We start from the raw sequence: 56,665 nt of genomic DNA, 5'->3' as shown, positions 1-56,665 counted from the left end.
CAGATCGAGCGTCGGGCGCGGCAGGATCGAGCCGTAGGTCATCGGGTACTTCATCCAGTACGTCGTCCAGTAGCCGTCGGCGGGCACGCGCCGCACGTTGATGTCCACGCCCGCCTGCTTCGCGGCCTGCTGGACCATCATCGCGGAGTCGAGCGCCGTTTCGACCGATGGCGGCGCGATGATCTCCGCGCGCGCGCCCGGCGTGCCGGCCTTCTTGAAGTGGAACGCGGCCTTGTCCGGATCGTATGCGCGCTGCGGCAAACCCTTCATGAAGTACGGATGCCACTCGGGCACCGGATGATCGTTCGCGAGCTTGCCGTGGCCCTGCAGCATCACCTTCACGATGCGCTGCCGGTCGTGCAGATACTTGATGCCTTCGTTGAAGTCCGCGCTCTTCGTCGGCAGCATGTCCTGACGCAGCGCCAGATCCGAATACAGTTGCGACGGGCTTTCGAGTATCGTCACCTTGCCCGTCTGCTTCACGCGCTCGACATCGCGCGCGGGCAGCGGCGATATCAACTGCACATCGCCGGCGAGCAGCGCATTGGTGCGCGCCGCATCATCGCCGATGCCGATGATCTCCACTTCGTCGAGATACGGGCGCCCCGGCTTCCAGAAGTTCGGATTGCGCGTGCCGATGCAGCGTTGCGCCGGCGTGAACTCCTTGACCACGAACGGGCCGGTGCCGTTGCCTTTGGAGAAGTCCGTCGTGTTCGCCGCGACGATCACGAGGTGCGGGATCGCGAGCAGCGCGGGAAGATCGACGTTCGGCTCGGTCAGCGTGATCTCGACCTTCAGCGGCCCGGCCGCCTTGACCGAAGCGATGCCATCCGCGATCGACTTCGCTTTCGAGGCCGTGGCGGGGTCTTTATGGCGCATCAGCGAGAACACGACATCGTCCGAGGTGAATGGCTTGCCGTCGTGAAAGCGCACGTCGGGCCGCAGCGTGACGGTCCATTTCACGAAGTCGTCGGATTCGAGCTTTTCGGCAAGCGCGTTCTGCGTCTTGAAGTCGGCGTCGAGTTCGGTGAGGCCGCTATAGAACATATAAGCGCGCGAGTAGTCGCCGGTATGCGTGCCCTTCGAGGGATCGAGCGAATCGGTCAGCGACTGGTTCGCGAGCGCCACGCGAATGCGCCCGCCGCGTTGCGGCGTGGCCTCGGTCGCGGCGAATGCGAATGGCGATGCGCCGGGTAACAGAATCGTCGCGGCGGCAAGCGTCTTGATCGCCTTGCGGCGGCCTGGATCGGCGACAACGAGTTCCTTCGGCAATGTCATGGTCAGTCTCGCTCGGTCATGTAGTGATTGCGGATCGATGGAACGTGCCTTCACAGCGCAAGGCAAAGCCGGTATGCGTCGTAGATGGCCGTATGGATGTCGCGCGACGCGCTCGCGTCGCCGATGCGGTACAGATGGAACTGCCCTTCTTCGGCAGCATGGGCGGGCTGCGGTTTGCCTGTTGCGAAGGCTTCGAGATCGGTATAGCCGTCGTTGGCCGAATACATGCGAGCCGCCTCGAACAGATCTTCGACCGCGAGCATGCCGCGCTCGACGACGACATGATCCGCTTCCAGCTCCACGCGCTCATTCGTCAGATGATGCTGGAACACAGCGCGGCGCTTGCCGTTCGACGACGCATTCACTTCGATCAGCTCGATATTCGTGCGCACGGGCACGTCCCAGCGGGCGATGTTGCGCATCCAGACCTGATCGTCGCCGCGTCCGCCGGTTTCTTGCGCGGGCATGCTGTCGATGAGCGCGAGCGATACGTCGAGGTCCGCATCCACATAACGTTCCGCGCACAGATATGCGTTGTGGCGGCCGGTGCCGTCGTAGACGATCACGCTGCCTTCGCGCGGCGGCGTTTCCGTGAGCGCATCGAACACGCTCTTGCAGTGCTCCGCGCCCGGCAACGCATCGAGATTCGGCAGGCCGCCCGTCGCGATGATGACGACATCCGCGCCATGATCGAGCACGTCGCTCAATTCGGCGTAGTGGTTATAGCGCACATCGACGCTCAATCTTTCGAGCGCGGACACGCGCCAGTCCACGATGCCGATGAGATCGCGCCGCCAGCTTCCCGTCGCGGCGAGCAGCAATTGGCCGCCCGCCGTGGAGTTCGCTTCGAGCACGGTGACGTCATGGCCGCGCGTCGCGCAGATGCGCGCGGCTTCGAGGCCGGCCGGTCCCGCACCGACGATCAGCACGCGCTTCGTTTGCGCGGCCTTCGGTATGTCATGCGTCAGATACGTCTCGCGCGATGTCGCCGGATTATGGATGCACGTCGCGCGGAAATTGCGGCAGAACGATGCGCCGACGCACGGCCTGGCTTCGTCTTCCTTGCCCGCTTCGACGAGCTTCACGAGATGCGGCTCGGCGATATGCGCGCGCGTCATGCCGACCATGTCGAGCAGGCCTTCACGGATCGCATAGCGCGCCGTGGCGAGATCGGCGATCTTCGCGGCATGGAACACGGGCAGATCGACGGCGCGCTTGAACGCGGCGGCTTTCGGCAGCCACGGCGCGGACGGCACGAACATGCCGGGCATCGAATTGACCGCGAGCGCCATCTTCGTGTCCATGCGCCCGAACGTGACGTTGAAGAAGTCGAACAGACCCGTGCCTTGCAGAATGCGCGACATCTCCAGCCCTTCTTCGAAGCTGCATCCGTCTTCGAGCGCGAAGCGAAAGCCCACGACGAAATCGTCGCCCACCTGCTTGCGAATCTCCTCGTGAACCTCGATCGCGAAGCGCACGCGATTGGCCGTCGAACCGCCATATTTGTCGGTGCGCAGGTTCACCGTCGGGTCCATGAACTGGCCGATCAAATGACCGCCCGCATGCGTTTCGATGCCGTCGAGCCCGCCATCGCGGCAGCGCTTCGCGGCGAGGCCGAAATCGCGGATCACGCGTTTGATGTCGGCGTCGTGGATCGCCTGCGGCATGGCGCGGTGCAGCGTTTCGCGCACCGGCGAGGGCGCGATCATCGGTAGCCACGGTTCCGTGTAGGCATCGCCGCGCCGCCCGAGATGCGTGATCTGGCACATCAGCGCCGCGCCGTGCGTGTGGATGCGATCGGAGAAGCGCCGCAGATGCGGCACCACCGCATCCGTCGACAGGTTGATCTGCTGGAACGTGTTCGGACTGTCGAGACTTACGTTCGAGGAGCCGCCGAACATGGTCAGCGCGAGGCCCCCTTTCGCCTTTTCCTCGTGATACCGTTGATAGACCTCCTGCGGGAATTCGTCGCGCGTCAGGCGGCTTGCGTGGCTCGTGCTCATCACGCGGTTCTTGAGCACGAGATGCTTGAGGGTGAACGGCTGAAGCAAGGGGTCCGACGAAGCAGTGGTCATGGCCTGCAAATGAAGTGGACGTCGGAGCCAAGGTAAGGAGGCCAATATGCGCCGTCAAATTACAAATCGATGCATGCCCCATAACATGGTGTTGTATGAGTCTTCGACTTCCTTCGCTTCAGGCGCTGCTCGTCTTCGAAACGTCGGCGCGGCTTTTGAGCTTCACCAAGGCGGCCGGCGAGCTCAACGTGACGCCCGTCGCGGTGAGCCGCATGGTCGCGCGTCTGGAGGATGCGCTCGGCTTCCGGCTCTTCGAGCGCACGAAGCTAGGGCTAACCCTGACTGAGCGCGGCGCGACATTGCAGCGCGCGGTCGCATCGGGCTTCGGGCAGATCGGCGACACCATCGACGAATTGAAGCGCGACCATGCGCAAGGCGAGATCGTGACGCTTTCGCTGGCAAGCGGCTTCGCCGCGTTGTGGCTGCTTCCGCGTTATGCCGAATTTCGCAAGACCTTCCCTTCGATCAATCTGCGCCTGCAGGTCATGGCGGGCCGCCTGTACGGACCGCTCGAAGACGCCGATCTCGGCATTCGCCTGCATGGCCCCGGCTCGGACGACGATCCGTTTCTGCTGTGCCCCGAGATCATCGTTCCGATTTGCAGTCCGAACTATCTCAACGAGTTCGGACCACTCGATGCCCCGAAGCGCGCCGAAGGTCACGCCTACATCCATCTCGACGTGACCACGCATTCGTGGGCGGACTTTCATCGCGCGACGGGTCTGTCCGACAAGGGCATCGGCGAGGCCGTGCATCACACCGATCCGGGGCTCGCCGTGCAATGCGCGATGCTCGGCCAGGGCGTCGTGCTCGGCTGGCTGCTTGCCATCGCCGCACCGCTCAACGAAGGCAAGGTGATTCCCGCATGGAACCGCTATATCGAAACCGGCTGCAACTACGTGCTGGAACATCGTTCGTCGAATCCATCGGAGAGCACGCGTGCCGTCGCGCGCTGGCTCACCGATGAAATGAAGCAGGAAGTCGACGACGCGCGCCGCATTCTCGCGTTGCTCAAGGCGGTGCCGAAAAAACGCGTCGAGCCTGCGCCTGTGTCATGACGGCGACGACGAGCGATCGCGCTGAAAGCAGCGCAAACCGAAGAGCGGGACACTGCCGTAGGCGTGATCGAGCAGGTCGGATTGCACGGTTTCGTAGCGCTCCCAGCGAATCTCGTCGACATAGAGCACGATCTCCAGCGCGACGATGGGCGCAGTCGATTGCACATGACGGATCACGAGCGGCATGTCGCGCCGCACCGCCGGATGCTGCCTGAAATAGCCGCCGAGATAGAGCCTGTACCAGCCGAGGTTCGTGCGGCGTTCGTCGTCGGGCACGGCGAGCGGGCGCTGGATTGCTTCGTGCATGCGCGAGAGCAGTTCGTCGTCGGGATAGCGGATCGTGTCGACATCGAAGTGAATCGCATGACGCAGGCGGCGGCAGCGCGATTCGATCATGCCGCGCCAGTTCTTCACGCTGTTCGAGAGCAGAAGCTGGCTCGGCAGCATCACGATGGTGTTATCGAAGTTGCGTACCTTGATCGTGTTGAGGGAGATATCGATGACGGTGCCGTCGGCGACGAAGCCGGGGACTTCGATCCAGTCGCCCACGCGCAGCATGTCGTAGGCCGTCAGCTGAATACTGGCGACGAAGCCGAGCAGCGAGTCCCGAAAGATGATGATGAGCAGCGCCGTGATCGCGGAAAGGCCGGTGAGCAGATAGAGCGGCGAACGTTCGAGCAGCAAGGACACCACGGCGATCAGCGCGACCAGATACAGCACGATGGTCGTGATCTGCAGAAAGCTCTTGATCGGCCTTTCGCTTGCGGTCGGGAAATGGCTGTACCGCTCTTCGATGCTGTCGCGCAATGCGAGCGCCGCGCGCACCAGCGTGTAGACCATGTAACAGGCCGCGAGTATGGCGAGCGGCCGTCCGAGCGCCGGGACGACGGGGAACGTGAGGCCGGTGAGCATCGGCGCCGACGCGTAGATAATGGCCGCGGGCACGAGCGGCGCGAGCCGGTGGAACACCCGATGCCGCTCGGCGGCGACCAGCCACTTGCGCCCTTCCTTGCGCGCGAGGCGGCTGACGATCATCAGCATGATCCAGCGCGTCAGGTAGTAGCAGATCACGCTCGCGAGCACGATCGCGAGGAGCAGGACGGCGACCAGCAGCGTCGCGACGGCCCAGCTCTCGGTATAGAAAGACAGATGCCAGTCTGGTCCTCTTTCGATACGCAGCATATTGCCGAACATGGACGCTCCTGTTATGGGCGAACTGACGGGATTATTCAGCCGATTGAGACGTGACGCGCGTCATGGAGGCTATTGTAGTGGGGCTGCGCGTGCGTTTATCGCGGGGACTTCGCATTTGATGATTTTCTCGCTACAATTCGGTCCCCTTTGCCCAGGTGGCGGAATTGGTAGACGCACTATCTTGAGGGGGTAGCGCCGAGAGGCGTGCGGGTTCGAGTCCCGCCCTGGGCACCAAATGGCAGTTCGAACGGCGGTTTTGCGCGCCGGGTCAGGCACTCCCGATTCCGGGGCGCCGTCGACGATTTCAGCTTTCGGCCGCGGTATGCTCCACGTAGCTGGATGGGCGAACGTTTGCCCGTGCAAGTGATCGCCAGTTTGTTTCGTTATGCTATATATCTGTCCGTTCACGTAATGGAAAAAAGAAATGCCAACGAAGAGGACATACGCACCGGGCGATAGCGGCAGGAGCGGCATATGCACAGCGTAGAGCTCGTAGAGAGCATCGAGTGCAGAGCTACGCTGTATGACGAGCCAAGCTACGAATCCGAGTTTCTGAACCTCCATTGGGTCAGCGCGCTCTCCGCCGAGGCGCGGCGCAAACAACGCGAGCGGGACAAAGCGGACTTCCTCGAATGGTTCTGGCTCGGCCCGCTGGCCGGCGGTCTCGTCGGGGATGTCGGACTCGACGAGCTAGAGCGATTGGGCGAATTCGCAAGAGCAAACGGCTTGATCGAAGGGCATTCGCGACACGCCCACAAGCGACTCGAGGAAGCGATCGAACACGCGGTGGAGGATGATCTGATCATTCCCGTTATCGATCGCGCGGATGAATCGGGGTCGTGTGTCGCTGCTTCCACTGCTCAGACCTCCGTGCGCTCCGGCTCGCCGTCGAGCGACGCATTCTCGCCGTTGCTCGCTACACTGGGCGGTGACCCGATATTGCCCGGTCCCTACGATCCCGCAACGCAAGAAGAGAAGCTGAAAGCAGCGCGCGAAGCGGTGGACGGACCGAATACAGACAGGGGCGGTTTCGATTGGCTCGGCGCGGCAGAAGCCGCGGCGAGCGCGCTGCCCGGCAGCTCACGGTCCGACGACGACAGCGATTCAACGCTCCAGAACTTCGGCGACAGTGGCGACGACGGCGGTAATTCATTGCTCAGCGACGCACAGCCGTATGAGTACGTACCGGATGCCTTGGGTAGCGATGCGTTAGAACTCGCAGCGCAGACCAACAATCCTGACTACGCCGCGAGGATGCTCGGATATGACCGCGATACGTTCGGCGACATGTTTCACGCAATGAAGAATCAGAACGGGTTGAGAGGCGACAATAACGTTGTGTGGCACGACAACGGCGACGTGTACTACAAGGGAATGTATCTTGATAACATGCATAACTACTGATCGATCAAGTCGATTGCTCGCCCACGCCTCGTTCACGATCAGTGGAGATGCGGTGATTCCTCAGGTGTGGACCCGATATTTTCAGCATGACCCGGATATCGCAGTCGCGAAAGGAGACGCAATCAACGATCCGACGGGAGAAGGGCGAGATTTGCGGCGTCGCACTGGCGTCTGGGGCATTAGCAGCAAAGGAAAAGTTCAGAGCGACTTACTGGAGCCACACCTGCGTTCTTTGATTGAGCGCCTTCGACTTCCGCGTGCCGATCTCCGCGAGGTGATCGAGCAGCAGGGAGGCATCGTTCGCTTCTTCTGCTTCTGGGTCAACGAGTCCGGCGATCGCGTCCCCGATATCCCCGACGACATCCGCACGATGATGGAAGCAACCCCCGCCCCCGCCTGCACCAAAAACTCCCGAAACGCACTCGCCACCTGCGGCAGCCTCCGCTCCGACATATGCACGACATGCCATGACCGTTCGATCGGCGTCGATGGCACACGGAGCGTCGCGAGCAGCCCCGCCTGCATCTCGAGCGCGCACGCGTGCAGCGAAAGGAACGCCACGCCCAGCCCCGCCTCGACGAGTTGCTTGATCGCCTCGTTGCTCGATAGCTCCGACGCCGCGTGCAGTTTCAATCCCGCTTCCTTGAACAAGCCCTCGATCGCGACGCGCGTGCCCGACCCTCGCTCCCTGACGAGCAGGTTCGCCGCTTCGACATCGGTCAGCGAGACGCGCTTCGCGCGCATGAGCGGATGCGACGGCGCAGCCACGAACGCCATCGGATGCTTCGCGAACGCGGCGGCGCTCGTGCGCAACTCGCGCGGCTGGCGTCCCATGATCGCGAGATCGATCTCGTTGGTCGCGAGCATGCGCACGATGTCGTCGCGATTGCCGATGCGAAACTGCAGCTTCACACCCGGCCTCTCCTTCGTGAAGCGCACGAGCAGCGGCGGCACGAGATATTCCGCCGTGGTGATCGCGCCGATGCGCAGCGTGCCGCCCAGTTCGCCGCGCAATGCCGCGACTTCTTCGCCCGCCTCGTTCCACAGGCTCAGGATCTCGTTCGCGTAACGCGCCATGACTTCGCCGGCCGCCGTCAGTTGAATCTCGCGTCCCACACGGCGCAGGAGCGGCGTGCCCGCCGCCTCGCCCAGAAGCGAAATCTGCAGCGACACCGCCGGCTGCGTCAGATGCAATTCCTCGGCCGCGCCCGAGATGCTGCCCACGCGCGCAACCGTCTGCAAGGTGCGCAACTGGCGGAAGGTCGTCGTGTTTAACATTAGTAAAAACTTATGAGTCGGCGATAAATACTAAATAGCGCAAATGTTTTCGCGACCTTATATTTTTTCTCACGAGGTCGTCAAGCAGGGCCGAGGCGACACGCAGCATCCAATCGAAGGGAGAATCACGATGTTGAATCCTTACGCACGACATCAGGTCGATACGCCGCACCGCATCGTCATCGTGGGCGGCGGGGCCGCCGGGCTCGAACTCGCGACGCGGCTCGGCAATGGTCCGGGCAAGCGGCGCCGGGCCGAAGTGATCCTCATCGACCGCTTTCCCACGCACTTCTGGAAGCCGCTCCTGCACGAAGTGGCGTCAGGCCAGATCGACGCGGCCAGCCATCAGATCGACTACGCCGCGCACGCGAAATGGAACCACTTCCGCTTCGAACAGGGCGCGCTGTCGGGTATCGATCGCGGCCGCCGCGAGATCGTCATCGGCGAGACGACCGATATCGACGGCCGTCCGCTCCTGCCGCGCCGGACGCTCGCCTTCGATACGCTCGTGCTCGCGCTCGGCAGCGTCACCAATTTCTTTTCGATTCCGGGCGCGAACGAGCATGCGCTGACGCTCGAAACCGTGGATCAGGCGGAGACCTTCAGGCGGCGTCTGCTGTCGAGCCTGCTGCGTTCGGGCCATGACGCCGTCAAGGCGCCCGTCGCGGTGACGGTGATCGGCGGCGGCGCGACCGGCGTCGAACTGGCCGCCGCGCTGCGTGGGTCCGCCGAAATGCTGCGCGACTATCACCTCGCATCGCTCGACCCGTCCAGCGATATCCAGATCCGCCTGCTCGAAGGCGCGCCGCGCGTGCTGCCCGCGCTGCCCGAGCGCATCTCGACGCGCGCCAGGGACGTGCTGACAGAGCTCGGCGTCGAGGTCCGGCTCGGCTGCCGCGTGCAATCGGTGGCGGCGAACGCCGTCGTCACGTCGGAAGGCGAAGCGCTGGCGAGCGATATCACCATCTGGGCCGCCGGCGTGGAAGGGCCGCCCGTGCTGCGCACGCTCGAAGGGCTGCCGCTCAACCGGCTCGGACAGGTGATCGTCGATGGACAATTGCAGGTCGGCCCCGATTCGGGCATCTACGCGATGGGCGATTGCGCCGCGTGCGCCGCATCGAAAGGCGACGCGCTCGTGCCGCCGCGCGCGCAGGCCGCGTGTCAGCAGGCGGTCTATCTCGCCGATGCCCTCACGCGGCGTCTCGACGGCCGCGCCGTGCAGGACTTCTCGTATCGCGATCAGGGCACGCTCATTTCGTTCGGACGCGCCGGCGCGGCGGGCGCGCTGATGAGCGAATTGCTGCGCCGGCCGCTTTTCATCGACGGATGGTTCGCCGCGTCGTGCTACCGGCACCTGTATCGCCGGCACATCATGGGGCTCACGGGCGTCAAGCGGGCGGCGATGTACGCGGCGAGCCAATGGCTGCGCGACCGCGTGCGCCCCACCGTCAAGCTGAACTGACCGCGCTTCAGACCCGCGCGCGGCCCGATACGAGACATTGCGACCGGGCCGCGTCGCGCTGGCTGCTCGCGGCGGCGTGATCGAAACCCTTCGCGAGCGCGTCGAATTCGACCTGCGCGGCGCGCTCGGTGCACGCCGCCGCGGTCACGTCGCTGGCGCGGGCGTGAAGCATCGCGCGATCGGCGACGAGGTAAGCGACGAGCGCAAAAACGGCGGCCTTGAATAGTGTTCGCATGCGTGTCTCCTTGCGTTCTAGGCTAAGGGCCACGCGGCGCGAGGCAAATCAGGGCAAGCCCGGAGCGAACGAACGGTTTTAAATCACACAAGGCTTTCGCGGACCGAAGACCGGTAAGAAAGTCAACTTCGCCGGACACAATGAATTTGATACGCCGCAACGTCCCAAAAACTTTTCTTTTGAGTTATTCTCGTTAACCCCTAGGCCGCACCCGGCATTAACACCCGCGCAGCCGTCCTGCCTTTCAATCCACTGTCATTCGCGCCATTCCAGCGAGCATGCGCATTCGCGTGCTGGCCGCGCTTTGCTTTCGATTTCGACCGAACTCATGCATCTGCCGTCAGTCCTCAGCTTTCTCATCTGGATTCCCGTGGTTTCAGGCATCTTCGTGCTGACGCTCAGCCCATCGGCCAAGCTCGCGCGCGCGGCCGCCCTCTTCGGCGCGGTCCTCGGCGCGCTGCCGCTCGTGCCGCTCGTCGCCCACTTCGACGCCGCCTCGGGCGCGATGCAGTTCGTCGAGCGCATCGAATGGCTGCCGCAGTTCGGCATCGCGTATCACCTCGGCGTCGATGGGATTTCGCTGTGGTTCACCGTGCTGACCGCGGTGACGACGCTCATCGTCTTCGCCGCGTCGTGGCAGTCGGTCACGAAGCAGGTCGGGCAGTACTACGGCGCGTTTCTGGTGCTCTCGGGCTGCATGCAAGGCGTGTTCGCCTCGCTCGACGGCATGCTGTTCTTCGTGTTCTTCGAGGCGTCGCTGATTCCGCTGTATCTGCTCATCGGCACCTGGGGCGGCGGCGAGCGGCGCGTCTACGCGGCCATCCGCTACTTCTTTTTCTCGCTGCTCGGCTCGCTCGCGATGCTCGCCGCGCTGATCTATCTGTGGTCGCAGGCGCATACCTTCGACATCGGCGCATGGCGTCATCTGCAACTCGGCTTCGCGGCGCAGATCGCGATCTTCGTCTGCTTCCTCGCCGCGTTCTCGGTGAAGGTGCCGATGTGGCCGGTCCACACCTGGCTGCCCGACGTCAACGCGGAAGGCCCGACCGGCGCGGCGGTGCTGCTCGGCATGCTGAAAATCGGCGGCTACGGCCTGCTGCGCTACGTGCTGCCGATCGTGCCCGACGCCGCGCATTTCTTCGCCCCGGCGATGATCGCGCTGTCGCTCGTCGCGGTCGTCTACGGCAGCCTCGTCGCGCTCGCGCAGACGGACATGCGCAAGCTGCTCGCGTATTCGGCGGTCGCGCACATGGGCCTCGTGACGCTCGGCCTCTTCACCTTCGACCGCATGGGCACCGAGGGCGCGGTCGTGCAGATGCTGTCGTACGGCATCGTCTCGGGCGCGATGCTGCTGTGCACGGGCGTGCTGGTCGAGCGCACGAACGACGGTTCGATCGATGCTTACGGCGGCGTCGCGAACACCATGCCGCGCTTCGCCGTCTACGCGATGCTGTTCGCGATGGCCAATGTCGGCCTGCCGGGCACGTCGGGTTTCGTCGGCGAGTTTCTGGTGCTGATGGGCGCGATCCGCGTGAACTTCTGGATCGGCGCGGCGGCTGCGTCGTCGCTCATCCTGAGCGCGGCGTATACGTTGTGGATGGTCAAGCGCGTGATCTTCGGCGCGGTGAAGAACGAGCGTGTGGCGAGGTTGCGCGATCTCGGCAAGCGCGAGTTTGCGCTCTTCGGCGCGATGGCCGTTCTGGTGCTCGCCATCGGCGTGCATCCGAAGACCTTCACGGACGCAATGGGCCCCTCGGTCGAAAGCCTGCTTTCGGCGGCGCAAGGCTCGTCATTGCCTGCGGATGACAACGCGCCGTCCTACGACGCCCATCACGTAACAGTCTCGGAACGCACGCCGGGCTGACGCGCTGACGCGTTCAGCGCGCCGTCGCGTGCCGGTGCACGAGCGGCAGGCGCACCTGAAACGTCGTGCCGCCCTCGCCCGCCACGACGTTGAGCCGTCCGTCGTGGCGCAGCACGACCGTCCGGTACGCGATATGCAGCCCGAGGCCGTTACCCTTGCCCGGCGGCTTCGTGGTGAAGAACGGCTCGAAAAGGCGCGGCAGAATATCGGCGGGAATGCCGTGGCCCGTGTCCGAAATCTCGATCACCGCGCAATTGCCTTCCTGATGCGAGCGGATCGTCAGCTCGCCGCTTTCGTCCATCGCGTCGATGGCGTTGTCGATCAGATTGGTCCACACCTGATTCATCTCGCTGCCATATACCGGCACGGGCGGCAGCGCGCGATCGTAGTCCCGCGTCACGAGCACACCATGCTTCAGGCGATGCTGCATGATCGTCAACGTGTCCTCGATGCCGCTGTGGATATCGACTTCCTGCAGCGGCGCCTGATCCATGTAGGAATACGACTTCATCGCCTTCACGATCTCGGAGATGCGCCCCGCGCCGAGCCAGGTCTGTTCCGAGAGAAAGCGCATCTCCAGGGTCGCCGCGAGCCAGCGCACGCCCGCGCCGAATTGCTCGCGGCTCGCGCGCTCCGCCACCAGCGCGAATTCGTCCGGCGCGAAACCCGCCGCCACGAGCCGCGGCGCGATGAGCCAGGGCTTCTCGAACCCATGCGATGAAAGCCACTGCGCGAAATGGTCTTCCGCTTCGCTCTGGCGCAACGCGCCCTGCGGCGTGGCGTCGATGACGGGCGGCGGGCGGCTCGCCCACGCATCGAGCGTGGTCATGATCTCGGCGGGGATCGCGCAAAGGACGAGCGCGCGCGTCGCCCGATGCAGGCTGTCGAGCGCATCGCGCATGCCGTCCGCCGCGCGCGACACGGCCGCCGCCGGATTGTTCAGCTCGTGCGCGAGGCCCGCCGACAAGCGCCCGAGCGCGGCCAGCTTTTCGCCGCTGAGAATGAACATGTCGTAGGCGCTGATGCGGCCGTACATCGAGCGGAAAACCTGCTTGCCGAAGGACTCGCATTCGCTCAGCAGCGTGCGCACCACGCTCTCGGTCAGCGAGACGAGATAGCAGTCCGTATTCGCGGTGAAGGTCAGCGGCAAGGGCATGCCCGCGAGCAGCGAAGCCTCGGCGACCGAGACCGGCGCGGGGCGCGTGTCGTCGATCACCTGACGGTTCCCGACGCATTTCTCCGTCAGCAGTTCGCCTTCGAGCAGGATGTAGTGATGCGTCACCGTCTGCCCTTCGCGCATCAGGATGTCGCCCTTCTTCAGCCAGTGCTCGCTCAGATTCGCGCGCAGCCAGAGCTTGCGCTCCGCGGACAATCCCGCGAAGAGCGGCATCTCGAAGAGCATCGATGGATCGCTCATGGATTCGCGAGATATTGATGAATGAAATGCACCGCGATCGAACCCTCGCCGACCGCCGCCGCGACGCGCTTGACCGAATCGGCGCGCACGTCGCCCGCAGCGAAGACGCCGGGCACGCTGGTTTCGAGCAGGAACGGATCGCGGCCGGGCTGCCAGCCCGCGGGCACGCGCCCGCCTTTCACGAGCGCGCGGCCCGTCAGCAGAAAGCCATGCTCGTCGCGCTCGACCACGCCGCGCAGCCATTCCGTGCAAGGCGCCGCGCCGATGAACACAAAAAGCCCGCTCGCCTGCACGGTTTCCGAACGCCCGGTCTGCAGGTCGCGCAGCGTGATGTCCGCGAGATGGCCGTCGCCGCTCACGCTTTCGACTTCCGTATGCGGCCGCACGCGGATGTTCTCCGTTTCGTGAATCTGCTCGACGAGGTAATGCGACATGCCCGCGGAGAGCGACGATCCGCGGCACAGGATCGTGACCGAGCGCGCGTACTTCGACAGAAACATCGCGCCCTGCCCGGCCGAGTTCGCGCCGCCCACGATGAAAAGGTCCTGATTCGAGCACGCGACCGCCTCGACCAGCGCCGCGCCGTAATACACGCCCGCGCCGGTGAGTTCGTGCATGCCGCGCGCTTCCAGCTTGCGATACGACACGCCGCTCGCGACCATCAGCGCGAGACAGCTCACCTCCGAGCCATCCGAGAGCTTGACGAACTTGTACGGCGGCTCGATGCGCAGTCCCACCGCGTGCTGCGTCAGGATCATCTCGGCGCCGAAGCGCCGCGCCTGCGCGAGCGCGCGCCTCGACAGGTCCGCGCCGCTCACGCCGGACGGGAAGCCGAGATAGTTGTCGATATGCGAGCTCGTGCCGGCCTGCCCGCCGGGCGCATCGCATTCGATGATCGCGACGTGCAGCCCTTCCGATGCGCCGTACACGGCCGCGGCCAGCCCCGCCGGCCCGCCGCCGACGATGACGAGATCGTAGAACGGCGTCGTCGAGCGCGTGTGCAGCCCGACTTTCTCGGCAATCTGCGCGATCGTCGGACGGCTTTGCACGGTGCCGTCCTCGAACACGACGACGGGCAAATGACGCTGCCCCGGCGCGAGCGCGTTCAGCAGCGGATCGGCCTCGCCGTGACGCTCCACGTCGAGCCAACGGAACGGAATGTGATTGCGCGCCATGAAATCGCGCAGTTGATGCCCCTGCGGCGACCAGCGGTGATCGAGAATGCGGATGCCCTGAAAGTCCGATCGCAAGGACGCGCGCCAGTCGGCGAGCAGATCGTCGAGCGCGGGATAGAAGTTCTGCTCGGGCGGATGCCAGGGCTTGAGCAGATATTGATCGAGATGCACCGTGTTGATCGCGCGGATGGCGGCATCGGTATCGGCGTAAGCGGTCAGCAGCACGCGCTTGGCCTCGGGAAACAGCTCGATGGCCTGTTCGAGGAACTCGATGCCGCTCATCTTCGGCATGCGCTGATCCGCGATGAAAAGCGCCACGGAACGATTCTGCAGGCGCAAATGCTGCGCCGCCTCCAGCGCCGCCGGCCCCGAATCCATGCGCACGATCTGATAGTGCTCGCCGTAGGCCACCTGAAGATCGCGCGCGACCGCGCCGGCCACGATCGGGTCGTCGTCCACAGCGAGGATCACGGGCTTGTCCATGACGGTTCCTGCGCCCTGCCTGCGGCGCGGCATGCGTTGCAGACATTGTAGGCGCTATGAGGCCGAGGTTTCAGGCAGCTTGCACGCTTCACAGAACAGGGCCCGTGAGCCGCTCGCCTGCCTGCTCGCCCTGCCCGCCCGCGAGCGGCAGCGCGACGCGAAAGACCGTCCCGCGCGCATCCGATCGCACGCCGATCGTCCCGCCGTGCCGGTTCACCACGATGCGGTACGCGATATGCAGGCCAAGCCCGAGGCTCGGGCCCTGCGCATGGAGCGCGTACTTCGACGTGTAGAACGGCTCGAACACGTGATCGAGCGCATCGGGCGGAATGCCCGGTCCGTCGTCGGCGATTTCGACGATGGCGTCGCCGCCGTCGCGCCGCGTGCGTATGTCGATGCGGCCCTGCCCGTTCATCGCCTCGATCGCGTTCTCGACGATGCTCGTCCACACCTGATTCAGTTCGCTGCCATGGGCCGGAAGGCGCGGAAGACTGCGATCGTAATCGCGCGTGACGACGATGCCGCGCCTCGTCTCGTGCGTCATCACCATGAGCGTGTTGTCGATGGCGTCGTGAAGATCGATGTCCTGTTGCGGGCCCTGATCCATGAACGAATACGACTTCATCGCCGCGACGATGTCGAAGATGCGTTGCGCGCCGTGCGCCGCGTCATCGACGACTGCGCGCAGATCCCGCACGCGCGCGCTCCATGCAATCGCCGCTTCGAACTGGCCGGGGCTCAGCGTACTGGCGAACGGCGCGAGATCGTCGGGCGTGACGTGATGCGCCGCGAGCACCGGCGCGATGCGCCACGGCGTCGCGACGCGACGGGCGGCGAGCCAGTCGGCAAGACGCGCTTCGCAATCGCTTTGCTGAAACGGGGACTGCACGCCCGTGCGCCCGAGTGCCCCCAGCCCATCGAGCGTTTCCTTCGATACTGCGTGCCGCCCGAGCGCGAGCGCCGCGCCTTCGAGCGCATCCAGCTCGCGGCGCAGATAGTCGAGTCCGCTCGTCAATGCCGATGCCGGATTGTTCAGCTCGTGCGCGAGTCCCGCCGCCAGCTTGCCGAGTCCGGCGAGACGGCTGCGATTGAGCGCCGCCGTTTCGAGCGCGGTGAGCCAGTCGCTCATCACGCGCGCGACGGCCTGACTGAACGAGCCACAGGAAATGAACAGCTCGCGAAACGCGGCGTCCGGCAGCAGCGCGAGCCGGCATTCGCAGCTTGCCGTGAGCGTCACCGGATACGGTATCGAGGCCATCACGCAAGGCGTGCCGAACGCTTCGGGCGCGACGTAACGTTCGACATCGAGCGCGCCGCCGGCCTCGCGCGTGGCGTGCACCTCGCCGTCGAGAAGAATCGTGAGGCAGGCGGCCATCTCGCCTTCGCGCAGGAACACGGCGCCCGCCGCGACGGTGAACTCGGTCATGCGTTCGCTCAGCCATTCCAGCCGGTCGCGCGAAAGATCGGCGAAGATACGGAGACGGGCGAGTCGGTCGAGTTCGATCATGGTTCCACGGACCTGCGCATGCGAATCGCAACCGCGGCATTGAACGAATCGCTTCATTCGGGCGCGCGGCACGAGCCTGTCGATTCAGTTTAGGCAATCCGTGAGGGCCGAATCTCGGCAAAGACTCTGCAAAGATCGAAGAGCGCGGCTAACATTTAACCGCTAACATTAAATAGTTCAAGCACGCACGCCGTCCCGCATCGCCCGTTCCATCCGAAATTTGAAGTGCAATCGTTCGATATGCAGTCAATGGAGGCCTGGACATGAACAAGAAGAATTCCGCTGCCATCTGGATTCTGGTCGCGATGGTCATCGGCATCGGCGTGGGTTACATGATCTTCACGAGTTTTCCCGACAAGAAGAGCGCCACCGAGATCGCGGGCTACATCTCGCTCGTGTCGGACATCTTTCTGCGCCTCATCAAGATGCTGATCGGGCCGCTCGTGTTTTCCACGCTGGTCGTCGGCATTGCGCACATGGGCGACGCGGCCTCGGTCGGACGCGTGTTCGCCAAGGCGCTGGGCTGGTTCGTCACCGCCTCGCTCATTTCGCTGTTGCTCGGGCTGGTGATGTCGAATCTGCTCAAGCCCGGCGACAACCTCGGTCTGCCGCTGCCGGATATCGGCGCGTCGGCGAATCTCGCGACATCGAAGTTCACGCTGAAGGACTTCGTCAGCCACATGGTGCCGCGCTCGTTCGCCGAAGCGATGGCCAACAACGAAATCCTGCAGATCGTCGTGTTCTCGATGTTCTTCGGCGTCGCGCTCGCCGCGCTCGGCGACAAGGGCAAGGTGCTGCTCGCCGCGATCGATCAGCTTTCGCACGTCATGCTCAAGATCACCGGCTACGTGATGAAGCTCGCGCCGCTCGCCGTGTTCGCCGCGATGGCCGCGACCGTCGCGGTCAACGGCCTGACGATCCTGCTCAAGTTCGCCGTGTTCATGGCCGATTTCTATCTCAGCCTGTTCCTGCTGTGGGGGCTGCTCGTGCTCGCGGGCTTCGTCTTCCTCAAGCGGCGCGTGTTCAGGTTGCTTTCGCTCATCAAGGAAGCGTTCATGCTGTCGTTCGCGACCGCGAGTTCCGAAGCCGCGTATCCGAAGATACTCGACGCGCTCGACCGCTTCGGCGTGAAGCGCAAGATTTCCAGCTTCGTGATGCCGATGGGCTATTCCTTCAATCTCGACGGCTCGATGATGTACTGCACCTTCGCGACGCTGTTCATCGCGCAGGCGTACAACATTCATCTGCCGTTCAGCACGCAGCTCACGATGCTGCTGATCCTGATGCTGACGTCGAAGGGCATGGCCGGCGTGCCGCGCGCGTCTCTGGTCGTGATCGCCGCCACGCTGAATCACTTCAACATTCCCGAGGCGGGTCTGCTGCTGATTCTCGGCGTCGACACGTTCCTCGACATGGGCCGTTCCGCAACCAACGCAGTCGGCAATTCGATCGCGAGCGCGGTGGTCGCGAAGTGGGAAGGCGAGTTGCTGTCGGAATCGGACGCGGCGGCCAATGCGGCGCGCATCGAGGCCGAACAGGAAGCCTCGCTCGCTCATCCGGCGCAAGTCTGACGGAGGCGAACCATGAAGACGCAGCGCTTCTGGGCGGCGCTGGCGATGGCGAGTCTCGTCGCCATCGCCGGCGGCGCGCGGGCCGAAGACACGCGCACGCCCGCCCCCGACAACGACGCCTACGCGCCCGCCACGCTGACCGGCACGCTGGCGAAGGCGCGCGACACGGGCACGATCGCGATCGGTTATCGCGATGCGTCCGTGCCCTTCTCTTATCTCGATGCGCGCGGGCAACCGATCGGCTATTCGATCGAGCTATGCAAGGCGCTCGTCGCCGCGATCGGCAACGCGATCCATAAGACCCTGAACATTCAATGGGTGCCGGTCACGCCGGAAACGCGCATCGACGCCGTTGCCGATGGCCGCATCGATCTGGAATGCGGTTCGACCACGAGCAATCTCGAACGGCAGAAGCGCGTGGCGTTCTCGCCGATCATCTTCGTGGCGGGCACCAAGGTCATGGTCAAGAAAGGCTCGCCGATCCGCTCGTTCCGCGATCTCGCGGGCAAGCGCGTCGCGGTGACGGCGGGCACGACCAACGAGAAAGCCTTGCGCGACATCGACAGGAAGTTCGGGCTCGGCATCGTCCTGCAGGTCGTGCCGGATCATGCGGAAGGCTTCGCGCGCGTGGCGAACGGTCAGGCCGATGCGTTCGCCACGGACGACGTGCTGCTGTACGGCCTCATCGCCGAGAACGCGGCCAAAGGCGGGGCGTATCAGGTGATCGGCGATTATCTCTCGTACGACCCGTACGGCATCATGTTCCGCAAGAACGACCCGCAACTCGCGCAGGTGGTCAGGGACACGTTCCAGACGCTCGCCGCCGATGGCGAAATCGAGCGGCAGTACAAGCGCTGGTTCCTGCAACGCCTGCCGTCGGGAAAGAGCCTCGACATGCCGATGAGCGCGCAGCTCGAAAGCATCATCCAGACGATGGCGGGGGGCGAGTCGCAATAAGCGCAGCGAAGCGCCCCGTCAGCGCTGCACGAGCTGACGCACGCGCGCGGCCAGCGTTTCGATCGCGAACGGCTTGGTGAGCACCTGCATGCCGGGTTCGAGCCGCCCGTGGCCGATCACCGAATTCTCGGCGTAACCGGTGATGAAGAGCACCTTCAGATCGGGACGCGTCTGCCGCGCCGCATCGGCCATCTGGCGGCCGTTCATGCCGCCCGGCAAACCGACGTCGCTGATCAGCAGATCGATGCGCACGTTCGATTGCAGCAGCTTCAGCCCGGCGACGCTGTCGGCGGCTTCGATCACCGCGTAGCCGGCTTCTTCGAGCACATCGGTGATCAGCATGCGCACGCTCGGTTCATCGTCGACGATCAGCACGGTCTCGCCAGCCTCGGCGGTCGAGATGGGCGATGCGGCGTGATCGGCGGCTTCGGCATCGGCGTCGCCGTAGAAGCGCGGCAAGTAGATGCACACGGTCGTGCCCTGCCCGACTTCCGAATAGATGCGCACCTGGCCGCCGGACTGCTTCGCGAAGCCGTAGATCATCGAGAGGCCGAGGCCGGTGCCCATGCCGATCGGCTTGGTCGTGAAGAACGGATCGAACGCCTTCGCGATGACATCGCGCGTCATGCCGGTGCCGGTATCGGTCACGCACAGCGACAGGAACTGGCCTTCGGGCATGTCGTGGCTCTGCGCCGCGCGCCGGTCGATCCATTTGTTCGCCGTCTCGATCGTGATGCGCCCGCCGTCGGGCATCGCGTCGCGCGCGTTGATGCACAGATTCAGCAGCGCGTTTTCAAGCTGGCCCGAATCGACGAGCGCGGGCCACAAGCCCGCCGCGCCGACCGCCTCGACCTTGATACCGGGGCCGACCGTGCGCTGGATCAGATCGGTCATGCCGTTGACGAGCCGGTTGACGTCGGTGGGGCGCGGATCGAGCGTCTGACGGCGCGAGAACGCGAGCAGCCGGTGCGTCAATCCCGCCGCGCGACGCACCGCGCCTTGCGCGGCGACGACGTATTTATCGACATCGGCGATGCGGCCCTGACTCAATCGAATGCTCAGCAATTGCAGCGAGCCCGACACGCCCGCCAGCAGATTGTTGAAGTCGTGCGCGAGGCCGCCCGTGAGCTGGCCGACCGCTTCCATCTTCTGCGACTGCCGCAACTGCTCTTCGGCGCGCATCAGTTCCGCGGTGCGCTCGGCGACGCGCTGCTCCAGCGTTTCATTGAGCGCGCGCAGCGAGGCCGCCGCGCGATCGCGTTCCTCTTCCGCCTTTCTGCGCCCCGAGATATCGCGAAAGAGCACGGCCACCTGCCGCAACTCGGGCGGATCGACGCGCGACGCCGACACTTCGATATGCCGTCCCGCCGTCAGAAAGTAGCGCTCGAAACGCGCGGGCACGCCGGTGCGCAGGACGGTGCCATAGAGATCGATCCAGCGGTCGGCGTCGGTCGGATCGACCTCGCGCAAAGTCTTGCCGACGATATCGCGAATGCCCGTATGCCGCTCGTAGCCCGAATTGGCTTCGATGTGCGCGTAATCGCTGAGCGGTCCGTGCGGGCCGTCGAAGAATTCGATGATGCAGAAGCCCTCGTCGATCGCGTTGAAGAGCGCGCGGTAGCGGGCGAGCGCATAGGCGCGAGCGGCGTCGGCGTCGGTGCGGGAATCGGATGCGTCGTTCATCGGGACGTTCTTGTTGAGCGCATGGCATGGCGCGGCGACGAGAGCTTACGTCAAAGCTACCACACGGTCACGCAACAAGAATGTTTTCACTAAACGCCTAACTTTCGTCCACCCGCGCGTCGTCAGGCCGGTCCCGAACGCATCACGCGGTTGCGTCCGGAGGCCTTCGCATCGTAGAGCGCTTCGTCGGCGGCGCGGATGAGCGCGCTCACGTCGTCGTCGTGCTCGGGCCGCCAGCTTGCGAGGCCGATGCTCGCCGTCACGCGGCCGAACTCGCTGCCCGCATGCTCGATCGAAAGATCGCTGATGGCCGCGCGAATTTTCTCCGCGATGCACGCCGCGCCCTCGGCCGGCGTGTCGGGCAACACGACGACGAACTCCTCGCCGCCATAGCGCGCGGCGGTGTCGGCGGGCCGCCGGATGTTGTCGCCGATGCAGCGCGCGACGGCCGCGAGCGCATCGTCGCCCGCCTGATGGCCGTAGGCATCGTTGAAGGCCTTGAAGCGGTCGATATCGACGAAGAGCAGCGAGAAGAGACTGCGCGTGCGGCGCGCGCGACGCCATTCCTGATCGAGAATCTCGCCGAGCGTGCGGCGGTTGTGAAGGCCGGTCAGGCCATCGGTGCGCGCGAGCAGTTGCAGTTCGGACTCCGCGCGCATGCGCCGCCTGAACTGCGCGGCGAGCACGAACGACAGCGCGATGAAGCCGATCGCGAGCACACCCATCGACGAGCCGATGATGATCGCGCGCCGATGCCACGCCGCATAGATATCCTCTTCGCCCTCCGCGACCATGATGATGAGCGGCAGCGTCGGAAAATTGCGGAAGTAGTAGAGACGCCGCCTGCCGTCCAGCGACGATTTCTCGCCGAAGCTCCCTTGCTCGGCCGTGCGAAAGCGCTTGAATGTGTCCGCGTGACTGATGTCGCGGCCGATCACGTTCACATCGAAGGGCTGCCGCATGATCATGAGGCCGTCCTGTCCGATCAGCGACACGGCGCCATGCGGCCCGAGCGAGAGGCCCGCGAACAGATTGCGGAAGTATTCGAGGTTGACGGCGATCATCGCGATGCCGGCGAACGAACCGTCGGGGTTCGACAGCCTGCGGCTGAGCGCGATGCTGGGCGCCCCGCCGCGCAGGCGCGATGTGTACGGGCTGCTGATGAAAAGCCCGGTGTCCGGATGATCGCGCTGCACCGTGAAGTAGCGGCGATCCGAGAAGTCGCCGGCTCTCGGCGTGAGACTGCCGGAGTCGATGACGATCTTGCCGCTCGCATCGAGCACGAGGATCGATCCCAGATCGCGGGCAGTCGCGGCGCGGTCGAACAGCACGTCGTTGCGCAGGCGTGGCGGCAAGGCCATGACATCGGGCCGCTGCACGCCTTCGACGACGGCCTGAAGAGACAGTTCGTACAGTTCGAAATTGCGCTCGATGTCGCGCTCGGCGAGCAGCGCCAGATTGCGCGAGGTATCGCGCGCGCGGTCGAATGCATCGACTCTGCCCTGATACAGCACCAGCGCACAGAGCGACACCATCGCGAGCGCGATGACGGTGCCGCACATCACGATGACATTCGGCGCGGACAGCCGCCGGCGCGGCGGCGGCGCCTGCGCGATGAGACTCGGGTCGGATAGATTTTCGGTGGCCACTATTTGGAGATCCCGGATCATGGCTCGCACAAAGATCTTTGCTCTGCATGGTCCTTAGGCGAGCCCGGCCGCTATTCTCCCCTATTTGTCCGAAACGGGTGCAAAGTGGCGCAACCGCCGGTCACGGCGCGAAGCGCGTGAACACGTAATCGCGATCCTTCACCCGCGTCGCGTGACAGGCGAAACACGTCTGATGTTGCGCGATATCGGCGGGCTGTCCGTTCACGAAGCGCCCGAAACCCCAGCCGCCCGTCGATGCATAACGGCGCGAGTCCTTCACCATCACCTGTACGGTCGTGGGCTGGCCGGGCACGGTCGCGGGCGCGAAGTCGGGCGACTGCTTGCGCTTGTACGCGAGCTTCACGAGGATGGTGCCGTCGGGATACGGCTGCGTGGACTTTTCGATCGCCGCGACCGCGACAGGATTGCCGAGCACGACGCGCAGTTCATCGAGCGGCGCGGCTTCTTCGGCGGGCGCGATGAGTTCCCACTTGCGGTATCCCTCGGGAATGGTGACGCCGTATATCGGCGAGGCCGCCGGTTTCGACGGCTCCGCGAGCGCATGATGCGCAATGGGCGAGATGATCAACGACAGGCAAACGAGGGTCTTTCGCAGCATTGCGTGCGGCTCCTTTTCTTATTGGCTTCAAAAGCGTGCGACATCGATGATCGCATCGGCAAACGCGCGCGGCGCTTCCTGCGGCAAGTCATGCCCGACGCCGCCGCCGATGTTCCGATGCTGATACTTGCCCGTGAACTTCTTCGCATACGCAGAAGGCTCGGGATGCGGCGCGCCGTTGGCATCGCCTTCCATGGTGATGGTCGGCACGGCGATCGCCGGCGCGGTGGCGAGGCGCGCTTCGAGCGCATCGAAGCGCGGCTCGCCCTGTGCGAGGCCCAGGCGCCAGCGATAGTTGTGAACCACGATGGCGACGTGATCCGGATTGTCGAACGAGGCGGCCGAACGGTCGAAGGTCGCATCGTCGAAATGCCATTGCGGCGAGGCGAGACGCCAGATCAGCTTGTTGAACTCGTAGCGATTCGCATCATAGCCCGCGCGGCCGCGTTCTGTCGCAAAGTAGAACTGATACCACCACTGAAGCTCGGCCTTCGGCGGCAGCGGCGCGGCGCCCGCCTTCTGATTGCCGATGAGATAGCCGCTCACCGACACCATCGCCTTGCAGCGCTGCGGCCACAACGCCGCGATGATATTGACCGTGCGCGCGCCCCAGTCGAAGCCGCCGAGAATCGCCGACTCGATCTTCAGCGCATCCATGAATTCGATGATGTCGCTCGCGATCGCCGCCTGCTGACCGTTGCGCGGCGTATCGGCGGAAAGGATGCGCGTCGGCCCATAGCCGCGCAGATAAGGAACGAGCACGCGATAACCCTCTGCGACGAGCATCGGCGTGACTTCGGCGAAGCTGTGAATGTCATACGGCCAGCCGTGCACGAGGATGACCACGGGCCCGTTCTGCGGCCCGGCTTCCGCATAACCGATGCGCAGCGTCGGCGTCTCGACATGGCGGAGATGCGTGAACGCGGCGGGCAGCGCGGATGCGCTCTGCGGCGTAACGCTTTGCTGCGCCTTCGCGAGTCCGCTCAAACCGAGTTCGAGCATGCCGATGCCGGCAACGGTCGTGCCCAGCAATCGGCGGCGGCGGGTATTGATCTGATCCGGCATGGTGTATCCCCTTGTTATGCGATGTTGGCTTGGGGATATTTGAACCGGTGGACGTATCCGGCATATGTCGGATGCGCGCGCGGCTGAATCGCAATGTATCGCCGCGCGGCCTGGATACATTGCGATACAAAACGCCGCTTCAGCCTGGCGAAGCCCTTCCAAGCTCGATATAGCGCGCAAGATGATGATCTTCGTCACCAAGCTGATGATCGATCATCACGAGGCGCTTGGCATAGTGAGAAAGCGCCAGCTCCCACGTCATGCCGATACCGCCGTGCAACTGGATCGACTCTTCCGCAACGCGCGCGCCGATGCGCCCGACCGAATACTTCGCCGCCGACAACGCACGCTCGCGCGCGACACCCGTTTCACCGACCGCCGCCGCCGCATTGATCGCGGCCGAGCGCGCCTGCTCGATGTCGATCAGCACATCGGCCATACGATGTTGCAGCGCCTGAAACGCGCCGATCGGCATGCCGAACTGCTTTCGCGTGCGCAGATAGTCGAGCGTGTGTTCCTTCGCGACATCCATCGCGCCCACCGCTTCCGATGCCAGCGCGACGAGGCCGTAACCCACCGCATGTTCGAGCGTCGCGTGGCCGTCTTCCGCGTTGCCGAGGAGCGCATCGGCATCGAGCGCGACGTCGTCGAGCGAGATCTCCGCCGCGCGCCCGCCATCGATCTTCCGATAGCCGCGCACGCTCACGCCGCGATGCTCACGCGGCACGACGAAAAGCGCGATGCCCGCCTCGTCGAAATCGCCACCGGACGTGCGCGCCGACACGAGCAACACGTCCGCATGCTCGCCCTGCTGCACGACGCCCTTCGCGCCCTTCAGCACCCATCCGTCGCCGTGCCGCGTTGCGCGCGTCGTCACGCGTGAAAGCTCGTAGTGCGAGCCGGGTTCGTCGTGCGCGAACGCGGCTATCGTGCCGCCGCCGATCATCTGCGCGACGATCTCGCGCTGCGCGTCATTGCCCGCATGCGCGAGTGCGCGCCCGACGATCAGCGCATCGAGAAACGGCTCGACGACGAGCCCGCGCCCGAGCGCCTCGAACACGACGGACACATCGAAACCATCGCCGCCGAACCCGCCCGCGGTTTCATCGAAGAACGCGCCAACGATGCCAAGCTCGCAAAAGCGCTGCCACATAGCGCGGCTGAAGCCTTCTTCCGAACGCGCAATGCGGTCGCGCGTTTCGAACCCGTATTGCTCGACGATGAAGCGGTTCAGCGAATCCGCGAGCATCCGCCGGTCTTCGGTATGCTGGAAATTCATCGCGAATCCTTTAGAGTCCGAGCATCATCTTCGCGACGATGTTCTTCTGAATTTCATTCGAGCCGCCGAAGATCGACAGCTTGCGATTGTTGAAGTAGTGCGCGGCCGCCGTATATGTTTCGGCATCCGTATCATCTTCGATATCTTCTTCGTAGAATGGCTGCGCATACGGCCCCATCGCGCGGCGCATCAGCGATGAAATCTCCTGGCGAATTTCCGTGCCGCGAATCTTGAGCATCGAGCTTTCCGCGCCCGGCGCGCCGCCGCCCGCGACCGCCGCGAGCACGCGCAGATTCGTCGTCTTCATGTTCTCCAGATCGATCTCCACACGCGCGAGCCGCGCGGCGAACAAAGGGTCGTCGATGAGCGCGCGGCCATTGCCTTGCAGCCGGTGCGCCGCCGCTTTCAGACGGCGCAGCGCCGCGACCGAAAAGCCCACGCCCGCGATATTCGTGCGCTCGTAGGTCAGCAGATACTTCGCATACGTCCAACCCTTGTTCTCCTCGCCGACGAGATTCTCAGCCGGCACGCGCACATCGGTGAAGAACACTTCGTTGATTTCGTGCTCGCCATCCAGCATGACGATGGGGCGCACTTCCACGCCCGGCGAATTCATGTCGATGAGAAGAAAGCTGATGCCTTCCTGCTTGCGCGCGTCCTGCGACGTGCGCACGAGGCAGAAGATCATGTTGGCGTAGTGCGCGAGCGTGGTCCACGTCTTCTGCCCGTTGACGATGTAGTGCTCGCCACGATCGTCGATACCCCGCACGGCCGACGTGCGCACCGAGGCCAGATCCGAGCCCGCGCCCGGCTCCGAATAACCCTGACACCACCAGTCGGAGCCATCGAGAATGCGCGGCAGCCAGTGGCGTTTCTGCGCTTCGCTGCCGTATTTGATCAGCACCGGCCCGAGCATGTTCACGCCGAAGGGCACGATGCGCGGCGCGCCCGCGATCGCGCATTCGTTATCGAAGATGAACCTTTGCACCGCGGTCCAGCCGGGGCCGCCGTACTCCGTCGGCCAGTGATTCGCGAGCCAGCCTCGGGCGTTGAGAATGGCGTGCCATTGCGCCATGTCGTCGCGCGTGATGCACTTGCCGGTATGCACTTTCTGCGCGGTGCGCTCGGGCAATTCGGTGCGCAAAAATTCGAGCACGTCGGCGCGAAACGCCTCTTCCTCTGCGGTGAATTTCAGGTCCATGACTGCTGATCCTCATGAAGAGCGATTCAGGCTCGCGAAATTCTCGCCGCGCGCGACGAGATCGACGATCAACGGCGACGCGCGCCAGAACAACGGGTCTTCCTTCGCGAATGCGCGGATATCGTCGAGCACGTTCGCGAGGCCGATGCTGTCCGCATAGTGCATCGGACCGCCGCGATGGCGCGGAAAGCCGAAGCCGTGCACCAGTGTCGCATCGACGTCGAGCGGACGTTGCGCGATGCCTTCGTGCACGATGTTCGCGCCTTCGTTGATCATCGCGGCCATGTAGCGGCGCACGATTTCATCGTCGCGGAACGTGCGCGGCGTCACGCCCGCACACGCGCGCTCGGCGTCGATGATCGCCTCGACTTCCGCGTCCGGCTTGCCGCTGCGCGCACCGCTTTCATAGCGATAGTAACCGCGTCCCGACTTCTGGCCGAACCAGCCGCGCTCGCACAGTTCATCGCCGATACGCACATAGCGCGCGTTCGGATCGCGCGTGGCGGCGCGGCGCTTTCTCGCAGCCCAGCCGATATCGCCGCCCGCGAGATCGATGACCTGATACGGGCCCATCGGAAAGCCGAAGTCGCGCACGGCCGCGTCGATCTGGTAGGGCGAAGCGCCGTCTTCCATCAGATGATCCGCCGCCGCGCGATACACCGCGAGCATGCGATTGCCGATGAAGCCATCGCACACGCCCGCGCGCACCGCTACTTTCCTGAGCTTCTTCGCCAGCTCGAAGCCGGTCGCGACGACATCGGCGGCGACGCGCTTCGGCACGACCACTTCGAGCAGCTTCATGATGTTCGCCGGCGAAAAGAAGTGCAGCCCGAGCACGTCTTGCGGCCGTGAGATGCTCGCCGCAATCTCGTCGATGTCGAGATAGGACGTGTTGGTCGCGAGCACCGCGCCCGGTTTGCACACGCGATCCAGTTCGGCGAACACGGCCTGCTTCACGGCCATGTCTTCGAAGACGGCCTCGATCACGAGATCGGCGTCGGCGAGCGCATCGTAATGCGTCGCGCCGTTCAGGCGCTGCAGCGCGCGCGTCTTCGTTTCGGGCGTGATGCGCTCTTTCGCGATCAGCGCGTCGTACACCTTTTCGACGTGCGCGCGGCCGCGTTCGAGCGAGGCATCGTCGCGTTCGATCATCGTCACGGCGAGGCCCGCGTCGAGCAGCGCGACGGCGATGCCCGCGCCCATGGTGCCGCCACCGACGACGCCCACCGCGCGAATCTCGCGCGCTTTCGCATCGCGCGTTTCCGGCGACTTCTGCGTCTCGCGCTCCGCGAAGAACGCATGCACGAGCCCCGCGCGCTGCGGGCTTTCTCGGCATTCGAGGAATCGTTCGCGCTCGAAGCGCAGGCCTTCGTCGAAGGGAAGATTCAGCGCCGCTTCCACGCAATCGACGATTTTCAGCGGCGACAGCAGCCCGCGCGACTTCTTCTGCGTCTCCGCCCGCGCGGCGGCGATCGCGGCGACGCTCGCGGCCTCGTCCGCTAGACCGCGCGCGTTTTTCGTGCGGCGCGGCGCGGCCTGCGTCGCGATCAGTTCGTGCGCGTAGGCGAGCCCTTCGTTGAAGACGTCATCGCTCTGGCCGACACGATCGACGAGACCGAGACGCAGCGCTTCCCGCGCGCCGACGTGGCGGCCGCTCAGCATCAGCGACAACGCGGCCTGCGCGCCGATCAGACGCGCTGAGCGCTGCGTGCCGCCCGCGCCGGGCAAAAGGCCGAGTTGCACTTCCGGCAGACCGAGCTTCGCACCTTCGACGGCGATCCGGTAATGCGACGCCAGCGCGACTTCCAGCCCGCCGCCGAGCGCCGCGCCGTGAATCGCGGCGATGACCGGCTTGCCGCACGCTTCGATGCGGTTGCAGACGTCGGGCAGCGACGGCGGAATCGCCGGCTTGCCAAACTCGCGGATGTCCGCGCCCGCGATGAAACCGCGGCCCGCGCCCACGATCAGCACCGCGCGAGCGGACGGGTTCGCATCGGCGGCGTCGATGGCGTCGATGAGGCCGCGCCGCACGGCCGCGTTGATCGCGTTGACGGGCGCATGATCGATCGTCACGACGAGGACGCCGCCGCGCAATTCATGGTGGACGGCCGCGGTGTCGGGCGCGCTCGGAAGCGTCATGGAACGAGTCTCCTGATTCGATGTTCGAGGTTGGCGTTCGAACATTCTCGCGGGGACAGGCATCCTTGACAATTACAGCGGCCATTGACAGACTGTCAAGTCACTTTTGACAATCGAGCTTGCCGTGGATGTCAACGCACTCACGCTGCTGGTCGAGATTCTCGACGCCGGCAATCTGAGCGAAGCCGCGCGCCGCCTCAAGATGAGCCGCGCCAATGTCAGTTATCACCTGAATCAGCTCGAAAAATCCATCGGCCTGCAACTCGTGCGGCGGACGACGCGCCGAGTCGAGCCGACCGAAATCGGCCTCAAGCTGTATGAGCATGGTCTGTCGGTCCGCAACGCGCTGCTCGCGGCGCAGGAATCGGTTTCGACGCTCGGGCAACGCCTTCAGGGGCGCGTGCGCCTATCGGTGCCGAGCGGTTACGGGCAGCTTGTGATGTCGGAGTGGCTGATCGCGTTCAAGCGGGCGTATCCGGATATCGTGCTCGACGTGATGTTCGAGAATCGCGTCGAAGACCTGATGCGCGATGAAGTCGATATCGCCGTGCGCGTGATGCCCGAGCCGCCGCCGAGCCTCGTCGCGCGCGACATGGGGCCGGTGCGTTATGTCGCGTGCGCGTCGGCGGACTATGCGCGCGCGCACGGCATGCCGACGCGGCTCGAAGCATTGCGGGTCGCACCGGTGATCACCGCGTCGGTCGTCGGCAAGCAGACGCGCGTGGCCGCCTATCTCGGCGACGAACGTCACGAGGTCTTGCTGGAACCGAGCGTGATATCGGAGAACTTTCTTTTTCTGCGCGATGCGATTCTGGCGGGGCTGGGCGTCGGCATCGTGCCGGATTACGTCGTGCAGGAAGACATGCGGCGCGGCGAAGTGGTCACGGCGCTCGACGAATGGCGGCTCAGCATCTTCGGCACGCACATGTACATGCTGTATATGCCGAACCGGCATCACACGCGCGCGACGCTGGCGTTCATCGAATTCATGCTCGATCGGGCGCAGAAGGCGGGACGGGGGCGCGTTGCGCGGGCACCGTCGATGTGACAGATCAATAGGCGCCGCAGAGGCGATCTCTCGCGTCGGCGATCAGCGCGCGAAAGTCGGCAAGCGAGCCGATTCTTTTGCCAAGCACGTTTGCAGGAATGGCGGCCATTGCCGGTGTGTCCAGAAAGCAGTCTTGACTGTGAAGATCGCAACAGGGACATCAAAACGTCCGAAAATTCGCCAACGGGAGGCCTTCCCGCTCCACCATCGCCGTGTATGCTTTGACTAACTCGACGTTCTGTTCCGCCCACTCACTGGCGACTCTCTCCTGAACCTCTTCCCTCGACGTACGTTCGCTTGCACGTGAGGCGTTGACTTTCAGCTCCTTTGTACGTGCCTTCTCGGATTGGCTTGCTGACGTAAGCTTCGCGCGCGCGAGGAATACTTGAACCATGTGCAGCTCCTATGCGTATGAAGTCCGCCCGTAGCATCGCACATCGCCGCTTGCTCGATCACGCGGCCGGCCGCCGCTCCGCAACCCCTATCGCCACCGACATCACCGCGATGCCCGCAAGCTGAAGGCCGCTCAGGCGCTGATCGAAATACAGCCAGTCGATGACGATCGCCACCGCCGGATAGACGAACTGGAACACCGCGATACGCGCCGTATCCAGCCGCGCCATGCCGAGATACATCAGCGTGTACGCGAGCCCCGTGTGAATGACGCCGAGCCCCGCGAGCCAGATCCACGACACGCCCCACGCGGGCCATCCCTGCTCCATCGGCCAGACCCAGAGCGCGAGCGTGCCGACCGCGCATTGCCACCACGCCAGCGTCCCCGCGGGCATGCCGCGCAGCCGTTTGGCGATCAGCGTCACGCACGCCATGCACAGCGACCCGGCAATACACGCGACAACGCCGATCCAGTACCCTCCCGCGTCTTTCGATCCCTCCGCGGCGTGCCCGACGATGCCCGTCGCGAGCACCAGCCCGAACATCGCGACCGCGACGGCCGCGAAGCGCTGCGCGCCGATCGTCTCTTTCAGCAGCACGGATGCGAGCAGCAGCACCCACATCGGCTGCACATGAAACAGGACGATGGCGACGCCCGCCGAGATTCGCTCGACCGCACTGAAGAAGAGCGCCCAGCTCACCACCATCAGCATGCTGGCGGCCAGCACCCACGGGCCGGTGGTTCGCGTCAGGCGCAGGAAACGCGTCTGCCGCCGCACGATCACCCACGCGCTCATGCCGAGCAAGCCGAATGCGCAGCGGAACCACGTCGCGGTCAACGGATCGGCGTGGGCTTCGTGCAGGAAGACACCGATCGTGCCGAGCAGCGCGCAGCCGAGCAGAAACGGCCACGCGCCTGTCGTGCGCGACGGATGGCGCCATACCGCCTGAGAAGATGAGTTCGTATTCATGGACGCAGTGTGTCCCGCGCGCATCGAAACGAAAAGCGCATAATTCGAACGTCATCCATTCGATTTTCGAAAGCATCCGCGACAGCCATGAAACCCTACGATTTGCAGACCGACTGGCTCAAATGCTTCGTCGCGGTCGTCGACGCGGGTTCGCTCTCGAGCGCGGCCGGTGAAGTGCACCGCTCTCAATCGGCGGTGAGCATGCAGTTGAAGAAGCTGGAAAGCGCGCTGGGATTGCGGCTCATCGAACGCGGCGCGCGCACGCTCGAACTGACGCACGACGGCCAGACGCTGCTCGGCTATGCGCGCCGCATTCTCGATCTGCACGCCGAAGCCCACGTTGCGCTGCAAGGCGAGCAACTGACCGGACGCGTGCGGCTCGGCGTGCCCGACGACTACGCGGCGAAGTATCTGACGCCGGTACTCAGACGCTTCGCGCCACGCCACAGCGGCGTGGAAATCGAGCTGATCTGTGAGCAATCGACCACGCTGATTCCGCGCGTCGCGAATGGCGAGCTCGATATCGCGCTGATCTCACGCGATTCCCGCCGGCGCGGCACACTGCTCTTTCATGAGCCGATGGTCTGGGTCGGCGCGGCGCAATTCGAGCTGTGGCGGCGCGACCCGTTGCCGATCGCCGTCTACGAAAGCGCGAGCCTCGCGCGGCGCGGCGCGATCAATTCGCTCGCGCAGCAAGGCCGGCGCTACAAGGTCGTGTATAACAGTTCGAGCCTCGCCGGACAGATCGCGGCCGTCGAAAGCGGGCTCGCCATCGCGGCGCTCACGCAATGCAGCGCGCCCGAACATTTGCGGATTCTCGGCAGCGCCGAAGATCTCGGGCCGCTCGAACCGATGGAAGTGGCGGTGTATCGAAGCCGCGATTCACGCGGCTCGAAAGCGGTGGACAGCCTGCAAAGCCTGCTCGTGAAAACGCTCAGGCAAGCGGCTTCAGTCTGAGCGATGCCGGTATGACGCGATGCCTTCGACCTCGACGAGCAGATCGGCGCGGCAGATATCGACCTTCAGATAGCGGATGTCCGCATCGGGATGAAACGTGGCTTTCGCCAGTTGCATCACGGTGGCCAGATCCGCCGAATTCCGGTAATAGACCTTGATGTGATCGAGTTCGCGCAAGGTATAGCCTCGCGCCTGAAGATTGTCGGCGCCGATCAGATGCGCGACGTTCCCAATGGCGACGTCCCACTGCTTATGCAGATGTCCCGCGTGCATGGTCTCGTGACCGAGAATGCTGGCCGTGCCCGACACGAACAGCGTGTCGCCCAATTGCGTGCCGCGCGCGAAGCTCGGCGCTTTCGGGCCGTACCGCTGCGGATACTCATACGCGGGCGTCTGAAGCGAATTCTCGATGTGCCTGACCGCGCTCTCGCGACACGCCAGAAAATAGAAGGCGACGCCATCGCCCCATGTGCCGATGCCTGTCGCCGCCGGCATGCCCGACGCCGCCGCGTAGTCCTCTTCGAATGCGACGGCGCGTCCGCGGCAGAAATCGCGATACACCTCCAGTCCTTCGCGATTCTCTCCGTTGATGCGCGGAATGAAATTCCACATGCGGAAAATCTTCGGGAAGCGCAGGTCGCGCACGAGCGCGAACGCATCGCCATAGGCTTTGCGCGTGGCGTCGGTGTAGCGATCCGAAGACGGGATGAAGCCCGCGCAAAACAGGAACTCGTCGTTGTGGGCGAAGACGAGATCGTTGAAGGTTCCGCTGCGAACCGGCGCGGCGCCCTGCCAGATTTCGGCGAAGCCGTCGCGGGCGTCGTCGTACATGGCGAGGCGCAGCGTCGGCACGCCGCCCTCGATGACGGGCGGCCCGGCCGTGTCGCCGAACACGATGCGCGCGAGCACGCCACCGTCGCACGTTTCGTCGATACGGGCGAAGCGCGATGCGATCATGAAGCCTGTTCCGATTCGCCGGACGACGAATCGCCGAAGAGATCGGCGGTCGCGATGCGATCCTGCTGCAAGGCGGGCAAGGTGCCGCTGCGCACCTGTTCCAGCAACTCCGGCGGCAGCCAGGTCTCTTCCATTGCGCCGATGCCGTTCTCGATCATCTGCTGAAGAAAGAACGATTGCTTGCGTCCCGTCACTTCTGCCAGTAGTCGCAGCCGTTGCTCGAATTGTGGATCGACCCGTACCGCGACCACCTTCAATTTGTTTTCGGCGGTCCTTCTCACTGCATGCTCCTGTCACGTTCGTTGCGCGCCGCGAGGCTTGGCGCGCGCATGCGGTGCTTATACCACACGCATCGTCGATGACGCGCGGCAACGCGGCGCACGGTCGTGCGAGAGCAGGAGCCAGATCGATAACGACAGCGAAGGTCAGTCCGCCGGCTTCCATCCTCCGAATTGCGCGATATCCGCCAGCGAGAGGCGGGCGCGCGGCGCGCGTTCGCGTTCGGCGAGCGCGGCGGGCAACGCGCCCGCATCGCCATGATGCGCGACGGAAATCACGGAAAGCGCCGTGTAGCGATCGGGAATCGCAAACGCCTCTTCGAAACCCTTCGCATCGAAGCCGCTCATCGCGTGCGCGGCGAGATCCTGCGCATGCGCCTGAAGCAGGAGCGCCAGCGCGGCAGCGCCCGCGTCATAGCTCGCGTTGGGATTCGGCTCGCCTTTGGCGTTGAGCGTATCGGCGAGCACGACGACCAGCACTTGCGCATTCGCGTTCCACGTCTGATTGAACGGCACGAGAAACGAGAACGCGCGCGCGAAGGCGTCGGGATCGTCCGTCTTCTCGAACACGACGAAACGCCACGGCTGCGCGTTATACGCCGAGGGCGCCCAGCGCGCCGCTTCGAGCAGCGCGATCACCTGCGCATGCGCGACGGAACGATCCGCATAGGCGCGCGGACTCCATCGCCCGGCGATCAGCGGATGAATGGCGATATCGGTTGGAGCGGGTCGATGTGTCATGAATGATCGATTCGATAAGGATGAAGGCATGAAACGCGAGATACGCCAGCGCAAGAGCATAAAAGACGCATCGGCTGGCGCGAACCAATTTACGCAGCTATTCAATGCATCGATTCGTGCGAAAGGATCCGCGAAATGATCGGTTCGCGACGAACGCCCGTGCAACGAAGATGATCCCTTTTCATTCTCCGAGGTTTCATCGCCCATGTCCCGCCTCGTGTCTCCCGCGCAATTGCGCACGCTCATCGCTCAACGTAACGAACTCGCCGTGCTCGACGTGCGCGAGGAAGGCGTGTCCGCAAGACGGCGCCTGTTCTACTCGTCGGTCGCGCCGGTCGGGCGTCTCGGGCTGCTCATCGGGCGGCTCGTGCCACGGCGCGGCACACCTGTGATGCTCGTCGATACGAACGGCGAACACACGCCGCGCGCCGCCGCGCTGCTCGCACGCTGGGGCTATACGGATGTATCGATACTGGAAGGCGGGGTCGATGGCTGGGCGCGCGCGGGCTTCGAAATCTTCAGCGGCACGAACGTGCCCGGCAAGGCGTTCGGCGAACTGATCGAGCACGAACTGCACACGCCCAACATCGACGCCGAAACACTGAAAGCGCGCCAGGACGCGGGCGACGATCTCGTCGTGCTCGACTCGCGCCCGTTCGGCGAATTCAACACGATGAACATTCCGGGCGGCATCGACTGCGCCGGGGCGGAGCTGGTCTATCGCGCGCTCGCGGCCGCGCCTTCGCCGGACACGCTCATCGTCGTGAATTGCGCGGGGCGCACGCGCAGCATTCTCGGCGCGCAATCGCTCGTCAACGCGGGCGTGCCGAATCCCGTCGCGGCGCTGACAGGCGGCTCGATGTCGTGGCTGCTCGCGGGCCTCGAACTGGGGCATGGCGAGATCCGCACCGCGCCGCGTCCCGACGCCTCGACGCTCGCCCACGCGCGCGAACTCGCTGCCGCAGCCGCGCGCAAGGCCGATGTGCCCGTGATCAATCGCGAGACGCTCGCCGCGCTGGAACGCGAAAGCGGCGAACGCACGCTGTATCGCTTCGATGTGCGCGATCCGCTCGAATACGAAGCGGGTCATCCGTCGGGATGGCGTTCCGCGCCCGGCGGCCAGCTCGTGCAGGCGACCGACGAATACATCGGCACGCTGCACGCACGCGTGGTACTGCGCGACGACGACGGCGTGCGCGCCCGCATGACGGCGTCATGGCTCAGGCAGCTCGGCTATCTCGACGTGCGCGTGCTCGACGATGCCGCGAGCGCCGCGCTCAGCGCCGATACGTTCGAAGCCGGTCCCGAACCGCTCGCCGTGCGCCCGCATGGCGCGCGCACGCGCTGGATCGAAGCGGATGCGCTGCAGGCCGCGATCGCAGAAGGCCGGGCGCAGGTTATCGATATCGACAGCAGTCTCGCCTTCAGGCGCGCTCACGTGAGCGGCGCGCGTTTCGTCGCGGCAAGCGAACTGCTCACCCGTCTGAACGACTTTGCGCGCGATACGCCACTCGTGCTGACATCGGAAGACGGCGTGCTCGCGGGCGTCGTCGCCGCGGAACTCACGCAGCATCGCGCGGATATCGCCGCGCTGATCGGCGGTACGAAGCGCTGGGGCGCGCTCGGCCTGCCGCTCGCTTCCGGCGACGAACACAACCTCACCGGCGACGACGACGCGTGGTACAGCCCGTATCACGCGCCCGCGGATCGCGTCGCCGAGCAGATGAACGCGTATCTCGCATGGGAACTGCAACTCGTCGCGCAAGTGGAGCGCGACGCGATCGCATCGATCGACGTGCTCGACTTCGGCACCGCCACCGCGCGGCGCAGCCACGAGCATCTGAACGCGCTGAAGGAGAGCACGGCATCATGAGTCACACGCGCCAGTTGCATCTGAATACGAACATCACCGGCGTCGGCCGTCATCCCGCCGGATGGCGCACGCTCGACAATCCGCGCTCGATCGTCGATCTCGATTTCTTCAAGGAGATCGCAACGATCGCCGAACGCGGCAAGCTCGACGCCGTGTTTCTCTCCGATCTGCTCGCGCTGCGCAATCATGCGGAAGGGCCGTCGCAAGCGCTGGAGCCGACCGTGCTACTGACCGCGCTCGCGGGCGCGACGAAGCATGTCGGGCTGATCGGCACGGCATCGACCACGTTCAACGATCCGTTCAATCTCGCGCGGCGCTTCGCATCGGTCGATCATCTGAGCGGCGGGCGCGTCGCCTTCAACGCGGTGACGACCTACGACGCCGCGGCCGCCGCGAACTTCAGCCACGACGTGCCGCTCACGGTCGAAGATCGCTATGCGCGCGCGCAGGAATTTGTCGAAGTCGTGACGAAGCTGTGGGATAGCTGGGAAGACGATGCCTTCGTCGCCGACCCGGCGAGCGGCCGTTACGCCGATCCGTCGCGCGTGCATGCCATCGAGCATCGCGGCGCGCATTTCTCGGTGCGCGGGCCGTCCACCGTGCCGCGCAGTCCGCAAGGGCGGCCCGTGCTCGTGCAGGCCGGTTCGTCCGAAGGCGGCCGTGCGCTCGCCGCGCGCTTCGCCGATGCCGTCTTCACCGCGCAGACCACCTTGCCCACGGCGCAGGCCTTCTATGCCGAGATGAAAGAGCGCGTGCGTCTGCATGGACGCAATCCCGACCACTTCCTGCTGCTGCCCGGTCTGTATCCGGTGATCGGCGGCACGGAGCGCGAAGCGCGCGAGCGCAAGGCCGCACTCGATGCGCTGCTCGACACCGATCGCGAGGTCGCGCGGCTCGCGGGCGCGCTCGGGCTCGCGCCGGACGATCTGCATATCGATGCGCCGCTGCCGTACGAACTCATCGGCAAGGTGACGCGCTCGGATCTCTCGCGCGGATTCATCGATTCGACCGTGGCGCTCGCGAAAAGCGAGAACCTCACGGTGCGCGATCTGCTGGACCGCAATCCGGGCGCGCACCGGATCATCGTCGGCACGCCGGAACAGATTGCGGACGATATCGAGCGCTGGTTCGTCGAGCGCGGCGCGGACGGCTTCAATCTGAATGCGGATGTGTTTCCTTCGGGGCTTGCGGCGTTCGTCGATCACGTCGTGCCGCTCTTGCAGCGCAAGGGCATTTTCCGGCGCGATTACGAAGCCACGACGCTGCGCGGCCATCTGGGCCTGCCGCGTCCCGAAAGCCAGTTTGCACGCGCCGCGCGTGCGGCATGAGAGTTCATATGACCAATAAGATCACCGCCGCCGTCGTTCGGTCCGACGACGAAGCCATTCAAATCGCCCGCCGTCTCGCGCAGGAATTCGCCGTCGATGCATCGCGCCGCGATCGTGAACGCGGCCTGCCGCGGGACGAAGTCCAGCGCTTCAGCGCGTCGGGATTGTGGGGTATCAGCGTGCCGCGCGCGTTCGGCGGTGCGGATGTCTCCGTGCGGACGATCGTCGACGTATTCGAGCTGATCTCGGCGGCGGATTCGTCGCTCGGGCAGATTCCGCAGAATCACTTCGCAACGCTGGAACGGCTTCGGCATGACGGCACGCCGAGTCAGAACGATTTCTTCTTTTCGCGCGCGCTTGCGGGAGAACGCTTCGGCAATGCCACCGCCGAGCCCGGCGACCGGCTGCCGACGGAGCATGAAACGCGGGTGCGCCGAAGCGAGCGCGGTTACGTGCTCACGGGCCGCAAGGTCTATTCGACAGGCGCGCTTTTCGCCGACTGGATACCGGTCGCCGCGCGCGACGACGAAGGCCTGACCGTGACGGCGTTCGTCGCGCGGCATGCGCGCGGCGTCGAGGTCATCGACGACTGGTCGGGCTTCGGGCAGCGTACGACGGCGAGCGGACAGGTCCGGCTCGATGGAGTCGAGCTCGACGAATTGCAGATCGTCAAGCGAAGCCGTCGCCCGAATCTCGATGCGGCGAACGCGGTATCGCAGATCATCCACGCGGCGATCGATCTGGGCATCGGCCGCGCGGCGCTGGACGATACGAAGCGCTTCCTGCGCGAACTATCGCATCCGGCGCGTGGCAGCGCCGTGCAGCATGCGGTCGACGATCCGTTCACGTTGCGCGATATCGGCGCGTTGACGGTCGCGTATCACGCGGCGCAGGCGCTGACCGCGCGCGCGGCTTCGCTCATCGACGATGCTCGCGGCGAGGCGGCTCGCGCGGATGTCGTGGCGGCTATCGTCGCGACGGCCGAAGCCAAGATACTCACCACGCAATTCGCTCTCGACGCATCGAACAAGCTCTTCGAACTGGCGGGCACGCAATCGACGCTGGCGGCGCATAACCTCGACCGGCATTGGCGCAATGCAAGAACGCATACCCTGCATGACAGCGTGCGATGGAAGTATCACGCGGTGGGGCAATACGCGTTGAATGACCTGGCTTGCGATCCGTATACATACGCGCATCCCTATTCGCCGGTGGGCGATTGAATGCATGAACGAATCCGTTCCTAAGGGCATGTCCTCATCAGTTCACAGTAACGCTGCCCTATATTGAACGGATGAAGTGATCGCGTGAGTGTCATCGGAGGAGGCCGTCATGCTGCGATGCGCGCACCCGCATTGGCCATCCCGCCGCCTGTTCCTTTGCTGTAGCGCGTCGGCTGCGCTCGATGCGCTGATCGGCACGCTGCTTGTCCGCTCATCCGTCGCGCGTGCCGAACCCATTTCCGGCGAAGTGCCGACCGTCGATCGCGTCGCGCTGCGCGTCGTCACGGACAGCTATCAACTGGCGATCGCGCCCAGCGGACGATTCGGCAACGTCGAGGTGACACGCTTCGGCATGCCGCCCGCGGGCAAGTCGCTGTTGGGCGAGTTCGGTCTTGCCATGCACGTCGAATCGAACGCGGGCGGCGAAGCGCGCAACATGCTCATCGATTTCGGCTTCACCTCGGACACGCTGGAGAATAATCTCGCGATGCTCGGCATCGCGCCCGAAACGCTCGATGCACTCGTGCTGAGCCACGGGCACTACGATCACTTCGGTGGCCTCGCCGGCTTTCTCGAACATAACCAGCGCAAGCTGCGGCCCGATCTGCCGCTCTATATCGGCGGCGAAGAAGCCTTCTGCACGCGTGAGTGGACCGCCGGAAAAATCGAAGACTTCGGTTATATCGATCGTCGCGCGCTCGCCGACGCCAGACTCAAGGTTCTCGTCGCCGGCACACCGTCGGTCATCGCCGGACAAGGCTTTACCACCGGCAACATTCCAACGTTATCGTTCGAGAAAGTCCAGTCTCCGAGCCGCATGCACGTGGGCATCAAGGACGGCATCGGCTGCTATCCCGACGAACTGCCCGCCGAGAAGCAGAGCGTGCAGGTGATCGCCGACGACTTCCAGCACGAGCTCGCGACCTGCTTCAACGTCAAGGGGCGCGGTCTCGTCGTGATCACCTCGTGCAGCCATCGCGGCGTGGTGAATACCGTCCGCCGCGCGATGCAGGTATCGGGCGTGAAGAAAATCCATGCGGTCGCGGGCGGCTTTCACCTCGCGCCGCAAAAGGAAGACTATGTCAGACAGACCGTCACCGAGCTGATGGAAATGCGCCCCGACTACATCGTGCCGATGCATTGCACGGGCGAACCGTTCGCGCAAATGCTGCAGAAAGACTATCCCGCGACGTTCATCCGGTCGTACACGGGCAGCCGCTATGTCTTCGGTACGTGAATCTCAGCGCGCCGCCACCGCCTGCGCATCGAATACCGGATTAAACTCGACATCGACCTGGATCTTGTTCTTGATGTCGCCCGAGCGGTAAAGCGTATCCGCGATGCGCTGTTCGCGCTCGACCAGTTGCTTGTCGAGCGGATAGAAAACGGATCGCCCGTTCTCCGCCGAAAACTTCGCGCGCGACGGGCTCTGCTTCATCTTCTCCAGATAGATCTTCTCGACGGCCGGCACGTTCTGCGCCCACCACGTCCACGAGTGCTTCAGGCGCCCGAGAAAATCTCCGAGCGCGCGGCTCTTTGCCGGATCACGCAATACTTCCGTGCGCGCCGTGAAGACCGACAGCGCAGGAATATCGAGCTCGTCGCTCTTGATGACGACGCGCGCATCGCCCTTGTCCACCGTTTCCTTCACCGGTCCGTAGCCGCCCGAATACACCGCCACCTGCCCCGCATTGAACGCCGACGCCGACACGTTGCCATCGCCGAACTTCACGCCCTGAAAGTCCTTCGGCTTGAGATCGGCCTTGTTATACGACAGCACGTATTGCAGATAATTGAAGCCGCCGAAGTTATAGCCCCACGTCTTGCCGCGCAGATCGGCGAGGCTCTTCACGTCGGCATCCTTGCGCACGACGGTGACGATCGGCGGATAGCTGCTGTCGGGATTGCGCCATCCCGCGATGATCTGCAACGGCGCGCTCTCCTGCGTCCACGGCGCGCGCGCGTTGCCCTGTTCGATGATGAGCGACGTATCGCCCATCAGGCCCACGTCGAGCACTTTCGAATAGAGCGCGGAAAGCTGCGCGGCGGGGCCCGTCAGCACGGCCCATTTCACTTTATAAGGCGTACCGTCGAGCACGTGCGACGCCTCGACGATGTGCGGCCACGCGGCATCCTGCGTGCCGATGGTCAGCGTGAGCGGTTCGTCGGCGAATGCGGATGCCGACACGGCGAAAAGATTCGCGACGAGCAAAGCGGTAAGGCGTTTCCTGATACGCATGTTTATTTCGTTATCCCTATGAACTTGTTATGCGGCTTTGCGCGGCGCATCCTGCGTCACGCCGAGTTCCGCGAGCAGCCGCGTTCTAAGCGCGATGGCCGCTTCATCGCTGCGCGAGCGCGGCCGTGGAAGATCGACGACGACATCCGCGCCGATCTCTCCTTGCGACAGCACCACGATGCGATCCGACAGCAGAATCGCTTCGTCGATGTCGTGCGTCACCAGTACGACCGCCGGCGTATGCGCACGCCACAAGCGCGCGACGAGCTCGTACATGCGGATGCGCGTGAGCGCATCGAGCGCGGCGAAGGGCTCGTCGAGCAAGAGCAGCTTCGGCTCGCGCACGAGCGCGCGCGCCAGTGCGACGCGCTGCGCCTCGCCGCCCGACAGTGTCTTCGGCCAGCCGTCGGCATGCGGCGTCAGGCCGACTTCATCGAGCGCGGCGAGTGCGGAAGGCTTCGCCGCGCCGAGCCGGCCGTGGCCGATCACGACGTTCTCCCACACGCGTTTGGCAGGCACGAGACGCGGCTCCTGGAACACGACGGAGCGCGCGCCCGCCACGCGCACGCGGCCGCTGTCGGCCTGATCGAGACCGGCGAGGATGCGCAGGAGCGTGGTCTTGCCCGCGCCGGACGCGCCGAGCATCGAGACGAACTGGCCGCGCTTGACGTTCAGCGACAGGTTGTTCAGCACGGCGCGGCCGGCAAACACGCGGCTCACGCCATCGAGTTCGAGCGCGGTCTCGCGTTCGTCGTCGAAGCGCCGGGCGAAGGCGTTATCAGGCGAGCTCAAAGCGCGGCCTCCACGGAAGAGCGAGATGTTCGAGCGCGCGCATGACGAGATCGGTCACGATGCCGAGCGCCGCATACACGAGAATGCCCGCGATGATGATGTCCGCGCGCTGATTCTGGTTCGCGTTGACGAGGATGTAGCCGATGCCGTTCTGCGCATTGATCTGCTCCGCGACGACGAGCGCGAGCAACGCCACCGCCGACGAATAGCGCACGCCGACGAGTATCGAGGGCAACGCTGTCGGCAAGATGATGCGCAGTGCGATCTGCCGGTTCGACAGGCCGAACACGTGCGCGGCTTCGAGCAGCTTCGGATCGACGCCGCGCACGCCTGCATAGGTGTTGAGATACATCGGGAAGATGGTGGCCGCGAGAATCACCGCGACCTTCGCGCCCTCGCCGATGCCGAACCACGTAATGAAAAGCGGAATCAGCGCGATGAACGGAATGGTGCGCAGCATTTGCAGCGGCGCATCGACGATCTCTTCGCCCACGCGCCACAGTCCCGCGAAAAGGCCCGCGAAGAGGCCGATGCCGCCGCCTATCGCAAGCCCCGTCGCGGCGCGCACCAGCGATACGCCGATCGCGCTTTGCAATTCTCCATCGGCGATCAATTCCTTCAATGCTTCGACGATGACCGTGGGCGGCGGCAAGGTTTCGGGCGCGATGAACTGCAGCGACGACGCGAGCTGCCACAGCACGATGAGCGCAAGCGGCACGCCGGCGCGCAAGGCGCGCGAACGCAGGACGGACCATTTCAGCGTGCTTTGGCGGCGCACTTCGCGCGTCGGCAGATCGATGAGCGCGCGTGCATCGCTCGCAGGCCCGGCCGTGCGTTCAGGCGTCGCGCCTGGGCCGAACCCGAGCGCGGCGGAAGGAAAACGTGGGACGTTCATGGGCGTTCGCTGAAAGAAATGGAACGTCCGATGGTACGGGCGCCTTTCATCGCTTCAAACGAACGCTTTGCCAGATGCTATGCGCACGCGGCGTCATTTGTTTTCCCGCGCCGCCGTATAGGCCGTCCGCGTGCATTGCTTAGCAGATTAGCTTGGTTGGCGAATGCCGCGCGCTCCCATAACGTATATGGATGACGTCCTTAAATTAGAACGCGTTTCCCGACATTCCAGGAGTATCGATCTTGTCTCGATTCAATTCATCGCGACGGCCACGCGTGGTCGGCATCGGCGGCACGACGCGGCCTCAGTCGTCGACCGAACGGGCGCTCGCTTTCGCCTTGCGCGGTGCGCAGGAAGCCGGCGCGAGCGTGCAGCTTTTCGGCGGCGCGTTCCTGCACAGCTTGCCGCACTATGCGCCGGAAACGCGCGAACTGACCGACGAGCAGCATGAACTCATCGAAGCGGTGCGCGCGGCGGATGCGCTCGTCATCGCGACGCCGGGTTATCACGGCGGCATCTCGGGCCTCGTAAAAAATGCGCTCGATACACTCGAAGAGCTGCGTCTGGACGATCGTCCCTATCTCGATGGCCGCGCGGTCGGCAGCATCGTCACGGCTTATGGATGGCAGGCGGCGGGCACGGTGCTCACATCGTTGCGCTCGATCGTACACGCGTTGCGCGGATGGCCGACGCCTTTCGGCGCCGCGGTCAACACGCTGGAAACGCGCTTCGAATCCGCCGATACGTGTTCCGATCCGAAGATCGCCGAGCAGCTTCGCACGGTGGGACGGCAGGCGTCGAGCTTTGCGCTCGCGTTCGGCGCTGCGCGCACCGACGACGCACATGAATCGGAACGGCGCATCGCGCTCGCGCAGCATTGAGCGTCGCGAGATAGGGCTGCGCATTGCGCGCAGCCTCGCCTGTCAGTGCAGCGGCGACTCTCCCGGCAACTGGAAGACGTCGACGGTATAGCCCATGTTGAAATAGCCCGCGCGGGCATAGGCGGAAATATGTTCGAGCTGTTCCGCGCGGGTGGTGTCGTTGGGCGCAGGCGCGGCATGCGCCGCGTCGTCTTTCGTGAAGTGCTTACGCACGTATCGAGTCAGGAAGTGCGGCATGGCTCGTCTCCAGGGCATGCGTCGATAGCTCGAATCTAGGCTGGAAATCGCGCTTAGACAAACAAGCTTTTCTGCAATGCATTACAGGCCGCACCGCCGTGGGGCATCGCGCCCGCGCGCTCAGACGCCGGTCCGCTCCAGGACGGCGGCGACGGCCGGTGAAACGAAGCCGCGCATGGCCTGCACGTGCGACGCGTCGATGAGTTTATTGTCGCGATACACGCCCGCCGCTTGCGCCAGCCGGTCGAGCACGATGCCATGCACGATGGGGCTCGCCTGCCCATAGTCGCAAGCCTCGGCCGCGACGAGCCTCTCAACTGCGCGCACGGTGCCGATGAAAGCGTCCGTGTAAGGCGCATAGAGGTTGCTGAACAGGGCGACGACGCGGTCGATGTCCTGTGAATCGAGCCCCGGATACCACAGCGACAGCAGGCGGCGACGCGCGATCTGCAAGTACTCGCGCGCCACGCCCTCGCGGCTATTGGTGAAGCTCGCGCAATGCGACCTGTGCTCGGTGAGCACGTCGTCGACGTTCGCGAGCTCGCCGCCGCCGGCCATGATCGAGGTGAGATAGTCGAGATCCTCGGCGCTCACGGCGGCCTCGTCGAAGCGGATGCGATGCCTGCGGACGAATGAGCCGCGCACCATGATCGTGCCGCCGCTTATCGTGTTGAGTCCGTCCAAGAGGTGCGCCTTGATGTCGCCATCGGCGAGCGAGCAGTAGGCGATACCCTCGGGCACGTCGCCGAATACGCGCGCGTGCGATCCGGCGGCCGCCAGCCGGGCGTTGTCCCTGAACGCGGCCACCTGAACGGCGAGCCTTGCCGGCAGGGCAATGTCGTCGGCGTCGAGTCGCGCGATGAACTCGCCGCGCGCCGCATCGAAGCCCGCGTTGGACGCGACGCTGATGCCCTGGTTGCGATCGAAGTGGATGAGACGGATGCGCGGATCGTCGCGGGCGGCGTGCCGCGCGGCGGACAGCGTCTGATCGGACGAGCCGTCGTTCACGACGATCAGTTGCCAGTCATCGAGCGTCTGGTTCTGGATCGAGGCGATCGCTTCGCCAATGAATGATTCCGCATTGAAAGCCGGAATGACGACAGTGACGAGAGGCGAAGATGACAAGAGGGTCTCGGGCAGCCAGCGGAAGTAGTGCGATCGAGTATAGGCGCTTGCGATTTGCGGTCTGCTAGGAGGCCTCCCAAGTCAGGTTGCGCAAAAGCATATAGATCATTTCGCGAAATGCAGCGACATCACGCCGCGTTCAAGCGGCATCGGCTTTGCCGCTCACCGCGCCGCCGGCCTGCGCCTGTTCCAGATGGCGCAGAAGCAGCGTCACCATCGCGACGACCGTGAACGCAAGAATCACGAAAAACACCGCGAGCGGCGTGAGGTTCTGCACCGAAACGAAGCCGGCCACGCCCATCATCGCCGACGAGACGAGCAGCAGCGCGCAGCCGAGAATCGCCGCCGTCAGCCCCGCGATGTGCGGAAACAGCGAGTTGCCCTTCGCCATGAACGTGGGGTACATCGCGCCCGCGCAGAAGCCCATCACGAGAACGGGCGCGCAGAGCGTCCACACCGTGAGACCGATGCTGAGCGACAGCAGCAGCATGACGACCGACGCGCCCGCCATCACGCGCGCGCCGATGCGCAGCCGTTGCTCGGCGCCCGGCAGACGCGGGCCCTGCAGGCGGTTCGACAGCCCGCCCAGAAAGTACATCATGCCGATGGCGAGCGCGAGATAGCCGAAGTAAGTCGGCGGCTTGTGCAGCGTGTTCTGCACCATGAACGGACCGACCACGTTGAACACCAGCAAGATGCTGTAGCACAGACCCTGCGCGAGAAAGCAGCTCTGGAACACGCGGCTCGACAGGACCTTCCCCGCGTTCGAGATCAGCGTGCGCGGCGCGAGACGCACGGGCGTTTGCAAGGTCTCGCGATAACGCCATACGAACGCCGACATCACGATTGCGTAGATCAGCAGAAACACGAGACAGGCTTTCCAGCCGAACCACGTCTGCAAGTGCGCGCCGATCACGGGCGCGACGATCGGCGCGAATCCCCATGCGATCGACATGTAGGTGAACACGTGCATCAGCGCCTGACCTGAGAACGAATCCGTGATGATGGTCTTCGCGAGCAGATTCGTCGCGGCGATGCCGAAGCCTTGCAGGCAGCGCGCGAACAGGAAGGCTTCGAGACTCGTCGCGGCAAGCGAGAGCAGGCAGCCAAGCGTGAAGACGGCGAGCCCGAACGCCAGCAAGCGCTTGCGGCCGTAGGCATCGGCGATGGGGCCCAGCACGAGCTGGCCGATCGCATACGCCGCCATGTAGCCGGAGACGCTCGACTGGATCGCCTGCGGCGAAGTGGCGAAATAGCGCGCCATCGCGGGTAGCGCGGGCACGTAGATGTCGATGGCGAGCTGCCCCGCCGAAGCGAACAGGCACACCAGAAACAGCAGGAAACGCGGGGAATTCTTCTCGGGATGAGCGTGGTTCATGACAACGATGAATGAGCGGGACGGCGGCCTCTGCGGCCTGTCCGGACGGCGGATTCATCGTATTGTGCCTGTCAAATTCAGCGAACGCTGTAAAGCCCACGTCGCGCGCAGTGATCAACCGGCCCGCCTGCCCTGCTGATCGATCCACAGCCGCGCCCAGCGCCACGCATAGGCGACCGCATGATCAGCTTCGAAGAAGTAATCGAGGGCATCGAACGTGAACGACGCGTCGTGAGGCGACGCGCCGCGCCCGATGGTCAGGTTCGCGGCGAAAAGGCCGCTCGGCAAGGCGTGCGCGGAGGGCTCGACTTCGTATCCCTTGTATCGCATGAATGGTCCCGTGAAGAAGCGTGCGGAGCGGTTCATGCTAGTACGGGCGGTGTCTCGCACCAACGAAGACATCGGCGTTAGCTAATCACGCGGCGCGTCAGTTGTTCTTCAGCGCGCGATCGCCGCGTTACGACTTGCCGTTCAGAATGGGATGCGATTGCCCAGGTATCGGGCGGCCGCGATTATCGGTCGGAACGAGTTGCGTCTGGAATGCCACGAAAAGCGCCTGAAACCGGCCATCGATTTCGACCATCACCGCGCCATCCTGGAACACGCCGTTCTCGTTCGAATGGTCCTTCACGCGGCTGCCCTTGTCCGGCTTCGGATTGCCCTGGTTCATATGCGTTTCGTGAAGGCCGTCCTTTGCCGGTTCGAACAGAAAGCCGAAGGCATACACGGTGACATCCCTGACAGGCTTCCAGCCGAGACGATGGTCCTTGTAGCCCGGCGTCGGATAAACGTAATCGATGCCATCGGCGGACATGTCGAGTTGCAGCATCTCATCGAGCAGCGCGTTGATATCGTTGCGCTCGTGCGCGGTGTCGAGCGGGATCGGGCGCATCGCGGGCAGATCGACGAGCCGCGTATCGTGCACATAATCGAGCTTCGGGAAGCCCGTCATCGAAACGCCCGCCGGCAGTTTCGCGAGATCGGCGGTCATCGGATGATCGAAGTACGCGTTCCAGAGATACAGCACGAGATAACCGGCCGGCCCCGTCAGCGAACTGTCCGACTTCACATTGGTGACGATGCGGAATTCCCGGCCCTGCGCGTCGTCGCTGACGATCACATAGTGCGGGTCGCCCTTGTAGCCGTCGAGAAAGGGCACGCCCAGCCTGAGCTTGCCTTTGAAAAGAACGTATTCGTTGCGCGCCATGATGCCGCTTCCATGAAGTGAGCGATCATTTTGATGCGGCAAGTGTGACATTCTTCTGTCCGGCGCGCGATGCAGCCCGCTGTCATGTGCATATCAGCGAATCGCTTTTCGCGCGGCCTTGAAGCGCTGCTTCTGTTCGGCGTCGAGCGCGCGCAGCGCATGCCTGGTTTCGCTGCCGCCCACGTCGAGGGTGCCTTGAGATAGCAGTTCGTGACTCGCGACCACATCGTTCAATGCGCCGAAACGCTTTTGCAGGCGCTTCAGGCTCTTTACCTTCGAGCGTAGTTTCGGCTTGATATCGGCATCGAAGAACTCGAGCAGATAGCGCACTTTCTTTCCGGCCTTGCGCACTTCGTGATACGCCGCGTAGTCCGACCGCTTCGCACGCAGCGCGCGCTTGATGCGCTTTTTCAACTGACCGCGCGCCGCGTCGATCCGTTTCTTTGCGAATCGTTCGACGGGCACGCGCTTGCGTCCCGTGTTGAGTTGCTGGTTCGCTTCCTTCAGCCCGGTCCACAACACATGCTTGACGTCCGCATTGGCAATGGTCTCGATGCTCGTCGCGAGCACCGATGCACGGCGCGTCTTCACGGGCTCGTCGAGCCCTTTTACATCGAGTGTTTTCATCAGTTCGAGCAGGATGTCCCAGTCGCGCGCGCTGCCCGCCGACGTCGCCAGATACTTGAAGACCGCGCGCTGGCGCGTGTCGAAATCCTCGTCCAGCAAGGGACGGTAAGCCCAGAACAAGGTGCGCAGGCGGCGCAGCGCGACCCGCAGCTTGTGCAGCTCTTCCGGCTCCGAATGCTTGTCGAGCGTGGACGCATGTCGGGTCGCTTCCTCGATCAGCGGCGAAGCGAGATCGCCGAAGCGCGATTGCGCCGTTTCGGGCTTTGCGCGCTTGTCGTCGCGGTTGGCATCGCGCCGGTCGTCGTTCAAGGTCATGGCGTTCCCCTCGTGAATGCTGTCTGTAATGCAACATGCGTACCCGCTCGCACGATGCCGAGGAACACGTCTTGCGCAATGCGCAACACGGGAATTGCCACTATTTGTGCGGGCCCCACAACGACATAAGCGTTGGGTACACTTAGACCCGCTCGCGGGACGCACCCGGCGAGCTAAAGACCAAAAACGAACGAGAAAACGCTATTCGGAGCCAGCTTGAGGAAGCGCGCTACAGTCATCTGTCGACGAGGCAATCACATTTTGCTGGTGACGCGGCGGCGCACCAAATGGGCGCTGCCCGGCGGCATGCTCAAGCGCGGCGAGCACCTGCCCGACGCCGCGCTGCGCGAGCTCAAGGAAGAAACGCGTCTGTCGGGCAAGTCGGCGAAGTTTCTGTTTGAGCACCGCGGACGGCAAAAGCAGCACCACGTATTCTTTTGTGATGTGCCGAAGAACGCCAAGCCGCGGGCCAGCAACGAAATCGATCGTTGCCGGTGGGTTCATCTCTCCGAAATCGCGCGGCTCGCCACCAGCTCGCCAACCAAGCTGATCGTCAAGGCGCTCAACGGCAATCGCGGCAAACGCTAGCCGCGCTGCGTTACTGCCCGCCTTCCTGAATCGTCAGGACATTCTTCACGGAGGTTACGCCTTCGACGCCCTTCGCGACGGAAGCGGCCTTGTCGATCTGCGAGGCGTCGGCGACGTGTCCGGCGAGCGTGATGACGCCGTTCTTCGCGATCACGTTCATGCCGGCCGAATCGACGCCGCCTTTTTGCAGCGCCTGCCGCACTTTCTTGGCAAGCTCCCGGTTGGCCTTTCGAACCGACGCCTTCGACGGCTTGGCACTCGCGGCCGGTGCGGTCGTGCCGGACGCCGCATCGGTTTGCGGCCACGCGCTGACGGAAAAGACAACCGCCGTGGCGGCGGCGGCGAGTTTGAGCGCATTGATCGTTTTCATCGCTTGGCTCCAGAGTGGCTTCATGGTCACAGAGGCACGATGAATTCTAGTCGGCCATGCGCCGTATCCAAGGAATAGTTACATCCATCAGGAGAACCATTCGATTCAGGCGGCTGAAAACGCGCGCAATTCCGCGTCCGACAGGAAGAAATCGCGGTTATCCGCGAGCTTTTCAACGATGAAATCGATGAACGTTCGCACGCGCAAGGGCTGCGCCGTGCGGTGCCGGTAATAGAGGTAGATCGATTCGCGTTGCGTCAGATGTTGCGTGAGCAAGGGCACGAGCCGTCCCTCGCGAATGGGCGTGGCCGCCGAAAAGCTCCCGAGCTGACCGATCGCGAGTCCGGCGAGCACCGCGTCGGCTTCGGCATCGATATCGTTCGCGCAGAGCGCCGCCGCGATCTCGCGGTACACGATTTCATCGCCGATCATGAATTCCCACGGCGCTTCCTTGCCCGTGTTCGCGCGCCGGTAGCCGGTGCAGCGATGCGCGGCGAGATCGTCGACGGTGCGCGGCGCGCCGTATCGATCAATGTAAGCCGGCGACGCGCACACGACGAGCTGGATCGGCGCCAGCCGCCGCGCGATGGCGCCGGCGGCGGGCGGCGATCCGCCACGAAAACCGACATCGGCGCGTTCCTCGACGAGATCGGTGAAATGGTCGTCGAAACGCACGTCGAGCGCGACATCGGGATACCGCGCGGCGAATTCGAGCACGCACGGCCACAGCGCGCGCCGCAGCGCTCTCGGCGCGCTCACGCGCAACGGACCGGCGATATGCTCCTTCGCGCTCTTCGCCTCGGCGATGGCGGAGGACAGCATCTCGAGCGCCGGCCCGACGTTCTGCAACAGCCGCTGCCCTTCTTCCGTGAGGCTCAGCTTGCGCGTCGTGCGATGAAAAACGCGCACGCCGAGCGCGTTTTCGAGCTGCATGACCGCGTGACTCGCGGCCTGCGGCGAAATCCCCTGATCGATGGCCGCGCGCCGCAGGCTGCCGAGGGCGGCGGCGCGCACGAAGATGGAAATCGCGCGGACTTCGTTCATGACGCGCTCCGATTCGCAAATAAAAGTTGATTATCAGTCTAGCGTTGTGTGGCTAGTTCGTGCGAATCGGCCGTCCTATGCTTCGTTTCACCTTCACCACCGACATGAACGGAGCACATCATGAGCAACGCAAGCCAACAGCAATTCAAGCGCGTCTGGTTCATCACGGGCGCGTCGCGCGGCCTCGGCGCACTGATCGCCCAGGCGGCGCTCGACGACGGCAACGCGGTCGTCGCCGCGGGCCGCAACGCGGCGGCGATCGTCGAGCGTTTCGGCGAATCGCCCGCGCTTTTGCCCGTCGCGCTCGACGTCACGAACGAAGCGCAGGCCAAAGCGGCGGTCGATGCCGCCGTCGCGAAGTTCGGCCGCATCGATGTGCTGGTCAACAATGCGGGCTTCGGCCTGCTCGCGGCCGTCGAGGAATCCAGCGACGCCGACGTGCGCCGCATGTACGACACCAACGTCTTCGGCCTGCTCAACGTGACGCGCGCCGTGCTGCCCGTCATGCGCGCGCAACGCAGCGGACACGTCGTGAACATGTCGTCGATCGGCGGCTATCGCTCGGGCGCGGGCTTCGGGGTCTATTGCTCGACGAAATTCGCCGTCGAAGGCATTACCGAAGCGCTGCACGCGGAGTTGCAGCCGCTCGGCATTCACGCGACGGTCGTCGAGCCGGGCTACTTCCGCACGGACTTTCTGGATGCGTCGTCGCTCGTGGTCGGCAAGGAGATCATCGACGATTACGATGCGAGCTCGGGCAACGTGCGGCGCTTCGCCGTCGGCATGAATCACAATCAGCCGGGCGATCCGGACAAGCTCGCGACCGCGCTCATCGCGCTCGCCGACGCGCCCACGCCGCCGCTGCGCCTGCCGCTCGGCACCGACACGCTGAAGGCGATCGCGGAGAAAAACGCGTATGTGGCGGCCGAAACGGCGAACTGGCAGGCCTTGTCGGCCTCGACGGATTTCGCGAGCTGACCGGGCGGGCGCCTCACGTCTCGCGCACTGTGCCGGTACGCGCGAGGCGCGTCGCCAGCGCCGAGAGCGCGTCGTAGGCCTCGCGCGAAACGGCGTCCCACGCGCCGATCGCGTGCGCCTGCGATTCGACCACCGCGCGGTCGCCACGCGCGGCGGGACCGGTCAGCGCGTCCTTCGGGCCGAGCGCGAGCACGTTGTCGACGGCATTGCGCGACAGCGTATGCATCATGTCGTCGATGAGCGGCTGCGGAATGCCCGCCGCCTGCCACATCTCGACCGACATCGCCGCGAGCACCGGCAGAAAGTTCGACGCGACGACCGCCGCCGCGTGATAAAGCTGCTTGCTGCCCGGATCGATCTCGAAGCAGCGCGCGCCGATGGCCGCGAGCACCTCGCTCCATGCGGCGCGCGCGGCGGCGTCGCCTTCGAGCCCGCACGGCGTGCCTTCGAACTGAAACACGGCCGTGCCCGGATGGGCAAAGCTCAGCATCGGATGCGCGCTCGCCACGCTCCAGCCGATCGCGCGCAGGGGCGCGAGCGTGTCGGCGTCGAGCGCGCCGCTGCAATGCACGGCAAGCGCGGGCGCCTCGTCCTTGCGATGGCGCGCGAGCGCCTGCGCCACCTCGGCGATACGCATGTCGGGCACCGACAGCAGCCAGATATCGGCGGGGCGCAGCGCGGTTAGGTCGTCGAGCGCGCGGCCCGCGCCGATGAAATCGACCGCGTCGCGCGCGTGCGCGATATCGCTGTCGCATACGTCGCCGATATCGAGCACGCGGTTCGCGACGATCAGATTGCCGAGCGTCGCGCCCACGCGTCCCGCGCCGATGATGTTGAGAATCCCCATCAGCCGTGTTTGATCGCGATCGTCTTCAGGCTCGTGAAACCGTACAGCGCCTCGAAGCCCTTTTCGCGTCCGTGGCCGCTCGCCTTCACGCCGCCGAACGGCAACTCCACGCCGCCGCCCGCGCCGTAGTTGTTCACGAACACCTGACCCGCCTGCAGCTTGCGCGCGAGACGCAAGCCACGCGAGCCGTCGCGCGTCCACACGCCCGCGACCAGCCCGTAGTTCGTGCCGTTGGCGAGCTTCACCGCTTCGGCTTCGTCATCGAACGGCATCACGGCGAGCACCGGGCCGAACACTTCTTCCTGCGCGAGCCTGCTTTGCGGCGGCACATCCCGAAACAGCACGGCTTCCTGGAAGTAGCCGTTGCGCGACGCTTCCACCGCGATCTTCCCGCGCGCGGCGACGCGAATGCCTTGCGCTTCCGCTTCCTCGACCATGCCGCGCACGCGCGTCTGCTGCTTCTTGTTGACGAGCGGGCCCGTGTCCAGATCCATCGACGAAGGGCCGGTGCGCAGCGCTTCGAAACGTTGCGCGAGACGCTCGATCACCGTTTCGTAGATGCCGCGCTGAACCAGCAGGCGGCTGCCCGCCGAGCACGTCTGTCCGGCGTTCTGCACGATCGCATTGAGGATGACGGGCAGGGCTTCGTCGAGATCGGCGTCGTCGAAAACGAGTTGCGGCGATTTGCCGCCCAGTTCCAGCACGCTCGGGCAATGACGTTCCGCCGCCGTGCGTCCGACGAGCGCGCCCGTCGCCGTCGAGCCGGTGAACGAGATATGGCCGATGCCTCCGTTCGCCGACAATGCCGCGCCCGCTTCGCTGCCGAGGCCGGTGACGACGTTGATCGCGCCCGCCGGAAAGCCGGCCTCGGCGGCGATTTCAGCGAGCCGCAGAATCGACAGGCTCGCGTCCTCCGCCGGTTTCACGACGCAGGCATTGCCCGCCGCGAGCGACGCGCCGACGCTGCGCCCGTAAATCTGCATCGGGTAATTCCACGGAATGATGTGCCCCGTCACGCCGATCGGCTCGCGCACCGTCAGCACGGTGAAGCCGGTCGTGTACGGCAGCGTTTCGCCGTGCAGCTTGTCGACGCAGCCCGCGTAATACTGGAGATAGCGCGCGAGCACGGCGGCGTCGGTGCGGGCGGTCTTGAGCGCCTTGCCGGTGTCGCGCGCTTCGAGTTGCGCGAGTTCGTCGGCATTTTTCAGCACGGCGTCGGCATACGCGAACATCAGATTCGCGCGCTCGACCGGCGCGAGCTTCGCCCACGGGCCGTCGAGCGCGTCGCCCATCGCCGCGCGCGCGGCCGTCACGGCGAGATCGATATCAGCGGCATTGCCGCGCGCGATCGCCGCGAACGGCTCGCCCGTGCTGGGGTCGATGACATCGAGCGATTCGCCGTTCTCGCCCGCCTTCCACGCATTGCCGATGAAATGTCGATATTCCATGCTTACTCCGAGATTGCCGCGTGTTCCGTGACGGCTGCGGCGATGGCCGTGCCGACTTCGATGGTGTTCGCCGTGCCGCCCATGTCCGGCGTGCGCGGGCCGTTTTCGAGCACGCGTTCGATGGCCGAGACGATGGTTTTCGCCGCCGCTTCGTAGCGCGCTTCGCCGCGTCCGAGGTGCTGCAGCATCAGCGCGGCCGACCAAATCTGCCCGATCGGATTCGCGATGCCCTTGCCCGCGATATCCGGCGCCGAGCCGTGCACCGGCTCGAACAGCGACGGGAAACGCCGCTCCGGATTCAGATTCGCCGAAGGCGCGATGCCGATGGTGCCCGTGCATGCCGGACCGAGATCCGAAAGAATGTCGCCGAAAAGATTCGACGCCACGACCACATCGAAACGGTCCGGATGCTGCACGAAATGCGCGCACAGAATGTCGATGTGGAACTTGTTCGTCGCGATGTCGGGGTAACGCTTCGCCGCTTCGGCGAGACGTTCGTCCCAGTAGGGCATCGTGATCGAGATGCCGTTCGATTTCGTCGCGGCGGTGAGCTGCTTTTTCGGTCGGCCTTGCGCGAGCTGGAAGGCGAAATCGAGAATGCGATCGACGCCCGTGCGCGTGAACACCGCTTGCTGCGTGGCGAATTCGCGCTCGGTGCCTTCGAACATGCGCCCGCCGACCGACGAATATTCGCCCTCGGTGTTCTCGCGCACCACCAGAAAATCGATCTCGCCCGGCTTGCGGTTCGCGAGCGGCGAAGGCACGCCGGGCATCAGGCGCACGGGGCGCAGGTTCACGTATTGATCGAACTCCCGGCGAATCCTGATGATCGATTCCCACACGGCGGTGTGATCCGGCACGACGTCGGGCGTGCCGACCGCGCCGAAGAAAATCGCGTCGTGCTTGCCGATCTGCTTGTCCCAGTCGGCGGGCATCATCGTGCCGTGCTGCACGTAGTGCTCGGTGCACCACGACGCGAATTCGTCGAAGTCGAGCGCGATGTCATAACGCGCAGCGGCGGCCTTCAGCACGCGCAGCCCTTCGACCATGACTTCCTTGCCGATGCCGTCGCCCGGAATGACGGCGATATGATGCGTTGTTGTCATTGCGCTTGTCTCCTGATTTTCGACGCGGATTCAATCTAGCGGACGCTCTCGCGTGAAGGAAGTGCGAATCCGGGAACGGGAGGCTTCGAATATCCGCAAGGGCTAGCCGGGCGCAACGAGCGAGGCGGGCGCAAAGCCGCTCAGGAAATCGAAGAGCCTGCGCGCGGGCAGCGGCGCCGCGCCGGCGCGAATCCCGACCGACATCACGCGCTCGGCCCACGGATTCGTCAGGCGGATAAAACGCAGGCGCATGGGCTCGCGAAAGAGCCGCACCGCGCCTTCCGGCAGCAGGCCGATGCCCTGCCCGGCCGCGATCAGGCGGCACATCGCCTCGAAGCTCTGCACCTGCACGCGAAAGCGGATCGTGCGGCCCGCGAGCGCGGCTTCCTTCACCAGCATGCGCGTGACCTCGGCCTTATCGTCGAGACCGACGATATCGTGCGCGAGCAGCGCCTTGAACTCGATCTCGTCGCCTTGCAACACGTGATCTTCCGGCACGACGACGCTGATGCGATCCGTGCAGTACGGCGCGAGCCGGATGCCTTCCATGCCCACTTGCGACGTCACCACGCCGACATCCGCGCGGCCCTCGCGCAAGGCCTGAAGAATGTCCATGCTGCGCAATTCGCTGATATGCAGCTTGATGTCCTGATACCGCTGCGAGAACGCGCGCAGATGATCGGGCAAATCCTGGCTGATCGCGGAGATATTGGCGAACACGCGCACGCGGCCGACCGAGCCTTTGGTGTAATCGGAAAGCTCGCTGTAGATCGCGTCGGTCTTGAGCAGCAGTTCGGTGGCGTGCCGCGCGAGCGCTTCGCCCGCGGGCGTGGGCTCGACGCCCGCCGAGGTGCGGTTCAGCAAGCCGACGCGAAAGTGATGTTCGAGCAGCGCGATGCGACGGCTCGCGGTCGAGAGCGACATATGAGATTGCTGCGCCGCTTTGGACAGGCTGCCCATTTCGACTGCGCGTAGAAAAAGAGCCAGCGACGTGAGATCGAACAAAACGCAACGCTCCGAAGGATCATGCCGCGCAGTATGGCATTCGCCCGGCGCACGCTGCGACGCAACGGGCTATGGGAAAACCCTAGGTCGAGCGGGCGAGGTGTTCGAACTATTCGAAATCCCGCTTCGCCGATTTCGCATATCACCCACGCCCGGCAGCCGCTACATTTCCTCTGTCCCGCTGCGTCCCGCGCGTGCAGCGGCTAAAAAATCCGACGACACACGAAGAGACACAGCATGAAACAGCGTATCGGCATGATCGGCATCGGCCTGATGGGGCACGGCATCGCACGCAACGTCATGAAGCATGGCTATCCGCTGACGGTAGTCGAGCATCCCGGCAATCAGCCGCTCGACGAACTGCGCGCGGGCGGCGTGAAGACCGCCGCGAACGGCGCAGCGCTCGCGCGCGAATCGGACATCGTGATTCTGTGCGTGACGGGTTCGCCCGAAGTGGAAGCGGTTCTGACCGCGCCCGATGGCGTGCTCGCGGGCTTGCAGCCCGGCGCGATCGTGATCGACTGCTCGACCGCCGTGCCGGCATCGACGCAACGCATGGCCGCGCTCGTCACCGAAGCGGGCGGACTGTTCGTCGATGCGCCGATGACGCGCACCGCGAAGGAAGCGCACGAAGGCCGCCTGAATCTGCTGGTCGGCGCGTCGGCCGAGCTGTTCGCGCGCATCGAGCCGCTCTTGCGGACCTATGCGGAGAACGTGACGCTCGTCGGCGGCGTGGGCGCGGGGCACAGCATGAAACTGCTGCACAACTTCGTCTCGCTCGGCACCATCGCGCTCATCTCCGAAGCGGCGGCTTGCGCAAAGCGCGCGGGCGTCGATGCGCACACGTTCGTCGATGTGCTCGCGAAAGGCGGCGGCGGCGGCGCGGCGCTGGAGCGGCTGCGTCCCTCGCTCGTGGCTGGCGATCCGTCCGGCATGCCGTTTCACATGTCCAATGCGCTGAAGGATCTCGGCTACTACGTGACGATGGCGGGCGACAACGACGCCGTCGATGCGATCGCCGCCGCCGTGCGCGCAACGTATGCGGATGCGGTCGAGCAAGGCGGCGCGCATCGCACCTTGCTGGAGTTGCCGAACCTGCTGGGCGACTGAACGCGCAATAAAAAAGCCGCTCGTTCGAGCGGCTTCAGACTGCTGACCAACCCCACGTTTTCTCAACGTGGGGTTTTCTTTTTCACCCGAAGGCGATTTGAGCGCTCACCG

The 56,665-nt window shown here is 64.6% G+C and carries 51 protein-coding genes, 1 tRNA gene and 2 pseudogenes (1 of these 54 cut by a window edge); 18 read left to right on the top strand and 36 right to left on the bottom strand.

Going from position 1 to position 56,665, the window contains the following annotated elements:
- Together AWB70_RS29685 and oye are read right to left on the bottom strand one after the other, a co-directional pair.
- Positions 1-1,278 carry the 5' portion of an ABC transporter substrate-binding protein gene (locus AWB70_RS29685; RefSeq protein ID WP_053570712.1) on the bottom strand. It extends 291 nt beyond the left edge of the window, so only the first 1,278 of its 1,569 coding nucleotides appear in the window; it begins with the start codon at positions 1,276-1,278; its stop codon lies off the left edge, out of view.
- A gap of 50 nt (positions 1,279-1,328) precedes the next feature.
- Complete coding sequence (gene oye, locus AWB70_RS29680) at positions 1,329-3,353, bottom strand: multifunctional alkene reductase/demethylase OYE (RefSeq protein ID WP_053570713.1); 2,025 nt, start codon at positions 3,351-3,353, stop codon at positions 1,329-1,331.
- A gap of 95 nt (positions 3,354-3,448) precedes the next feature.
- Here oye and AWB70_RS29675 point away from each other — a divergent pair, with 95 nt between their 5' ends.
- Positions 3,449-4,411, top strand: coding sequence for a LysR family transcriptional regulator (locus AWB70_RS29675; RefSeq protein ID WP_053570714.1), 963 nt, complete (start codon positions 3,449-3,451; stop codon positions 4,409-4,411).
- Here the strand turns inward: AWB70_RS29675 and AWB70_RS29670 are convergent.
- Positions 4,406-5,605, bottom strand: a complete 1,200-nt coding sequence (locus AWB70_RS29670) for a mechanosensitive ion channel family protein (RefSeq protein ID WP_045456351.1) — start codon at positions 5,603-5,605, stop codon at positions 4,406-4,408. The two genes, AWB70_RS29675 and AWB70_RS29670, sit on opposite strands and share 6 nt — an antisense overlap.
- A 149-nt stretch (positions 5,606-5,754) precedes the next feature.
- Between AWB70_RS29670 and AWB70_RS29665 the strand changes: the two genes are divergently transcribed.
- The 3 genes and pseudogenes from AWB70_RS29665 to AWB70_RS39435 all read left to right on the top strand — a co-directional run.
- Positions 5,755-5,839: transfer RNA gene (locus AWB70_RS29665), tRNA-Leu, on the top strand.
- 240 nt (positions 5,840-6,079) lie between these two features.
- Positions 6,080-7,009, top strand: a complete 930-nt coding sequence (locus AWB70_RS39440; protein WP_053570715.1) for a hypothetical protein — start codon at positions 6,080-6,082, stop codon at positions 7,007-7,009.
- 52 nt (positions 7,010-7,061) lie between these two features.
- Positions 7,062-7,307 (top strand): annotated as a pseudogene (locus tag AWB70_RS39435) (DUF4279 domain-containing protein); the annotation flags it as partial.
- On the opposite strand, the gene AWB70_RS29650 reads toward AWB70_RS39435, so the two are convergent.
- A complete protein-coding gene (locus AWB70_RS29650; protein ID WP_327350252.1) occupies positions 7,208-8,287 on the bottom strand; it encodes a LysR family transcriptional regulator in 1,080 nt (359 codons plus the stop codon). The pseudogene AWB70_RS39435 and the gene AWB70_RS29650 sit on opposite strands and share 100 nt — an antisense overlap.
- Before the next feature lie 130 nt (positions 8,288-8,417).
- Between AWB70_RS29650 and AWB70_RS29645 the strand changes: the two genes are divergently transcribed.
- Entirely contained in the window at positions 8,418-9,749 is a 1,332-nt protein-coding gene (locus tag AWB70_RS29645; RefSeq protein WP_053570779.1) for an NAD(P)/FAD-dependent oxidoreductase, read from the top strand.
- Between the two features lie 7 nt (positions 9,750-9,756).
- On the opposite strand, the gene AWB70_RS29640 is transcribed toward AWB70_RS29645, so the two are convergent.
- Positions 9,757-9,984: a hypothetical protein gene (locus AWB70_RS29640; protein WP_045456344.1), complete on the bottom strand. Its 228-nt coding sequence runs from the start codon at positions 9,982-9,984 to the stop codon at positions 9,757-9,759.
- 328 nt (positions 9,985-10,312) lie between these two features.
- On the opposite strand from AWB70_RS29640, the gene AWB70_RS29635 reads away from it, so the two are divergent.
- Complete coding sequence (locus AWB70_RS29635) at positions 10,313-11,848, top strand: complex I subunit 4 family protein (RefSeq protein WP_053570780.1); 1,536 nt, start codon at positions 10,313-10,315, stop codon at positions 11,846-11,848.
- Positions 11,849-11,861: 13 nt separating this feature from the next.
- Here AWB70_RS29635 and AWB70_RS29630 read toward each other — a convergent pair whose 3' ends face one another.
- The 3 genes from AWB70_RS29630 to AWB70_RS29620 all read right to left on the bottom strand — a co-directional run bounded on the left by AWB70_RS29630 (position 11,862) and on the right by AWB70_RS29620 (position 16,430).
- Positions 11,862-13,265 (bottom strand): ATP-binding protein, encoded by a 1,404-nt coding sequence (locus tag AWB70_RS29630; protein ID WP_053570717.1) that lies wholly within the window; start codon positions 13,263-13,265, stop codon positions 11,862-11,864.
- Positions 13,262-14,923: an FAD-dependent oxidoreductase gene (locus AWB70_RS29625; protein WP_014193725.1), complete on the bottom strand. Its 1,662-nt coding sequence runs from the start codon at positions 14,921-14,923 to the stop codon at positions 13,262-13,264. The genes AWB70_RS29630 and AWB70_RS29625 overlap by 4 nt, the downstream gene beginning before the upstream one ends.
- Before the next feature lie 88 nt (positions 14,924-15,011).
- Positions 15,012-16,430 (bottom strand): ATP-binding protein, encoded by a 1,419-nt coding sequence (locus tag AWB70_RS29620; protein ID WP_053570718.1) that lies wholly within the window; start codon positions 16,428-16,430, stop codon positions 15,012-15,014.
- 263 nt (positions 16,431-16,693) lie between these two features.
- Here AWB70_RS29620 and AWB70_RS29615 point away from each other — a divergent pair, with 263 nt between their 5' ends.
- Positions 16,694-18,001, top strand: coding sequence for a dicarboxylate/amino acid:cation symporter (locus tag AWB70_RS29615; RefSeq protein ID WP_014193727.1), 1,308 nt, complete (start codon positions 16,694-16,696; stop codon positions 17,999-18,001).
- A 12-nt stretch (positions 18,002-18,013) separates the two neighbouring features.
- Positions 18,014-18,958, top strand: coding sequence for an amino acid ABC transporter substrate-binding protein (locus AWB70_RS29610; protein ID WP_053570719.1), 945 nt, complete (start codon positions 18,014-18,016; stop codon positions 18,956-18,958).
- A gap of 18 nt (positions 18,959-18,976) precedes the next feature.
- Here the strand turns inward: AWB70_RS29610 and AWB70_RS29605 are convergent, their stop codons facing one another.
- From AWB70_RS29605 to AWB70_RS29575, 7 genes are all read right to left on the bottom strand, one after another.
- The gene (locus tag AWB70_RS29605; protein WP_053570720.1) at positions 18,977-20,641 is read right to left on the bottom strand and encodes a response regulator; all 1,665 of its coding nucleotides are present in this window, start codon (positions 20,639-20,641) and stop codon (positions 18,977-18,979) included.
- Positions 20,642-20,763: 122 nt separating this feature from the next.
- Positions 20,764-22,203 (bottom strand): sensor domain-containing diguanylate cyclase, encoded by a 1,440-nt coding sequence (locus AWB70_RS29600; protein WP_045458864.1) that lies wholly within the window; start codon positions 22,201-22,203, stop codon positions 20,764-20,766.
- 208 nt (positions 22,204-22,411) lie between these two features.
- Positions 22,412-22,909, bottom strand: coding sequence for a cytochrome P460 family protein (locus AWB70_RS29595; RefSeq protein WP_053570721.1), 498 nt, complete (start codon positions 22,907-22,909; stop codon positions 22,412-22,414).
- A 27-nt stretch (positions 22,910-22,936) separates the two neighbouring features.
- Positions 22,937-23,974 carry an alpha/beta fold hydrolase gene (locus AWB70_RS29590; protein ID WP_053570722.1) on the bottom strand — a complete coding sequence of 346 codons (1,038 nt, stop codon included), beginning with the start codon at positions 23,972-23,974 and terminating at the stop codon, positions 22,937-22,939.
- A gap of 139 nt (positions 23,975-24,113) precedes the next feature.
- Positions 24,114-25,253 (bottom strand): acyl-CoA dehydrogenase family protein, encoded by a 1,140-nt coding sequence (locus AWB70_RS29585; protein ID WP_053570723.1) that lies wholly within the window; start codon positions 25,251-25,253, stop codon positions 24,114-24,116.
- A 10-nt stretch (positions 25,254-25,263) separates the two neighbouring features.
- The gene (locus AWB70_RS29580) at positions 25,264-26,454 is read right to left on the bottom strand and encodes an acyl-CoA dehydrogenase family protein (protein WP_053570724.1); all 1,191 of its coding nucleotides are present in this window, start codon (positions 26,452-26,454) and stop codon (positions 25,264-25,266) included.
- Between the two features lie 12 nt (positions 26,455-26,466).
- The gene (locus AWB70_RS29575) at positions 26,467-28,593 is read right to left on the bottom strand and encodes a 3-hydroxyacyl-CoA dehydrogenase NAD-binding domain-containing protein (RefSeq protein WP_053570725.1); all 2,127 of its coding nucleotides are present in this window, start codon (positions 28,591-28,593) and stop codon (positions 26,467-26,469) included.
- A gap of 124 nt (positions 28,594-28,717) precedes the next feature.
- Between AWB70_RS29575 and AWB70_RS29570 the strand changes: the two genes are divergently transcribed.
- Positions 28,718-29,641 (top strand): LysR family transcriptional regulator, encoded by a 924-nt coding sequence (locus AWB70_RS29570; protein WP_053570726.1) that lies wholly within the window; start codon positions 28,718-28,720, stop codon positions 29,639-29,641.
- A 4-nt stretch (positions 29,642-29,645) separates the two neighbouring features.
- Here AWB70_RS29570 and AWB70_RS39430 read toward each other — a convergent pair.
- The 3 genes and pseudogenes from AWB70_RS39430 to AWB70_RS29560 all read right to left on the bottom strand — a co-directional run.
- Positions 29,646-29,789: pseudogene (locus AWB70_RS39430) on the bottom strand (putative type II toxin-antitoxin system PemK/MazF family toxin); the annotation flags it as partial.
- A gap of 12 nt (positions 29,790-29,801) precedes the next feature.
- On the bottom strand, positions 29,802-30,035 hold the full coding sequence (locus AWB70_RS29565; RefSeq protein ID WP_053570727.1) for a type II toxin-antitoxin system CcdA family antitoxin: 234 nt from the start codon (positions 30,033-30,035) through the stop codon (positions 29,802-29,804).
- Positions 30,036-30,093: 58 nt separating this feature from the next.
- A complete protein-coding gene (locus AWB70_RS29560) occupies positions 30,094-31,005 on the bottom strand; it encodes a DMT family transporter (RefSeq protein ID WP_235024384.1) in 912 nt (303 codons plus the stop codon).
- An 87-nt stretch (positions 31,006-31,092) separates the two neighbouring features.
- Here AWB70_RS29560 and AWB70_RS29555 point away from each other — a divergent pair, with 87 nt between their 5' ends.
- Entirely contained in the window at positions 31,093-31,962 is an 870-nt protein-coding gene (locus AWB70_RS29555) for a LysR family transcriptional regulator (RefSeq protein WP_014193738.1), read from the top strand.
- On the opposite strand, the gene AWB70_RS29550 is transcribed toward AWB70_RS29555, so the two are convergent.
- The 3 genes from AWB70_RS29550 to AWB70_RS29540 all read right to left on the bottom strand — a co-directional run bounded on the left by AWB70_RS29550 (position 31,954) and on the right by AWB70_RS29540 (position 33,938).
- Positions 31,954-32,919, bottom strand: a complete 966-nt coding sequence (locus AWB70_RS29550; protein ID WP_053570728.1) for an FkbO/Hyg5 family chorismatase — start codon at positions 32,917-32,919, stop codon at positions 31,954-31,956. The two genes, AWB70_RS29555 and AWB70_RS29550, sit on opposite strands and share 9 nt — an antisense overlap.
- Positions 32,916-33,200, bottom strand: a complete 285-nt coding sequence (locus tag AWB70_RS29545; RefSeq protein WP_053570729.1) for a YlcI/YnfO family protein — start codon at positions 33,198-33,200, stop codon at positions 32,916-32,918. The genes AWB70_RS29550 and AWB70_RS29545 overlap by 4 nt, the downstream gene beginning before the upstream one ends.
- Before the next feature lie 144 nt (positions 33,201-33,344).
- The gene (locus AWB70_RS29540; RefSeq protein WP_053570782.1) at positions 33,345-33,938 is read right to left on the bottom strand and encodes a nitroreductase family protein; all 594 of its coding nucleotides are present in this window, start codon (positions 33,936-33,938) and stop codon (positions 33,345-33,347) included.
- 205 nt (positions 33,939-34,143) lie between these two features.
- Between AWB70_RS29540 and AWB70_RS29535 the strand changes: the two genes are divergently transcribed.
- From AWB70_RS29535 to AWB70_RS29520, 4 genes are all read left to right on the top strand, one after another.
- Entirely contained in the window at positions 34,144-35,811 is a 1,668-nt protein-coding gene (locus tag AWB70_RS29535) for a rhodanese-like domain-containing protein (RefSeq protein WP_053570730.1), read from the top strand.
- On the top strand, positions 35,808-37,139 hold the full coding sequence (locus AWB70_RS29530; protein ID WP_053570731.1) for an LLM class flavin-dependent oxidoreductase: 1,332 nt from the start codon (positions 35,808-35,810) through the stop codon (positions 37,137-37,139). Before AWB70_RS29535 ends, AWB70_RS29530 begins: the two co-directional genes overlap by 4 nt.
- Positions 37,140-37,147: 8 nt before the next feature.
- Complete coding sequence (locus AWB70_RS29525) at positions 37,148-38,362, top strand: SfnB family sulfur acquisition oxidoreductase (protein ID WP_235024383.1); 1,215 nt, start codon at positions 37,148-37,150, stop codon at positions 38,360-38,362.
- A 109-nt stretch (positions 38,363-38,471) separates the two neighbouring features.
- Positions 38,472-39,599, top strand: coding sequence for an MBL fold metallo-hydrolase (locus AWB70_RS29520; RefSeq protein ID WP_053570733.1), 1,128 nt, complete (start codon positions 38,472-38,474; stop codon positions 39,597-39,599).
- A gap of 3 nt (positions 39,600-39,602) precedes the next feature.
- On the opposite strand, the gene AWB70_RS29515 is transcribed toward AWB70_RS29520, so the two are convergent.
- From AWB70_RS29515 to AWB70_RS29505, 3 genes are read right to left on the bottom strand one after another with little or no spacing between them, the layout of a single operon-like run.
- Complete coding sequence (locus AWB70_RS29515; protein ID WP_053570734.1) at positions 39,603-40,601, bottom strand: ABC transporter substrate-binding protein; 999 nt, start codon at positions 40,599-40,601, stop codon at positions 39,603-39,605.
- 27 nt (positions 40,602-40,628) lie between these two features.
- Positions 40,629-41,393 carry an ABC transporter ATP-binding protein gene (locus AWB70_RS29510; RefSeq protein WP_053570735.1) on the bottom strand — a complete coding sequence of 255 codons (765 nt, stop codon included), beginning with the start codon at positions 41,391-41,393 and terminating at the stop codon, positions 40,629-40,631.
- A complete protein-coding gene (locus AWB70_RS29505; protein ID WP_053570736.1) occupies positions 41,380-42,288 on the bottom strand; it encodes an ABC transporter permease in 909 nt (302 codons plus the stop codon). Before AWB70_RS29505 ends, AWB70_RS29510 begins: the two co-directional genes overlap by 14 nt.
- A gap of 242 nt (positions 42,289-42,530) precedes the next feature.
- Here AWB70_RS29505 and AWB70_RS29500 point away from each other — a divergent pair, with 242 nt between their 5' ends.
- On the top strand, positions 42,531-43,169 hold the full coding sequence (locus AWB70_RS29500) for an NADPH-dependent FMN reductase (RefSeq protein ID WP_053570737.1): 639 nt from the start codon (positions 42,531-42,533) through the stop codon (positions 43,167-43,169).
- A gap of 42 nt (positions 43,170-43,211) precedes the next feature.
- Here the strand turns inward: AWB70_RS29500 and AWB70_RS29495 are convergent, their stop codons facing one another.
- From AWB70_RS29495 to AWB70_RS29470, 6 genes are all read right to left on the bottom strand, one after another.
- Positions 43,212-43,406 (bottom strand): hypothetical protein, encoded by a 195-nt coding sequence (locus AWB70_RS29495; RefSeq protein WP_041732680.1) that lies wholly within the window; start codon positions 43,404-43,406, stop codon positions 43,212-43,214.
- Positions 43,407-43,526: 120 nt separating this feature from the next.
- Entirely contained in the window at positions 43,527-44,531 is a 1,005-nt protein-coding gene (locus AWB70_RS29490; RefSeq protein ID WP_053570738.1) for a glycosyltransferase family 2 protein, read from the bottom strand.
- A 139-nt stretch (positions 44,532-44,670) separates the two neighbouring features.
- Positions 44,671-45,909, bottom strand: coding sequence for a multidrug effflux MFS transporter (locus AWB70_RS29485; RefSeq protein WP_053570739.1), 1,239 nt, complete (start codon positions 45,907-45,909; stop codon positions 44,671-44,673).
- Between the two features lie 114 nt (positions 45,910-46,023).
- Complete coding sequence (locus AWB70_RS29480; RefSeq protein ID WP_087086360.1) at positions 46,024-46,239, bottom strand: hypothetical protein; 216 nt, start codon at positions 46,237-46,239, stop codon at positions 46,024-46,026.
- Positions 46,240-46,366: 127 nt separating this feature from the next.
- On the bottom strand, positions 46,367-47,116 hold the full coding sequence (locus tag AWB70_RS29475; RefSeq protein WP_053570740.1) for a DUF2278 family protein: 750 nt from the start codon (positions 47,114-47,116) through the stop codon (positions 46,367-46,369).
- 93 nt (positions 47,117-47,209) lie between these two features.
- Positions 47,210-48,058, bottom strand: a complete 849-nt coding sequence (locus AWB70_RS29470; RefSeq protein WP_082378160.1) for a CHAD domain-containing protein — start codon at positions 48,056-48,058, stop codon at positions 47,210-47,212.
- A gap of 216 nt (positions 48,059-48,274) precedes the next feature.
- Here AWB70_RS29470 and AWB70_RS29465 point away from each other — a divergent pair, with 216 nt between their 5' ends.
- Positions 48,275-48,646, top strand: coding sequence for an NUDIX hydrolase (locus tag AWB70_RS29465; protein ID WP_014193755.1), 372 nt, complete (start codon positions 48,275-48,277; stop codon positions 48,644-48,646).
- A gap of 10 nt (positions 48,647-48,656) precedes the next feature.
- Here AWB70_RS29465 and AWB70_RS29460 read toward each other — a convergent pair whose 3' ends face one another.
- The gene (locus AWB70_RS29460) at positions 48,657-49,016 is read right to left on the bottom strand and encodes a BON domain-containing protein (RefSeq protein WP_014193756.1); all 360 of its coding nucleotides are present in this window, start codon (positions 49,014-49,016) and stop codon (positions 48,657-48,659) included.
- A 105-nt stretch (positions 49,017-49,121) separates the two neighbouring features.
- A complete protein-coding gene (locus tag AWB70_RS29455) occupies positions 49,122-50,060 on the bottom strand; it encodes a LysR family transcriptional regulator (RefSeq protein ID WP_053570741.1) in 939 nt (312 codons plus the stop codon).
- 120 nt (positions 50,061-50,180) lie between these two features.
- On the opposite strand from AWB70_RS29455, the gene AWB70_RS29450 reads away from it, so the two are divergent.
- On the top strand, positions 50,181-51,038 hold the full coding sequence (locus AWB70_RS29450) for an oxidoreductase (protein ID WP_053570742.1): 858 nt from the start codon (positions 50,181-50,183) through the stop codon (positions 51,036-51,038).
- Positions 51,039-51,051: 13 nt separating this feature from the next.
- Here the strand turns inward: AWB70_RS29450 and AWB70_RS29445 are convergent, their stop codons facing one another.
- The 4 genes from AWB70_RS29445 to AWB70_RS29430 form a co-directional block, all read right to left on the bottom strand.
- Positions 51,052-51,885: a Rossmann-like and DUF2520 domain-containing protein gene (locus AWB70_RS29445; RefSeq protein ID WP_053570743.1), complete on the bottom strand. Its 834-nt coding sequence runs from the start codon at positions 51,883-51,885 to the stop codon at positions 51,052-51,054.
- Positions 51,885-53,333, bottom strand: coding sequence for an aldehyde dehydrogenase family protein (locus tag AWB70_RS29440; RefSeq protein WP_014193760.1), 1,449 nt, complete (start codon positions 53,331-53,333; stop codon positions 51,885-51,887). Before AWB70_RS29440 ends, AWB70_RS29445 begins: the two co-directional genes overlap by 1 nt.
- A 2-nt stretch (positions 53,334-53,335) precedes the next feature.
- Entirely contained in the window at positions 53,336-54,439 is a 1,104-nt protein-coding gene (locus AWB70_RS29435) for a tartrate dehydrogenase (RefSeq protein ID WP_053570744.1), read from the bottom strand.
- A 102-nt stretch (positions 54,440-54,541) separates the two neighbouring features.
- Positions 54,542-55,444: a LysR family transcriptional regulator gene (locus tag AWB70_RS29430; protein ID WP_045456247.1), complete on the bottom strand. Its 903-nt coding sequence runs from the start codon at positions 55,442-55,444 to the stop codon at positions 54,542-54,544.
- Positions 55,445-55,681: 237 nt separating this feature from the next.
- Between AWB70_RS29430 and AWB70_RS29425 the strand changes: the two genes are divergently transcribed.
- Positions 55,682-56,554, top strand: a complete 873-nt coding sequence (locus AWB70_RS29425; RefSeq protein WP_053570745.1) for an NAD(P)-dependent oxidoreductase — start codon at positions 55,682-55,684, stop codon at positions 56,552-56,554.
- The last annotated feature ends 111 nt before the right edge of the window (positions 56,555-56,665 follow it).

The organism is Caballeronia cordobensis, from assembly GCF_001544575.2.
GTDB lineage: Bacteria > Pseudomonadota > Gammaproteobacteria > Burkholderiales > Burkholderiaceae > Caballeronia > Caballeronia cordobensis.
The sequence above is the reverse complement of the archived record's forward strand: the minus strand, read 5'-3'. Positions and strand labels throughout refer to the sequence as shown.

Bases quoted from the DNA above. Each gene is read 5' to 3' on its own strand.
- AWB70_RS29615 (WP_014193727.1), top strand. From the start codon at position 16,694: ATGAACAAGAAGAATTCCGCTGCCATCTGGATTCTGGTCGCGATGGTC.
- AWB70_RS29450 (WP_053570742.1), top strand. From the start codon at position 50,181: ATGAGCAACGCAAGCCAACAGCAATTCAAGCGCGTCTGGTTCATCACG.
- AWB70_RS29590 (WP_053570722.1), bottom strand. From the start codon at position 23,974: ATGCCGGATCAGATCAATACCCGCCGCCGCCGATTGCTGGGCACGACC.
- AWB70_RS29555 (WP_014193738.1), top strand. From the start codon at position 31,093: ATGAAACCCTACGATTTGCAGACCGACTGGCTCAAATGCTTCGTCGCG.
- AWB70_RS29485 (WP_053570739.1), bottom strand. From the start codon at position 45,909: ATGAACCACGCTCATCCCGAGAAGAATTCCCCGCGTTTCCTGCTGTTT.
- AWB70_RS29455 (WP_053570741.1), bottom strand. From the start codon at position 50,060: ATGAACGAAGTCCGCGCGATTTCCATCTTCGTGCGCGCCGCCGCCCTC.
- AWB70_RS29440 (WP_014193760.1), bottom strand. From the start codon at position 53,333: ATGGAATATCGACATTTCATCGGCAATGCGTGGAAGGCGGGCGAGAAC.
- AWB70_RS29580 (WP_053570724.1), bottom strand. From the start codon at position 26,454: ATGGACCTGAAATTCACCGCAGAGGAAGAGGCGTTTCGCGCCGACGTG.
- AWB70_RS29460 (WP_014193756.1), bottom strand. From the start codon at position 49,016: ATGAAAACGATCAATGCGCTCAAACTCGCCGCCGCCGCCACGGCGGTT.
- AWB70_RS29630 (WP_053570717.1), bottom strand. From the start codon at position 13,265: ATGAGCGATCCATCGATGCTCTTCGAGATGCCGCTCTTCGCGGGATTG.
- AWB70_RS29435 (WP_053570744.1), bottom strand. From the start codon at position 54,439: ATGACAACAACGCATCATATCGCCGTCATTCCGGGCGACGGCATCGGC.
- AWB70_RS29475 (WP_053570740.1), bottom strand. From the start codon at position 47,116: ATGGCGCGCAACGAATACGTTCTTTTCAAAGGCAAGCTCAGGCTGGGC.
- AWB70_RS29425 (WP_053570745.1), top strand. From the start codon at position 55,682: ATGAAACAGCGTATCGGCATGATCGGCATCGGCCTGATGGGGCACGGC.
- AWB70_RS29470 (WP_082378160.1), bottom strand. From the start codon at position 48,058: ATGACCTTGAACGACGACCGGCGCGATGCCAACCGCGACGACAAGCGC.
- AWB70_RS29575 (WP_053570725.1), bottom strand. From the start codon at position 28,593: ATGACGCTTCCGAGCGCGCCCGACACCGCGGCCGTCCACCATGAATTG.
- AWB70_RS29505 (WP_053570736.1), bottom strand. From the start codon at position 42,288: ATGAACGTCCCACGTTTTCCTTCCGCCGCGCTCGGGTTCGGCCCAGGC.
- AWB70_RS29675 (WP_053570714.1), top strand. From the start codon at position 3,449: ATGAGTCTTCGACTTCCTTCGCTTCAGGCGCTGCTCGTCTTCGAAACG.
- AWB70_RS29610 (WP_053570719.1), top strand. From the start codon at position 18,014: ATGAAGACGCAGCGCTTCTGGGCGGCGCTGGCGATGGCGAGTCTCGTC.
- AWB70_RS29670 (WP_045456351.1), bottom strand. From the start codon at position 5,605: ATGTTCGGCAATATGCTGCGTATCGAAAGAGGACCAGACTGGCATCTG.
- AWB70_RS29515 (WP_053570734.1), bottom strand. From the start codon at position 40,601: ATGCGTATCAGGAAACGCCTTACCGCTTTGCTCGTCGCGAATCTTTTC.
- AWB70_RS29595 (WP_053570721.1), bottom strand. From the start codon at position 22,909: ATGCTGCGAAAGACCCTCGTTTGCCTGTCGTTGATCATCTCGCCCATT.
- AWB70_RS29525 (WP_235024383.1), top strand. From the start codon at position 37,148: ATGACCAATAAGATCACCGCCGCCGTCGTTCGGTCCGACGACGAAGCC.
- AWB70_RS29560 (WP_235024384.1), bottom strand. From the start codon at position 31,005: ATGAATACGAACTCATCTTCTCAGGCGGTATGGCGCCATCCGTCGCGC.
- AWB70_RS29565 (WP_053570727.1), bottom strand. From the start codon at position 30,035: ATGGTTCAAGTATTCCTCGCGCGCGCGAAGCTTACGTCAGCAAGCCAA.
- AWB70_RS29535 (WP_053570730.1), top strand. From the start codon at position 34,144: ATGTCCCGCCTCGTGTCTCCCGCGCAATTGCGCACGCTCATCGCTCAA.
- AWB70_RS29605 (WP_053570720.1), bottom strand. From the start codon at position 20,641: ATGAACGACGCATCCGATTCCCGCACCGACGCCGACGCCGCTCGCGCC.
- AWB70_RS29495 (WP_041732680.1), bottom strand. From the start codon at position 43,406: ATGCCGCACTTCCTGACTCGATACGTGCGTAAGCACTTCACGAAAGAC.
- AWB70_RS29640 (WP_045456344.1), bottom strand. From the start codon at position 9,984: ATGCGAACACTATTCAAGGCCGCCGTTTTTGCGCTCGTCGCTTACCTC.
- AWB70_RS29625 (WP_014193725.1), bottom strand. From the start codon at position 14,923: ATGGACAAGCCCGTGATCCTCGCTGTGGACGACGACCCGATCGTGGCC.
- AWB70_RS29585 (WP_053570723.1), bottom strand. From the start codon at position 25,253: ATGAATTTCCAGCATACCGAAGACCGGCGGATGCTCGCGGATTCGCTG.
- AWB70_RS29635 (WP_053570780.1), top strand. From the start codon at position 10,313: ATGCATCTGCCGTCAGTCCTCAGCTTTCTCATCTGGATTCCCGTGGTT.
- AWB70_RS29550 (WP_053570728.1), bottom strand. From the start codon at position 32,919: ATGATCGCATCGCGCTTCGCCCGTATCGACGAAACGTGCGACGGTGGC.
- AWB70_RS29530 (WP_053570731.1), top strand. From the start codon at position 35,808: ATGAGTCACACGCGCCAGTTGCATCTGAATACGAACATCACCGGCGTC.
- AWB70_RS29540 (WP_053570782.1), bottom strand. From the start codon at position 33,938: ATGACACATCGACCCGCTCCAACCGATATCGCCATTCATCCGCTGATC.
- AWB70_RS29520 (WP_053570733.1), top strand. From the start codon at position 38,472: ATGCTGCGATGCGCGCACCCGCATTGGCCATCCCGCCGCCTGTTCCTT.
- AWB70_RS39440 (WP_053570715.1), top strand. From the start codon at position 6,080: ATGCACAGCGTAGAGCTCGTAGAGAGCATCGAGTGCAGAGCTACGCTG.
- AWB70_RS29650 (WP_327350252.1), bottom strand. From the start codon at position 8,287: ATGTTAAACACGACGACCTTCCGCCAGTTGCGCACCTTGCAGACGGTT.
- AWB70_RS29600 (WP_045458864.1), bottom strand. From the start codon at position 22,203: ATGTGCGGCACCGTCATCGCGCTCGCGATGGTGTCGCTCTGTGCGCTG.
- AWB70_RS29445 (WP_053570743.1), bottom strand. From the start codon at position 51,885: ATGGGGATTCTCAACATCATCGGCGCGGGACGCGTGGGCGCGACGCTC.
- AWB70_RS29620 (WP_053570718.1), bottom strand. From the start codon at position 16,430: ATGATCGAACTCGACCGACTCGCCCGTCTCCGTATCTTCGCCGATCTT.
- AWB70_RS29645 (WP_053570779.1), top strand. From the start codon at position 8,418: ATGTTGAATCCTTACGCACGACATCAGGTCGATACGCCGCACCGCATC.
- AWB70_RS29480 (WP_087086360.1), bottom strand. From the start codon at position 46,239: ATGCGATACAAGGGATACGAAGTCGAGCCCTCCGCGCACGCCTTGCCG.
- oye (WP_053570713.1), bottom strand. From the start codon at position 3,353: ATGACCACTGCTTCGTCGGACCCCTTGCTTCAGCCGTTCACCCTCAAG.